The sequence below is a fragment of the Lysinibacillus sp. FJAT-14745 genome (assembly GCF_001275675.1).
Classification (GTDB): domain Bacteria; phylum Bacillota; class Bacilli; order Bacillales_A; family Planococcaceae; genus Lysinibacillus.
Map to the genome: position 1 here is coordinate 45,696 of NZ_LITM01000001.1, position 57,671 is coordinate 103,366.

Consider the following 57,671-nt stretch of genomic DNA (forward strand, 5'->3'; position numbering starts at 1 on the left):
CCTCCTAACGAAGAATGTACTGTGATTATCACATAGTACAGACAGTGTTAGAAGGTGGGTTGTATTTGGCGCTTACGAACAATTTTCTTTTCGACACATATTACAACAGATTTAGATCGGATTGCGGATTATATTACCTTTATTCATAATGGAGAACATATTTTTACGAAAGAATTTTATAAGATTGAAGAAGAATATGCCATTGTCAAAGGGACATTGGATTTACTGGATCGTGAAACGGAACAAGAGTTTATTTCTATTCGAAAAACGAACATTGGCTTTGAAGCATTAACAGCTGATAAAAATCGTGTCGTAAACATATTTGGAGATTCAGTTATTGTGGAAAAGCCAACGCTCGAAGATATTATGTATTATACGAAGAAAGGATGGTAACTGTATGTTTAACCTTATACTTAAGGATGTTTTAATACAAAAGAACGTAATTTTATTTTACATTGCTACCATAATAGTCTACTTATTTGCAGATGTTTCTCCAATCCTTATTGTACCTTTATATAGTCTAGTATTTATTAATATGACTTTTTCTTACGATGAAAAAGATAATGCTAATATTTTGCTCAATTCGCTCCCATATACGAGAAAGGAAATTGTTACTTCAAAATATGTCGGCGCATTAATATTTACAGCACTATTTTTAATGATTACCTATGTAGGTAATTACCTCATAAATGGAACAGAAGCGTCGTTTCCGTGGAAAGCTATATTGCTAATTATCGGTCTTGTCATGGTCGCTATTTCATTCATGCTTCCAGTCTTTTATAAATTTAAAAGACAATATTTAGTGATTGCTTCAGGTGCTTTAGTTGGCATTTATCTAGTAACGGTTAAGTTGTTTGTCCCTAATTTTAATGAAAAACTAAGAGAATTAACACAAAAGTTCCTAACTTTACAAGAAACGCAAATGTATTTCATAGCTATCCTTACAATCGTTATATTATATATTGGGTCGTGGCTACTATCTATTCGTATATATGAGAGAAAAGCTTTTTAAAATCTTCTAAGAAGAAAAACGGCTTGAGTTCAGGCTCAAGCCGTTTTCGTACGCTTAAACGCAAATTTCCATAGAAGGGAATTTATGATGACAAGCACGATTAAGTAAATGATAGCGCCATAAGAAATATGAGCTGACAGGAAGTAATGTAGACCCGCCAGAACACCTAAAGGGATAAGCAATATAAAAGCTTTCCAACTCTGGGCATCGCCAACTTCATTATAGGGCTTTGTGAACGGAATCTTACTTCCCATGCCGATGTAACAAAGGACGGTGTACATGCAGCTTGTTACTAAAACAATCAATAAATCTGGGATAATTCTCGTACCATAAATGAAGCAAAAAATGATGCTTTGAAAAATATACAATGGAATATACAACTTAATCAAAAATGCTTTTAAGGTACCTTTTTTCAAGTTTGTATAATCTTTGATTGGAAAGACTTTATAGATCCAAGCTGCTTTATATTTTCCTGAATGTCCAAGCATAAGTACAGCTGAAGGAATAATTAGCATGCTGAAATAAATATATAAATAGCCCATGCTAATGGCATAGTCAACAGCTTCGTACCTTGAAAAAGTAAACATAAAAATAAATGGAATAACAAAAGAAAATCCTAAAGATGGATATACTTTCAGTTTAAACTCTCGCTCCTGTTTCATCATAAGAGAGGCGAAACGGTAGAAGGCCCTTTCTTCATTAGTTCTACAAATGATTGTTAACAAAAGCGTTTTAAGTCGATTGTTCTTCTCTTTTTTTGATTTGCTTGTGTTTAATAGTTTTTGCAGATTACGTTCAAAGGTTGGAATCAGCTTTAAATATAGCCATATCGAGATGATTGGCATGACGACAGCAAATATACTGAATACCACTGTAAATAAAGAGTTGTTACCGTTTAGCAGTAGCTCATAAGGAGCGGCAAACCACATAGGAATTAGAAAAATACTCCACCAATGAAACACTACCACCATATCAAAATTAACAAATTCAAAGGATCTAATAAGAACTTGATAGCCAATCATCAACATTAATGATAAGCCGATTTGTACGTAATTGATGATGTCTTTCAGCTTTTCTCCATCAAAGAATCTTAAGATAGTAATATATAAAATAGCGGTTAATACAACTATAAAAATATTAATTAAAACTAGTAAGAACACAGTTGAAATAAAGAATACAATCCCTTGATTAAATAGGCCCACCATAAGGGGAATGGCAGTAAATGCAATAGTTAAATACGTCAAGTAGATGAAAATATGCATAAATTTGGCCGCATTGATCGTTTTAGCAGAGATAGGCTTGGTCGATAGGATACTTCTGTCCCGTACATCCAAAAGTACTGAAGAAAAATCAGAAATCAATGTTGTCATGATGATAAAAATAATCATTGCATAAGCAATACTCATCTGGAAAAGATAGTTTTGACCAAATCCCATAAAAGGAACTAACATAAGTCCCATTAAAACATAAATCCATAAAGATTTGATGTAGCCATTTTTTTGCTCTTGTTTGTTTTTATTGGATGCTTGGTTAAAGATTGTCGGTACTTTACGCTCATCCATTGTTAGTTTAATATGGAGGATTTTTCTCATGATCTCGTAATCGATGCCCATTTTCACAAAAACAAATTGAATTTTATCAAGCAGTTGTAGCGTTTTGAAATCTTTCATGACTATACCTCTTGTACAATAGAAACGAATTTCTCACCAATTTCCTGATGATCATGGAAGCCTGTCAATTGGTTGAAAATCTTTTCCAGAGTCCCTTCGGTATTGTCTGCCTGTAGTTGGGCAAATGTCCCATCGGCAGCAATTTTCCCATCATTCAGCAGGATGATGCGACTACTGATTTTTTCGACAACATCCATAATATGAGAGGAATAAAATATTGTTTTTCCTTGGGCAGCCAGTTGAATCAAAATCTCTTTAAAGATCATCACACTATTCGCATCTAATCCATTGATCGGTTCATCTAAAAATAACAAATCGGGATTATGTATAAGGCTAGCGATAATTAATAGCTTTTGCCGCATCCCTTTTGAATAAGAAGATATCCTTGCATGATACGCTTCACCAACACCAAACAATTCCATTAAGGATTTTGATTTATCCGCAGCGACTTCTAATTCAAGGCCATAAAGCTGGCCGATGAAGGTTAAATACTCGTAACCAGTTAAATTATCATAAACATCTGCTATTTCCGGTACATAGCCAATTCGCCGTCTATATTCAATGCTGTCTTTGCCGATATTCTCTCCGAAAAGCTTAATTTCTCCACCGTAATCGCCTTCGATCCCTAAAATGATTTTGACAGTGGTACTTTTACCAGCACCGTTGGGACCGATATAACCAATTATTTCTCCTCTCGACACGTGTAAGTCGATTCCTTTTAATATTTCCTTACTACCATAACTCTTCGTCAAATTCGCAATCGTCAAGATTTCTTCCATGTTGCAGCTCCTTTCTGTTGATCCTATATTAACGGGCAGTAATTCATCTGGTACCGCCTGTAAAAGCCCAATCGCTGAAGACTAATAATCGGTGAATGATGAAGAAAACCCCACCAATTAAAGATTCACTTTATCTTATGTTTAGTGTAATTGATTTAGATAAAATATCCATAAATATAATATAACATTTAAAAATGTTGCAATATCCCTTTTTGAATTGGGATCGGTTTATTTCCAACATTTCCTAACTTTGCTTTATAATTAATGGATAGAATATTTTGTTTTTTGAAAAAATGGGCCAAGCAGGAGGCGTAAAATGCTAATCAAATCAAATGAACAATTGCTAGTTGTATTAGATAATTTATTACGTGAACCGCAAGGATTTTGGGATGGATTTTATGATCAAACATTTAAAAATGTACCTTTTTTTGTTAATAAACCGGATGAAAATCTAGTAAGCTATTTTGAAAAAAAGGTGATTCGGCCAAATAGAGTTTTAGAGTTAGGTTGTGGCGCAGGACGAAATGCTATTTACTTAGCAAAACAAGGCTGTTCAGTTGTTGGTGTTGACTTATCGGATCACGCATTGCAATGGGCGCAAAAAAGGGTTGATGAAGCAGACGTAAATGTAGATTTCATTTGTGCTAATATTTTTGAACTGAATCTACAAGAAGAGAGCTTTGATTTTATTTATGATTCAGGTTGTTTTCATCATATAGCACCTCATCGTCGTATGACGTATATTGAATTGATTCATAAATTATTGAAGCCTAATGGTCACTTCGCTTTATGCTCATTTGAGGAACATGGTGCATATGGTGGTTCAGCCATCTCAGATGAAGAAGTATATATAAAACGTAGCTTAGAAGGCGGATTAGGGTATACCAAAAATCAACTAATAGAAATATTTCAATCATTAGAAGAAATCGAAATACGGAAAATGATAGCCATATCTGATGAAGATCAATATTTCGGTCTAGAAGGATTTTTAGTAGGTTTATTTAAAAAGAATCCATGAGGAGGTAAGAGAGGCTAGGTCCTTTCAATTATTCTCGGGAAATAATTACGATTAATTGCTTAAAGAACGGGCTGATAGAAAGGACTTCAAAATGTATTTTTATCCTCAATTATAATTAGCCTATAATAGGTGCAATTCTTCATTTTGAAGGATTGCATTTTTTGCGAGCTAGAAACCATACCACAACGAAGGGAAAAACCCTTTACTGTGGACCTTTTGAGTTAGATACGGTTATGCAAAAATAAAGCAAGGGGGTCAAGGAAGTGTTTAATGATTTTAAGCTTATCGATAATCGTCCGGTTTATATTCAATTAAAAGATTATTTGAAAGAAAAGATTATGAAGGGACACTTGCTGGAGCATCAGAAGCTTCCATCTACCCGTGAACTTAGTAAATTATTATCGATCAGTAGAAATACGGTACTGAATGCATATGCAGATTTAGAGCAAGAGGGCATTATTTATGCTGTGAAAGGAAAAGGGAATTTTGTAGGGAAAGTCGAAACGTTGAAAGCCTCATCTGTCGAATTTAATTGGAAGGAGAGGCTGAATAACGTTACTTTGTTAGCTGATGAATTAGATTTAATGAAGCAAGATATTCATTGGGAAAAAGGGATGATTTCCTTCAATAGTGTTGCCCCTGAAGAAAAGCTTTTTGATGTTGAAAATTTTAAAAGAGCCTTTCTGACCCGGATGTCACTTGAAGGAGATATCGTTTTGAATTACGGATACGCAAAGGGCTATAAACCTTTAATCGAATACCTTCTTCACTATATGGAAATGAAGGGTGTAGATATTTCTAATAAGGACATTTTGATTACGAATGGCTTTACCGAGGGATTGGATATTTTATTATCTTCTTTAGCGAAAAAATCTGGACGTGTTATTTGCGAAAATCCTACCCATCATGCCGCATTAAAGCTTTTTCGCTTACATGGATTTGATATCCACGGAATCGACATGAAAGATGACGGTATCGATATTGAACAAGTTGAGAAAAGCTTATCGGAAAAGGAATTTGATTTTGCCTACTTCATCCCGTCCTATCATAATCCGACAGGTATTGTGACATCCTCTGAAAAAAGAGCTGAAATTATTAGGCTTTTTTCGCAATATCAAATTCCGATTGTGGAGGATGGCTTCAATGAGGAATTACGTTATTCAGGTTCGCATTTAGCGCCGCTAATGACTTTTATCGGTGAGGGCAACAATGTTATTTATATTAGTAGCTTTTCTAAAATTCTTTTTCCGGGCTTACGTGTTGGATGGATATTAGCGGATAAGGAGCTCATCCACTGTCTGGAAAGTATGAAAAGAGCACGTACTATTCATACATCAACACTAGATCAGGCTGTGCTTTATCAATATTTACAGGATGGTTATTTTGAAAAATATTTAAAAAAGGCTAAGTTCGTATATAAGAAAAAATATGAAATAGCGCGTCAAGCTTGCCATCAATACATTCCATTTAAAAGAATGACAGGAGATGGTGGACTTCATCTCTTTATTGAGCTAGAGGAAGGAATGGATGCTCGTACACTATTGAAGAAGTGCTATCAAAAAGGAGTTGTTTTTTATCCTGGTGACGTTTTTTACAGCAATGGCGAAGGCAGCAACACATTTCGATTAGGATTTTCTCGGCTTAAAGAAGAGGATATTGTGCGTGGTATTAAGATTATTGGTGATACCTTGAAAAATGAACTGGGGAGTTGAACATATGAAAGTTGGCGTTATTATGGGGGGCGTTTCCTCTGAAAAGCAGGTCTCTATTATGACAGGGGAAGAAATGATCGCTCATTTAGATAAAAATAAATACGAAGTGGTAGCTATTGAGCTAAATGAAAATAACACGTCAGAACTCATTGAAAAGGTGAGAGATATCGATATTGCTTTATTAGCACTACATGGCAAATTTGGGGAGGATGGCACGATTCAAGGTGTACTAGAGACTATGGGCGTTCCATATACAGGTAGTGGTATACTTTCTAGCAGTATTTGTATGGATAAAAATATTTCGAAAAAAATTCTACGTTATGAAGGCATTGAAACACCAGACTGGCTCCATCTTTCGAATAGCGAGGAGCTTCAGTTCGATGAATTAGACAAAATGGGCTATCCGCTAGTAGTAAAGCCTAATTCAGGTGGCTCCAGTGTAGGAGTAAAAATAGTTAATGATAAAGATGCCTTACTAACATCGATTGCGGAAGTATTCAAATGGGATGCTGAAATTATTATTGAAAAATATATAAAAGGCGAAGAAATTACCTGTCCTATTTTAGACGGGGAGCTATTACCGATTATTTCGATTCGACATACAGCACAGTTCTTTGACTATAAGGCGAAATATGAGGATGCCGCTACGATAGAGGAGGTTGTAGAACTTCCACCTGCCATACATGAACGTGTAGCTGAAGCCGCAAAAGCCTGCTATAGCGCATTAAAATGTAGTGTTTATGCCAGAATCGATATGATGATCAAGGATGGAATCCCATATGTCATGGAAGTTAACACATTGCCAGGGATGACAAAAAACAGCCTACTCCCAAAAAGTGCATCCTCGGCAGGAATAACTTACACGCAACTTTTAGATAGGATTATTGAAATTTCCTTACAGGTTGAGGAATAAAGGCTTCATAGATGCATTTGTAAAACGTATACTATAAGTTGATTGGAGTGGAGGCTGGGCGACTCCTTGGGGATTAGTATGAATAGTTAAGGATTGTTCAATAGAAAAAACACCTATATGTTGATAAGGGATTAACCCTACTTTCAACAAAAGGTGTTTTCTCAGTTGTCTAATTAAGCTTTAGACAATTCAATAAATCCATGTCCAAAGACATCTCGTACATCATGAATAGCAATAAAGGCATCTGTGTCTATTTCTTTGACGATTTTCTTTAGTTTTACAACTTCCTGTTTACTAATGACAATATACAGAATTTCTTTTTGCTCCTTCGTGTAATAGCCGTGGCCAGATAGAACCGTTACGCCTCGATTCATATAACCATTCACATGACTGGCAATCTCTTCTGGATTTTTCGATATAATCGTAACTGCCTTTTTCGGGTTTACACCTTCAATCACAAACTCCATCACCTTTGTTCCAACATAAAGCATAATAACAGTAAGCATTAATGCTTCTGCCCCGATAATAAAATAAGATGAAAAAGCAACAATTAAATCAAAAAACAATAAACCGTAACTAATACTCCAGCCTAAATATTTGTTCGTCATTTTAGCTAAGATTGTTGAACCTGCTGTTGTTCCACCAACTCTGATAATTAAGCCTATACCAACTCCAGCAAACACCCCGCCAAAAATAGCATTCACAAGAATTTCATTTGAAGAAATCGACCACGATTCTGTTAAATGTAAAAACAGTGAATGGAGGGATACAGCAATAATCGTATAAATAGTCATTTGCCTACTTAAAAATTTATAGCCAACTACTAATAAAGCTGCGTTTAGCGCAAAGCTCACAATACTGGGCGACCATCCAAACAGATAATAGGCGATAATCGTTAAACCTGTTACGCCGCCTTCACCTAAATCATTAGGTATAACAAATAAGTTTACAGCGAGTGCAAAAAGCAGCGCCCCGACCGTAATCATTATAAGATCCATAATGAACTTCTTCATATATACACCACCAAAACAAATTGATTTTTTCCTAAATACATACTATATCAAGTTCTGAACATTTTATATACTTTTTGGAATGTTCGTTTATGATAAATCTATAATTGTTAGTATGTCCTTAATTAGAGCAAAAGTCGAATTGAAAAAAATAGTTCATGAAGCTGCAATTAAATAGATATGTGGAATCATGCTGAAATCGGCTTATAATATATACTATATCCGAACTTAAAGTTTGAAGTTAGAGCAATTTAAAAAGTAATCTTTAAAATAGGGGGTGCAATAAAATAACCTGCAATAATTGGGGAAGGAATATAAATAAAGAATGAATAATAATAAGGGGTGTTAGAAGCAGTTATGGATCAATCGTTAGCAATTCGTAATATTAAAATGAGTTTAAGAATATTAAATGTATTATTAATAGCCACTATAGTAATCATATCATCATGTATCTTATTACTTTTTGGTTTATTAGTTATAGCTTTAACAGTCTCTGGTGAGAAGATCAGTAAACTAGTTTTAGATTCTAACATTGACATTTCTTTTAAATTTAATGGAATAACTGTTTTTTTAAATAAAGATATAATGAGCAATTTTGTTTATGATAAAAGTGAAACGATTGTATTAATTGTATTCTTGACTATCTTTACTGTGGTTATTATGTCAATTCTTGTTTTATTATGGAAGTTTGTTAAATCAGTAATTGATGGGGATGTATTTACTATTAAAAATAGTAAAAGAATTGAGCTAGTGGGATATAGTTTATTAATTTTAAGTTTTTTAAGTAATACGGTTCAAGCATACTTAGTTTCAACGGTATTACATATGTTTTTAAACAATAATGAATTAGAAAATATTGAATGGATTCAATCCGTTTCTTTTAGATTTTTGGATATAAATTGGAGCATACTACTGTGTGGTTTTATAGTTTGGACAATTGGTAGGATATTTAGATATGGCTCTTTTTTACAGGAAGAGTATGATGCAACAGCATAGGAAGTGAAGAAATTGGCGATTATCGTAAGATTGGATCGTGTATTAGCTGATAGAAAAATGCAATTAAGTGAGCTTGCAGAAGCGGTAGATATATCGATTGTCAATTTATCGAATTTAAAAACGGGAAAGGTAAAGGCAATACGTTTTTCCACGCTAAATGCAATTTGTAAAGTATTGCATTGTCAACCGGGGGATATTTTAGAGTATGCTGAGGATGAGGATACCTTTGAGTAAAAAAATATATTGTTTTTTCTAAAATGACTTCAGTATTTTACTGAGGTCATTTTAGATTTTATAGGATGGAAATGCGTATACGTACATTTTTTGAACAAGTTGCATAGGATAACCTTATAATGTGTGAGGGGGATTGAGAAAATGTACTACATTCCTTATTACGGAAACAACATGCCTATGTATAACTATGGAGATCAGCTAGTTTATTGGGCATCTCCTTATCAGACGGGGTACGCGAACAGAGCTGAACCTTCTCGTTTTTCCAATGGTGGAAATATTGTATTAAAAGATTATGGAGCTCAGCCACTTGTCATCAACCTTAAAGATGCGGCTAAGCAAAATGATACGTATCGTACTGCTCTGTGGACGGGAAAGAACTCACAGATTACTTTAATGAGTATTAATGCTGGTGATAATATCGGTTTAGAAGTACACCCAAATGTTGATCAAATTTTATATATTGAACAGGGTGAGGGACTTGCTCAAATGGGCCCGAGTAAAAACAATTTAAACTATGAAAGAAAGGTTTATGAAAATTATGCCGTAGTAGTGCCTGCTGGAACGTGGCATAACGTTACGAATACAGGGAATGTGCCGCTAAAGCTTTATTCGATATACGCTCCTCCAAACCATCCATTTGGTACGGTACATGTTACGAAAGCAGACGCTATTGCCTCGGAAGCAGGCTACGGTCAAGGCAATGAATAATCAATTTTAGATAGGAAGCTTTTTCCTTGATAATCAAAAGACAACTCCTACTTAGAGAAGTTGTCTTTTTTGTCGTCGTTTAAATGAAATATATATAGATAATAAGCCATTCAATGTTAAAAGGGTAACCAGTGCTATGGTCAAAAATGCAATATCAGGAGCAAAATATCTAATAGTGTGCCAAGGTGTTTCTATACTATAGCTTAATAATGGAATGGAGATAATGGCCAAAACTAAAAGTATTAAACCGAATATACCCGACACACCTCTTTTGTTCACATTTTTAGCTTTAACCTTTATTAGAAGATAAATAAACATCACAAAAAGTAAACATAATATAGCGATTGCTATGACTTGAAATGTAGGTTTATATTTAGGTGCATCAACGGGCTCTTTTCCATTTAAAATATCAATAATCCCTTGTTTCAAGTATAGAAGTGACTTTTCCTCTAATATATGACTTTTGTTAGTGAGAATCACACCGCCCCAATCGGTTTCTGGTAGATAAAATACTTCTGAGCGTGCGTCAGGATTTGAACCAGAATGCCATATCATTTCTTCTTTGGATTCTGGATATGAGATTCGTACGCCAAGGCCGTAATATCGATATTTACTAGTTTGAACAAAAGGCGATATATAAAGGTTCAACGCATTTTTACTTAAAAAATTGTTATGATCATGGCGACTAAGAAGTTTAATGTACTGCACCAAATCTGATGCACTTGCAGTAATATATCCATATGGTGTCCCACCGTTATCATATGTGACTGCGCTTTTTACAGGGTGACCAAGCCATGATTGATAGCCAGATAAGTATCCTTTTTCATAGGCCATGCTACTATTAGCGGCTGCATTTTTCATCCCTAATGGAGAAAAAACTTGTTCCTCCATATATTCAGAAAATGGTTGTTTGGTAACCTCTTCGATAAGAGCTCCAAGAATAGAAAAGTTAGCATTACTATATTGATGTTTTTCTCCAGGAGCAGCAGTCAGCTTAATATTCGATAAACTTTCTACATTGTCCTTTATAGCACTCAAATCATTAGATTCCTTGTCCGATATAGCTAAGCCAGAATAAGTGCTGATCCCACTTGTTTGCGTAAGTAACTGTTTAATCGTTATTTGAGAAGCGGCTTCTTTATCTTTCAGGGTAAACCATGGCATGTACTTTTGAACTGGATCATCTAATTGAATAATGCCTGCATCAACAAGTCTCATGATGGCTAAGCCTGTTAGTGATTTACTAATAGAGCCGACTACAAATGGAGTTTCAGCAGTTACCTTTTCTTCGGACTCGCCCGTTACGCCCCACGATTTGGAATAAAAGATAGCATTTTTATGAACAATAGCAATAGATGCCCCAGGAATTCGCTGCTCTTCTAAAAAGTTTTCAACATACTTATCGATAGTACTCTTAATGTCTTGTTCTGCGGCTTTTGTGGAGATTTGTGAGACTGGTTGAAATAGATAAAGCGGAATTAATAATAAACATATTAATATAGTTTTATATAGGGAGATTTTTTTCATTGTTGTTTTCACCTATTTCCTCCGAAAATTTTTCCTTCATAATCATGACCTTTAATCCATGAAGTAAATTTAACAAAAATATACACTTCTTTAAAGTATATGATTTTTGTTGTGAATACTATTCGAAAGAACATAGAATTTCAACTACTTAATCCAAAGCTTTCGGAAGTCTACATAGCCGAACGAATCAAATTGAATATCCTTAATCATAGGATGGAAGATACGGCTTTTAATAGGATGATTTAAATATAAAAATAAATTCTCTTGTCGTATATAACATTCAGCCTCGTCAATCCAAAAGTCTCTTGTCTGCCAGTCTGTTGCCTGCTTTATTTTTTCAAAATAGACATTCAAATTTTCTAAGTGAGCAGTAGATAAAAAACGATTAAAAATAAGTGCTTTATTTAAAAATGCACCTAAAAAAGATAAGTGATGATCCATTGAAGCAACTTCACCCATCATTAATAAATCAGCATCTTCAAGTGAAGGATCGTAGTAATCTGATATTGAGTAGGCTTTAACATTTAAATGAAGACCAAATTTACGAGCTTCTTGTTTGAACCACTCGGCTTCCTCAACACAGTTTTGTGTGTCCAACGTATATACAGTTATTAATTCTCCTTGATATCCGGCATCTTCTAGTAAAGATTGAACGCGCCGAATATCCTTTGTTTGGTGCTTAGATTTCCAAAAGAAATAGCTAGACGCTTCTTGAAGGTTGCTACGACCTAAATCAGTCCACAATTTCTTTACATCCATAAGATGATAAATAGCCTCTCGAAACGCAGCGTTATGAACAATAGTATTACGTTTAAAATTAAATGCCAAAAAGCGAAAGCCCACTTCAATGTCTTGTTTATGTTGGTAAGTTGTAATTGTTTCATGTTGATTTTGCACTTCATACATAGCTGAGTGAGCTGTTTCTATTGGTACACGATAAATTTCAATTTCATCTAATAATGGTCTAGTAAGAAAGTAATTGTCGAACGCTTGGAGAACAAGTAAGTTATCCGTCCGTTTCTTCATTTGAAAAGGACCTGTTCCTATCCACTTATTTTCGTCGAATGGCTCATTGACAGGCAATATAACGAGGTTGTGGAAGCTCAGAAATCTAGGGAAAAGTGCATTTGGTTTAAATAGCTTAAAACGAATCGTAAAAGGGGTAGGACACTCTATTTGCTCTATATCCTCCACAAGCCAAGAATGTGGTGAAGAACTTGTTTTAAAACGATCAAGCGTATAGCGCACATCTTCACTTGTTAATACGTGCTGATTATGAAAGCGGACTCCTTTTCTTAAGTAAAAAGTCCATGTTGTCTCTTCATTGTCACTTTCCCAGTTGTGTGCTATGTGAGGGATTACTGTGTCTTGTTCTTGATTATAGGTTACGAGTGTATCCCCTAGTTGATGAATAATAACGGTCTCAAAGGTAATAGAGGTATGTAATGGATCCATTGTCGTTAATTCTCTAGTTCGAGCAGTCCGTAACACATCCCTTGGTTGTCCGGATGATTGAATACCGAATAAACTTTGAATTTCTTGTGATACATTGGCGATCCATGTTTTCGGAATAGGCAATTGCAATAGTAAAATAACGTCCTCCAATTGATCGCGTTGAACTAGCTGCTTTACGGTATCCTCTATTTCTTGCTGAAAGGGTTTATAAAATACAATTTGTGATGGATTTCCTCTCCCTTTACCCGGAGTATAGATTAACTTGCCTTCCTCTCCGAACTGCTTTAGCCTGCGTTTAACACTTTTTTGTGTACAAAACCATAAGCTCTCCATTTCATAAAGTTTGCAATCAGCAGTCTGTTGCTCTTCTCTAGGATATAAAAAAGCCCTCATCTGGAAATAAGAATAATCCTTCATCATCAATCTCTCCTTATCCACTTAAAAGGGGACATTTATGATTGGATTATACCCTTTTTTTCCACTTTTGAACAAAGCATAATGAGGTGGGGGTGGAAGTAATGTTCAAAAATTTACATCGTAATATTCAAATAAGAATCTACACATCTTTTTTGAGTCGAGTTGTCGGTTCAATGGTTTTTCCTTTCATGGCTATTTATTTTGCAAAAGAGCTGAATGCTGTCTATGCAGGAATTCTTCTTTTCATCCAATTGATTGTTCAATTTATCGCAAGTTTATATGGGGGTTACTTGGCTGACTCAGTAGGCAGGAAAAAAATGATGGTCATTGGGGAATGGATGAAAGTCCTAGCATTTGCAGGGATGATTGTTGCCAATTCACCGGTCTTTACATCTGCTTGGTTAACTTTTTTAATGCTGTTGGTAATGAGTATTTCTACTGGCTTTATTAATCCTGCTGCTGAAGCAATGCTGATTGATGTCAGCACAAAAGAAAACAGGGCTTTAATGTACTCCATCAATTACTGGGCTGTAAATTTATCCATTATGCTCGGATTAATTATTGGCGGTTGGTTTTTCCAAACGCACTTTTTTCAACTGTTAATCTCATTACTGATTATTTCCCTTGTAACGTTGTGGATGACGAAGGTGTTGATTCAAGAAACTTTCAATGTCACAGCAGTTGAGGAAAAAGGAAGTGAAAATTCCTATGGCATAAAATCTATTATACAAAGCTATCGAACTGTTATTACCAATGTGCCTTTTGTGTTATTTACGCTCGGAGGTATTGCTATTCTTTCAATTGAATTTCAACGTAACAATTTTATCGCAATAAGATTGGAAGAGGAATTTCCTAAACGGGCTGTGACATTGTTGGGTAATATAAATATTACACTGGATGGGGTAAAGCTTTTAAGTCTATTAACAGTGGAGAATACGTTGATAATTGTATTTTTTACAGTAGTCTTCACAAAATGGCTTAAAGGAAAATCCGTTCAAAAGGTTATGTATGTTGGATTTTTATTATTCGGATTAGGCTATTCAATTCTTGCCTTCTCAAATAATTTAACGCTTTTGTTTATTGGTGTTGTGGTGCTTTCAATCGGTGAATTAATGTATGTACCTACAAGGCAATCCTTGCTAGCAGAAATTGTAGATGATTCCCGTCGAGGTGCATATATGGCCTTTAATGGATTTGTCTTTCAAATAGGAAAAATAGTTGGTGTTCTCGGAATCATGATAGGACAAGTATTGAACGGAATTGGAATAGGGATTGTCTGTGTACTTTTCGCTTTTCTTGGAATGGTCTTTTCTCGATGGGCACTGATGAAGCGTAATAGAAAGCACAAAGTAATTCTAAAAACTAATATAATTTCGAGGTGAAGAAATATGAAAACATCTGAAAAATGGAATGAAATAGATCATTATTTTAGCACTAAACTTCATACTTCTGATGATATTATGGATTCAGTATTAAAAGCGAATTTAGAAGCGGATTTGCCTGCTATTGATGTTGCGCCAAATCAAGGTAAGCTGCTGTACTTACTTGCAAAGATGAAGGGAGCAAAAAACATTTTAGAAATTGGAACCCTTGGCGGATACAGTAGCATTTGGCTAGGGAGAGCATTACCCGATGATGGACATTTAATAACACTGGAATTTGATATAAAGCATGCAAAAGTAGCTGAAGAAAACATAAAAAGAGCCGGTTTAGAAAAGAAAATTAAAGTAATGGTGGGACCCGCACTGGAAATATTACCGACCCTAAAAGAAAAGGGCTTTGCTTATTTTGATTTTATCTTTATCGATGCAGATAAACAAAACAATCCCCATTATTTGAAATGGGCGATAGAACTTTCTAAAGCAGGGACAGTTATTATTGGGGATAATGTAGTTCGGCAAGGACAAGTCATTGACGACAGTGAGGATTTAAATATTCAAGGGATTCGTCAATTTATAGATTTATTATCTGAGGAATCACGGATAGATGCTACAGCCATTCAAACAGTTGGTAGTAAAGGATATGATGGCTTTGTTTTGGGGGTTGTGAAGTAGAAGCTATAATCATAAATAACTAGGACACCCGCTGAAAGAAGTTAAAGCCAAGCCCGCGGAAAGCGCCAACTCGGAGTGAAAATCAACCCTTTTTTATTGATACGCATTATTTTATATTTTTTCTTTTTCTATAAGCAAAGCAGAGATGTTTTTATGATAACATCTCTGCTTTTTTTAAAACATTAAACAAACATGTTGACGTAAATAAAACCATCGTGTTATTATTATCTCGAATTCAAGATAACCGAATTCTAGATAAATGAATTCGAACCTTTTAATCCGTGTAGAAAGTAAAGTTTTACTTTTCATCATAAGGAGGTAATCATAATGGGTTTTTTAAATAAATTTTTCACTTCAAAAAAAGAGGAGGAAAAAACAATGGCACAATTAAATATCGGAATTATTATCGGATCAACACGTGAAGGTCGTGTAAGTCCACAAGTAGCACAATGGGTAAAAGAAATCGCAGATCAACGAGGAGATGCTAATTATACAATTATTGATATTGCGGATTACAAATTACCTTTATTAGGTGAACCAGGGCAAGATGCTTCAGGTGCTCGAGGTTGGTCAGAGATTATTGCAAAACAAGATGGATTTGTATTTATCGTACAAGAGTACAATCACTCTATTACAGGTGCCCTAAAAAATGCACTAGATTATTTACGTGAAGAATGGAATAACAAAGCTGCAGGTATTGTATCGTATGGTTCTGTAGGTGGTGCACGTGCAGCTGAACATTTACGTGGTATTATGGGTGAGCTTTTAATTGCAGATGTCCGTATACATCCAGCATTGTCACTATTCACAGATTTTGAAAATGGCACTGATTTTAAACCAAAAGCGATGCAAACAGATTCTGTTAATCAAATGTTAGACCAATTAATTCCTTGGTCAAAAGCTTTATATACAATTCGTTAATCATGGTCAAAGATTGAGATAGAACGGTATTGGGTAAAGTACAGGTGAGAAAATACATTTAGTCATGAAGGGGCTTGTTAACATGAAAAAACATACTGCGGGTATTCACCATATCACAGCCATTGTAGGGCATCCACAAGAAAATATTGATTTTTATGCGGGTGTATTAGGTCTTCGTTTAGTTAAACAGACGGTAAATTTTGATGATCCAGGCACATATCATCTTTACTTTGGTAACAAAGGTGGTAAACCAGGCACTATTATTACATTCTTCCCATGGGCAAATGCTTATCAAGGTCGCATCGGTGATGGTCAAGTTGGTGTAACTACTTATGTTGTACCAGAGGGAGCACTATCTTTTTGGATTAATCGCCTTGCGAAATTTGCTATTCCATTTCAAAAAGCTGAACGTTTTGGTGAACAAGTCATACAATTTGATGATCCACACGGACTTCATATCGAATTAGTTGCACGTGCAGAAGGCGAATTGAATGAATGGACATTTGGTGAAGTAACTCCTGAGGTTGCGATTAAAGGGTTTGGTGGTGCAACACTGTTTTCAAGTCATCCAGAAGAAACAGCAAAAGTCTTAACTGAAGTCATGGGACTTGAAAAACTAACAACGGAAGGCGAGTATACTCGTTACAAATCCAGCGCAGATATTGGCAATACAGTGGATCTAAAAGTAGTTCCAGGTATGCATGGTCAAATGGGAGTCGGAACAGTTCATCATATTGCTTGGAGAGCTCAGGATAATGCGGATCACCTAGAATGGCAAGAGTATGTAATGAATCATGGACAACATGTAACCGAAGTGAAAGATCGTAATTATTTTAATGCGATTTATTTCCGTGAACCTGGTGAGATTTTATTTGAAATTGCGACAGATCCACCTGGATTCGCTCATGATGAAACACCTGAGACAATGGGTAGTCAATTAATGTTACCAGCTCAATACGAACAGCAACGTGAACAATTAGAAAGAACATTAATTCCGATTGAAGTGCGTGCACTTGATTAAGGAGGATGAGTCGTTTGATTTCGATTGATCCTACGAAAAATACTGAGCGTGAAAACTATAATGAAGGTCGTATTGACCCAAGGAAATTAAAAGCAATTAGCAGACTAGCTGGCTCAAATTACGCAAAAATTGGAGATATATTTGCGCTAGAACGTCCTCAATAAAAAAATGCGAAAATGTTGATGTAACAACATTTTCGCATTTTTACGTTATGCTAAAATTCTTTCTATATTCATTAATTCTTCTTTTGTTAATAGGATATCGGTTGCTTTCACATTGGTAGCCACTTGATTTTTATGTTTTCCGCCGGGGATAACTGTATCAATGCCATCTTGAGCTAATAACCAAGCAAGCGCTAGATTTGGTAATATCGTTTGCTTTTCCTCTGCAATTCCTTTTAATCCATCTACTTTTATTAATGTTTGTTCAAATAATTCACCTTGGAATAAAGGATCTGAAATTCGCCAGTCTCCAGTGCCTAACTTAAAGTCTTTTGTATACTTTCCACCAAGTAGGCCATATGCAAGTGGACCGTATGGAACAAATGAAATATCATCTTTTACACAGTATGGCAATAATTCTTGTTCTGCTGAACGGTTTAACATATTGTACGGAGATTGTAATACTGAAATATCATTATGCACATTAGCTTCTATAAGTTGATCTAATGTTACGTTTGAAATGCCTATTGCTCGGATTTTTCCTTCTTCTTTTAAGCGTGATAATTCACCAATCGCCTCCGCAAGTGGGGTTTCGTTGTCAGGGAAGTGTAAATAGTAAAGGTCTACATAATCCATCTGTAGTCGATTTAAGCTATTTTCAAGTGCGCTTCGTAAATATTGTGGATGATTATTTGTTTTTACTGACCCATCCTCAAACCAATGTCTACCTCCCTTTGTCGCTAAAGCAAAATCTTCCCTTGGATATTTATTTAATACTTCGCCAACAAGTTCTTCTGAACGCCCTTTACCATAGATATCTGCTGTATCAAAAAGAGTTATCCCTAAGTCAAGTGCAGCGGAGACTAGCTCCTTCCCATCTTGTTCATTTAAGTTTTCATATAAGTTATGGCCACCTACAGCATTTGTTCCAAGACCAATATCGGAAATCGTAATATTTGCTTTTTTTAATGTATGAAATTTCATATTTCTACCTCCTCGTTTTTCTGTAATCAGAATAGAGTAAAAAAAATATTTTACCAACATACATAGATATAGTTTCATATATAGAAATAAAAGCGTATTAATTGCAATTAGAAGACCGATTGAAATTTTTTATTATGCTAACAAGTAATTGATTTCTTCTGTCAATTGCCGACTTGCCTCTTCTAATTTTTTTACAAAGGACCGAATGGCAGTTTTTTTAATTTGATTCGTCGAGCCATGCAAAGCAATTGCACCGATGACTTCTTCATTCACATAAATCGGAACTGCAATGCAAATTTTACCTACATTCGTTTCTTCATTATCAACAGCATATCCTTGTGCTTTAATAACCTGTAAATGAGGGATCAATAGACCATAATCATAGAAGGTCTTTGTTGTAAATGTATTTAGTTCAATACTGTTTAATATTTCACGTTGTTTTTTTGCTGACAGATGAGCTAAAACTACTTTTCCAAGCGCGCTTGAATGCATAGGTGTACGAGTATCGATTGCGTGAAAAGCAGGCTGTTCAAAAGGCTCCCTAATCACATTTTTTATCACTATCTCACAGTCTTCCAAAATAGCAATATAAGTAGTTATTTCTTCTTGGCGGGCTAATAGATATGGCGCTACGAGAGATACCCATTGGATATCTTTGTGCCAATATAAGTGCTCATCTCTAAAAATATGCGGGTTTAATTGATAGTACTTATTATATTTAATTACATAATTCATTTTTTCGAGTGTATGAAGCATGCGAAAAACGGATGTCTTATTCATCGATAATTCTTCCATAATTTCAGTTAATGTAAGAGAATGCTTTTGACGTAATACATCTAAAATCAAAAGGCCCTTTTTTAAAGTTGATACTTCATAGGAATCCATTTTGCCCTCTCCTAACTTCTAGATTTATAGCTTGTACAATAGCATCTTTACTATTGATTGACTAGGTTGGAACGTTATTGGGAGAAAATAAGTCGCCGCATGGGAAGTCAGAATCCCAGAAAAATAGTATTGCCAAAGTTTCATATAAAAGAATGCGTCTATTAACTCTGTTGCTAGTAAAAGATAAATTACTATATTAATCTAATTGTTGACTCGATTCGAAAATATAGCTAATATACTGATTATTGATAAAAATGCATAAAAATGAAAGCTATTACCTTTTGCGTTGGAAATGGAGTGGTTATTATGGCTAATTTTTTACGAAAGAAGTCAATCGAGCAAGCCAATAAAATAACTGAAGTCGAACGTTTTAAACTAAAGCGTGAACTAGGGTCGTTGCAATTATTGCTGTATGTACTAGGGGCTACAATAGGAGCTGGTATTTTTGTACTGCCAGGAACTACAGCTGCTCTACATGCGGGTCCCGGTGTTGTTGTTTCATTCTTAATAGGGGGTCTTGTAACAATTGCAGTTGGATTAGCCTATGTCGAATTCGCAGCGATGGCCCCTGTTGCCGGGAGTGCTTACACCTATTCTTATATTGCGTTAGGTGAAATTATTGCTTGGATAATCGGTTGGGATTTATTATTGGAATTTATCGTTATTTCTAGTACAGTCGCAGTTGGCTGGAGTGGCTACGTTAATTCGTTTTTACAATCTGTAGGAATTCACTTGCCAGAAGTTTTAACAAAGGATATTGCTCATGGTGGGATTGTGAATCTACCTGCTGTGGCTGGTTGGCTTATTGTAGCTTGGATTTCAATGAGTGGAATTAAAAATGTGGGTCGATCAAATATGTTATTTACAGCTGCAAAGGTTGGCGCGATTATCTTATTCCTTGCTATTGGGGCTTTTCACGTTAACCCTATAAACTGGACACCGTTTACACCGTTTGGTTGGTCAGGTGTCATGGCGGGAGCGGCACTAGTGTTCTTTGCCTTTACCGGATTTGATGGTGTAACAACAGTTCTTGAGGAAGTAAAAAATCCACAAAAAACAATACCAAAAGCTTTAATTGGTGGGCTAAGTATACTAACGCTTATTTATGCAATTGTTGCACTAGTATTAACAGGTATTGTACCATCCCCTGAGTTGGATGTTCCAAATCCTACTGTATATGCACTAGAATCTGTTGGGATTCAATGGGGAGGTGCTATCATTGCAGTATCAGTTATTTTTGGATTGCTGGCTACGATGATTGCAAATACAACAAGTGCGACACGCGTGCTGTTTGCAATGAGCCGAGATGGACTTTTACCAGAACGTATTGCACAAACAAATAAAAAAACAGGAGTACCTGTATTATCAACTTTAATTGTTGTTGTAACAGGCATTCTCTTATCAGGATTTTTATCGATCGGAGAATTAGCGGAATTTGCTAACATCGGCGGTTTAACTGCTTTTGCTTTAACAACAGTTAGTGTTGTTGTTCTTCGCTATACACGACCAGATCAACCACGTGTATTCAAAGTACCTGCGCTATGGCTTGTAGCAACTGTAGGTGTTGGAGGATGTATTGTATTAATTTTTAGTCTGCCGTTATTTACTGTAGTGCGCTTTTTGATTTGGTTAGCAATAGGTTTAGTTATTTATATAGGCTATGGATACAAGCATGCTAAAATAAGCTCTAAAAATGAAAATCTATAGTTATGAACACCCCTTCAGATTTAAAGGGGTGTTTTTATATCTAACTTAAATCAGATTTAGAAGCACACCCTTGTTATTTTCAACATATTATAAGTTTACATTTCCTTACATGCCCAGGCATCGATTTCCACTTTTAGAGCAGGAGCAGCAAGCGCAACTACATACATCAATGTCATACACGGAAGGTGATTACCAAGAAAGTCATTTATTATTTGCTTTCTTTGATCTACATTAATTTCCCCAACCAAATAAAGGACTATCTTCGTTAAATCTTGAATTTCCATATTCGCACTTTCAAGATTCTTTCTGATATTTTCTAATGCCAATTTCATTTGAGCTAATGGCTCTTCGGGTACAGCCCCGTCTTTTTCCATTCCTATTTGTCCAGATAGTGTTAACCATCTCTGTGGTCCTGTTACTTCTATTTGATGTACATAAGGAGCAACTGGTTGATGAATGTCCTTCGGGTTTCTTGCAACTTTCACATAATCAATCCTTTCTATAAATCTTAGTTTAAAATATTTCCAATAATACCATACTAAGATTAAAGAAAAAAATCTAATTTTAGTACTATAGTAAAAGAACTTACATTGGCTATGATGGTACTCAAAGGGTTATAATAGATTAATAGAATTAAGGCTTATAACGCTGATACAGCTTTCAAAAATATTGTTATTAATTTGATAAGGCATTCTATTCTTTTCGCTCCTTGGATTCATTAATTTCTTATGAGACTTATAAAGCGCAAGCATTTAAGTCTTATTCTAAGTATTGATGGGAATAATAATCCAATGAAGGGGGTGTTTACATAAGAATGATACGTAATGTTCTACATCAATTTATTAATTGTTTTTGTTCATTTGATAGCGAAACCCAGGCAGTAAAGGCAGGAAAGCCGTTTTGTAGAAGGAGTGAATACATGAGTAATTTCTTTCGAAGCAATGGATTTAAACGTTTTTTAATCCTAGCTGGGATCGCTATTGCACTATACATGATGCGAAGCATGATCAATCTTATTCTTCTCACGTTCATTATTACTTACTTGATGAATCAACTTACCACGAAGACAACAAAAAAGATTAGAAAGTACGTACGGATGGGCGAGAAGGCTGTGACAGTTACCCTCTATCTTTTACTTGTTGGAGGTATTGTTGCAATTATTTACAAGTATTTGCCTATCGTGACCCAACAAATTACGCAGCTCTTTGATCTTATTGCCAGCTTTAGTCTCAATCCAAATGATAACGAGATTGCCAGATATTTAGCGCCAACCTTTGAGAAAATTGAACTGGGTAAATATTTAGAGCAGGGTGTAGACATCACGCTAAAAAACCTTACGAATATTGGTAAAATCATTCTGCATGTATTCATCGCACTAATTTTGAGCTTGTTTATTTTACTTGAGAAGAAGCGTATTATAGAATTTACAGCAAAATTTAAAGATAGTAAAATGAGCCATCTCTACGATGAACTACATTATTTCTCAAAGATATTCATTCGTTCTTTCGGTAAAGTTATTGAGGCGCAGTTCATTATTGCCGCTGTTAACTGTATTTTATCTGTTATTGCATTATACATTATGGGTTTCCCGCATTTAATTGCGCTTGGGATTATGCTCTTTATATTGGGATTGGTGCCAGTTGCAGGGGTCATCATGTCCTTGATTCCTCTAACTATAATCGCATACAGTATCGGTGGTCCTATGTACATTGTCTATATCTTGATGATCGTTATGGTACTACATGCTATTGAGGCATACTTCTTAAATCCAAAGCTGATGTCTGCTAAGACAAATCTTCCAATTTTCTATACATTCATCGTCATTCTCTTCTCAGAGCATTTTCTTGGTGTATGGGGATTAATTATTGGTATTCCGTTATTCATGTTCCTTCTCGATATTCTCGGAGTTACTTCTTCAGAAGATGAACAGCAACAGGCAATGGAAATACAAGAGGACAAAAAAATTGAATAAAGTTTTCGTTCAAAAAGGAATCAAGTGTGTATGATTCCTTTTTTTGTTTATAGAAAATATTTACATATGCTAAGATGAACTATGAATATGCTGACATGTTAGGGGGGAGAGAAATGAGTAATTTTGTTAAGTTGCTAGATACGGAAGCAGCCCATGCAAAGCCTAATTTTGATATGGCAATACTTTGCATGGGGTGAATTTCAAATTATTTCAGCAAAGACATTTGCTGAAATAATTTGAAGCCTCCGGCGGATGTCATGGAATCGGAAAGGAGTTCTTAGGGGATGTTAGCCTAAAACCATCGCATCCATGCGATAACGGCTAACTGACCTGCATCACGCAGGCCTAAGCACAAAGCCGATTCCGGACGCAATTATGCCGAGGCATAATTGATTATTTGCCTCGAAGTATTTCTTATAAAATTAGCTTTGCTACCTTATTTTCAAAATAAAAATGAGGGGTTGGCATAAATGGCTTATAAGAAGGCTTCAGTTATCTTACCAAAAGAGCTTTTATTAGAAATCCAAAAATATGTTCAAGGTGAAACGATTTATATTCCTAAAATAGAAAACACTTATTTAGAGTGGGGTGCTCGTTCAGGCACAAAGAAATATATTGAGGACAGGAATAATTCTATAAAAGAAGCGTTTACGAATGGAGTTTCCATTGAACAATTATCTATGGAGTATCATTTAGCGGTAGAAACGATTAAAAAAATTGTATATACGAAGTAATTTTTAAAGCACTAGCAGTGGATATGTTAGTGCTTTTCTTATGTCTAGAACGTTTCTTAATTGAGCTAGGCATATTCTTTATATTTGAAATCGTGTTCAATATAGTTAAAGGGAGGGGTTATTTTATGATTACAGGGCAAGGTGTATTTTTAAGACCAATAAATGAAAAAGATGTAGATAGTATCTACAAGTGTTTTCAAAATGAAGAAATTATGTATATGACGGGTACACGTAACATTTTAACAAAGGATCAGATTAGAGAGGCTTTGATTCGATTTAGCGAAGATTCCACACGCCATGATTTTGCTATTTGTTTAGTAGAAAATAGTCAAGTTATCGGTGATTTAGCCATTATGGAAATAGACTCAGACAATAAAAAGGCAATATTTCGCATAGCTTTACATAGTATAGAAGATTGTGGCAAGGGATATGGGGCAGAGGCAGTTCAGCTTGTTCAAAAATTTACGTTTGAGGAGCTTCAGCTTAATCGCTTAGAGTTACAAGTTTACTCTCATAATATTCGAGGAATCAAATCGTACGAAAAGGTTGGCTTCAAAAAAGAAGGAACTTTAAGGCAATCCTTTTATATGAATGGTAAGTATTCTGATGAAATAATTATGAGTATTTTACGTGATGAATATATGGAATTAAAAAAGAGCCATTAGTATATAGGTCCATGATTTGGCGGTATCTTGCTGTCGGTGAATGGGAATTTAAAAATAATTTTAAATAAATGGAAAAGTGTGATATATTTAATCTTTGTTAAAGGAGGCGGTCATTATGACAAACAATACTTTTTTTATCTTTAAATACTGGGGGATAACGCCGAATTAACAAAAGATAAAGCGTTTCCCTGAATTCGGAAGGGGAAAAAACGATATGGGTAAAGATTCTGTGAAGGTTGTAGAAGTCAATGCAGAGAATTGGTATGAGTGTTGTCTATTAGAAATTTCAAGAGAACAAAGAAGTTATATTGAACCAAACGCTATTTCCATAGTACAATCAAAGTTTGAGCAAACATTAAGACCATATGCTATTTATTTTGAAGAGAAAATAGTAGGTTTTTTAATGTTTAATTCTATAAAAGAAGAGCTTGATGGCTATTGGATTTATCGAATTATGATAGATAAGCATTTTCAAGGTAAGGGGATAGGAAAAGCTGCTACTAAGCTAATGATTTCAGAAATAGCTAAATTGCCAAATGCGCAAAAAATTATAGTAGGCTACCATCCAGAAAATAAAGGTGCACATAATTTATATAGAAGTATGGGATTTGAAGATCATGGTAATCGCTTCGGTAAAGAGATGGCTGTCATTAAATATTTAAATGAATAACATTCAAAAGGGTTCAATTCAAGGTACCTTTTGGTTATCGTATGAAATATAGAAATTAAAGAGCTAATCCCCTTTCAAATATTTATTGAAAGGGGGTTAGCTTTATTTATAGCGCCTTTAAGGAACTTGCCTCTGAGAAAATTGCATGTGGCTTTTTCTTCATAAATATAAAAATTAACAATGCGGTAATGCCTTCTGCGACAGGGAATGTCCACCAAATAGCTTGTGGGCCAAGGAATTTAGGCAATAGTACGAGAGCAGGGATAAATAATATAATACTACGCAATAACATAATAGTTGTTGCAAGACGTATTTTTTCAATGGATTGGAAGAATTCCGCAAATACCATGTTCACGCCAAGGAATACATACCCAATTGCAAAGTATACAAAGCCTTGTGATGCCATATTTTTAATTTCAAACGTACTATCACCGAACAATGCTATTAGCTGAGAAGGGAATAACGTAGCAATTATGACAGTAGTTAAACCCAGAATAAATGCAGTGGCTATACCGATTTTCAATAACGCTGTTAATCGCTCTATTAATCTCGCGCCGTGGTGATAACTAACGAGGGGCTGTAGTGCCATACCGATCCCAAGGAACACTGTTAATAGTACGGTATGAATATAGTTAACCATCGCGTAGGCGGTCACTCCATCTGAGCCCAAATAGTGTAAGAATGTCACATTATATAAAATAACTATCACAGCAACGGAGGCTTCAACGATAAAGCTTGGTAGCCCAATAGCAAATATCTTCTTTAAATCAGATAGGCTGAAAAATTTACGCACAAATTTTAATTCGGATTGCTTTCGGAAGAAGTGTAGGCAAAGCACCGACATACCGATTATTGTGGAGATTGCTGTAGCTAGGGCACAGCCAGTTACGCCGTAATGGAGCACGAAAATAAAGATGTAGTTTAAAATAATGTTTAACACAGATGTAGTGATTAAACCCAGCATCGCAAGCTTTGGATTGCCATCATTTCGAATAAAAATACTTAGTAAGTTTTCGATTGTATAGAACACACCGAAAATCAAAATAACATGTAGGTACTCTTGAACATAAGGAAAGGTAGCATCACTTGCCCCAAATATATAGGAGATATCCTTTAGATTTACTAGAAGTATTAGAATCAATGCCATAACGACAACGATCATTGTTGTAAATGCTAATGTAAAGAGCTGATGTGCTCGTGTTTTATTGCCCTCACCGAGGGAAATTGAAAATAATGTTGCCCCACCCATACCAATCCAAAGGGAAATAGATAGTAAAATCGAGAAAATCGGTACGGCGATATTTACTCCTGCTAAAGCAGTTGGTCCAACTCCGTGACTAACGAAAATACCATCCACTAAAATATTGACGGACATCAGCAACATCCCAATCATAGCTGGAAATAAGTATGATAAAAACAAGGGCTTTAGTGGTTTTGTTTCAATTGGATTAATGGTAGTCATGAGTATGTACCTCCTTTACCATCACCTTTTCGCCATTTTCATCTAGCTCACCGTTAAAGACGAATCCAAATTTCTTATATAGCTCAATAGCTACTATATTGTTGTCATAAACGCTTAAATATATATTTTGACAGCTGTATTTAGCTACTAAATAAATAATAAGCTGCTGTAAAAAGTATTTTCCTAATCCTTTGTGCTGATAACGCTCATCAATGAAATAGCGATCTAACCAAACACGTTGTGCAGTGTCCTTATGCGGGAACAAACCATACATAGCGAAGCCGACTGCAATATCTGTCCTATACAATCCAACGGGAATAAAGCGTTGATCTGTTGCTGCCTCCGCTAAGCATTGCTTTGTACTTTCAATAAAATTCTGCTGATTATCTGCAATACGTAATGCCAATATTTCTTCTTTGTTTAAAGCTGTAATGTCACGAATTTCCGTGAACATAATGTCAAAACCTTTCTATTTTTAATTTCTTTCAGCGGATGAAGTATGTCGAGGTATACTTGCTTGTGAATAGCTACAATTTAATGTATATAGTAACTATATAGTCAAGAAGGGAAACTTAAAAATGTTTAATAAAAATGTAAAATATTTTACAACTGGTGAGTTTGCTAAAATTTGTAAGGTTAATAAACAAACGCTCATTTACTACGATCAAATCGGTTTATTATCCCCGATTATGAAGGATAGTAAAGACTACCGTTATTATTCCATTGCACAATATGAATTTTTTAGCGTGATAGAGCTATTAAAGGCGGTTGGTATGTCTTTAAAGGATATTCAAAAATATATGGCAGAAAAATCACCTGAAAATTTCTTAGACTTAATGTATCAGCAAAAGGAAATTGTAGCGAAAAAACGTCTAGAGCTAGAGATGATTGAAAGCATTATTGATGTAAAGATCGATTTAACAAAAGAAGCCTTACATCTTGATTTTGATAGCATTACGATAGAGCATCTGCCAGAGGCAACATTGTATTTAAGTAAAAATATCGAGAATTCGACGGAAGAACAGTTTACGAAGGCTGTTTCAGATTTTATAGATGAATTAGATCGCTCTCAATTAGACACAGGTTATCCTATTGGAGGAATTACAAGAAGAGAGCAAGTATTAGCCGGAAACTATGATAATTATAGTTATTTGTATATAGAGCAGCCACACCCACGAGAAGGTCACCCTTATTTCGAGGCGATTGAAGGAGATTTTATTGTTGGATACCATGTAGGAGATGCTACTACACTTGGTGAAACTTACGAGCGATTATTTAAGGTTATGCAGGAAAAAGGTTTTGAACTAGGGCAGTACGTATATGAAGAATATATTTATGACGCTGTTATTAAAAATCGTGAAGAGGATTATGTAACGAAAATTATGATAGAAATTGAAAAGGGTTGTTGATAAGTAAAATATCACCTTATAGTTACATTCAGATGTTCTATAAGGAGATATCTTTAAATAATGATACTGAAAAAGATCTAGGAAATAAAAATAGTAAGGTAATTTATCATATATTTTGAGCCTTGAAGGAAGTAAAATCTTAGCATTTTAACATAAATTAAGCCTTGTTCTAATAAGTAAATGATTTCATGACGATACAAAAGAAAGATGAGCTTTCATGAATTTAAAGTAGAACGTAACACATGACTAAATATGATGAGAGCATATTTCATGAAACATATCGACTATCGTTGATGGAACAGTATTTGTACTACTGAAGCCCAATTATTCGACTATTTTTCTTAAAACGGAGGGATCGTAATGCAAAAATGGGTTGAGCGATGGACGCAATTAATAAAACAGTTTGAACAGCAAGGAGCTTGGGTGCATCCGCTTGAGATAGCGCCTGTAGCTACAGAACAAGAGCTATCAATAGTAGAGGAGCGACTTGGCGTTCGTATTCCTTCTGAGTTCCGTAATTTATTACTACATTGTTCGCGACAAGTGGGGATGTATTGGTCTTTGCCAGACGAGGCCCTACTTCCTATTGAACTAGAGTATACGCCATCCGGTGATTTTGGTTGGAGCTTGGAAGAGCTTGAATTCCCTGACTTCGGGGGCGACGGTGAAAAACTAGATGAACAATTGTACTTACAGTTTCATACGGCTGGCAACGGTGATGCACTTCTTATTAGGTTTGAGGATGGTTCCGTTTGGTATTGGAGTCACGAGGAAGATGAGTTTGACTTACTTGCTGGGAGTTTTAATACCTATGCTGAACGAGCTACAGCTTTAGGTTGTATAGGTGCAGATTGTGGCCAGCATCGACAGTTTTGTAGTGAGGATGGACTGGATTTAAGCCTAACAAGCTCTCAAATATGGCTTAAGTGGCTTGAACAATATTTCACGCTAACTCTAAACCAGGCAATGTCTAACTTGGAATCCTTATTAATATATGTATCGATGCATGGAGTGACAAATACTAAAGTTCAGAAAGCATTTGCAGAGTTTGATTCTAGCAAGGTATATTATGCACTCCGCAATAAAATTGAACAATCATTGCCACTAGCAGATAAAGAAGCATGGAGTGAAGTGCTAGTAAAGGTTTGTGCGGTAGAGGCAAGGGATTGGGGAAGGACGCTCTGGAGTGACAAAAATACTATTCCTAGTCGGATTCGAGACTATTTAACAGCAAATTATCTACCAGCAGAAGAAGGTTTATCTCTTGTTCTTCAAGATATCGAGAAAAAGACGGTTAATTCCTATGAAGCTTTACACCGACTACGTCATTTTCATCATCCAAAAACGATAGCTTGGATGAAGCCGTATATTTCATTTCCAATAGCTGGTTGGGCCACGCTGTTAGCAGAATCACAGCCAAGTGCAGAGACGTTATTTGAATGGTTGAACGGCAGTGAAGCAGAAAGGCTTACAGCGATACGGGCGGTATGGCAAATGATGCAGCAAGATATGACGCCAACAACAGGTGTAGATAAAGACAATTGGAGACCATTGCTTGCTTATTGGAAGGAACACGAAATACTACGAAAAAATAAACAGCTATTTAGCCAAGCGCTTGCAGGCCTAGATAGTTGGTGAATAAAAGGGGAGAGAAGATTGAACTATTTCACTATATTTGCATCTAAGAACAACATTGATGATATTGAAGTTAAAATTTTAGATGTTTTTGCAAAAGGCTTTGCGATCGATAAAAATGACAATGAGTATGTAATAAAGGCCAAAGCCCTGTTTAAAAAACATAAATTAATAATTAGAGTCATGTCTGAAGATACGAACCCAGATTACTTCGCTAATAATATTCCTGGGATGATGGGGTATTACGACAATATTCCTTTTGAAGATGACAATTTAAAAGAATTAGTGTTGACTCAAATATCTGTTTTAAATGCAGTGATTGCAATCGAATCGGAAAAAGAGATAAATGAAGAACAGATGCAATTATTTACGAACCTGCTATCAAGTATAGGGGGGATTGGCTTTTTACCGAATGGCACTTTACTAGACGATGAAGGGATCGTTATTGTTTATCCTGACGGGCAATCAGGACCATCCAATTTCAGACCTCATGCGTGTACACGTAAGGTAATGGGACAAGAGGTGACATCAGAAGAAGGCGAGCACAGAAAAAATAACACGCTAGCCTATTTAAAGGAAAGAGCTATTCCATTTACAGCTTCACTCCCCCAGCTCCCACCAATTGGGGCTTGTCAGTTTAAAACCCAAGAGGACATCGCTAGAAGAGCTGTAGCCTTGTTAATAGTTATTCAATTTGCCTGTGATGTGGCTCAAGGTGGAAATGTAGAAGAATCGCGAGACTTTTTCATCAATATGTTACGCACATATAAAGTGGAAGACTATCTAACTGGCAATGAAAGAGACTTTTTACAAGCTTCTGAACCAGATGTACAAGAAGCCATTAATATTTCATGGCAATACGAGGCATATTGGACACTTATTTGGGCACTTGGATTTGTTGAGAAGCTCGATTTTCCTGATGAAGTATGTGATTGTGAGTATGCCATTCAAGTTGTTTCTAACTGTGAAACGTTTGAACAATTTTTTCTTCAAACTGTCATGCGTAGTCAGGAAGAGCTATTGGATGAAGCCGACAAGATTTACAGATACCATTGGGCTTGTGTAGATAGTCGGATAAAAGACCAAGCGGCTCCTTCCGGGATGAATGAGAGCATCGTCATGGAAAGGCGAAGAGGCTTGTTCTGGATGATAGGGCATCGAAGTGAAGAATGGGATAACATGTCGATGGATACTTAAATATAAAAGAAAAATAGCAAACTAGAAGTAGAAACTAGTTTGCTATTTTAACAATATTATTTTATCCCGCATTAACGGGCAGTAATTTATCTGTACCGAAAGTGAAGCATCAGGTACAAGACTCCATCTCAAAATTCAATGAAAGCAAAGAAGGACTGCCCGTAAAAGCCCGATTGGTAAAGACTAATAGGGATGAAGAGAGAACCCCACTGATTAAAGTTTTACTTTATATAATTTGGCTTACTTACCTTATCAATCAGCAGAAGGCCATCATATTGATCTCGTGGAACAAGACTTTCCTGAATCATTCCCCAGCTATACGATAAACGTGGCTCAAACATCCATGAGTTTCCTCGCTCATTTTGACGGTTTCGCATGTCGATAAATGTGTATGGTTTATTTGATGATGAAAGAATATCCTCGATTGATCCTTTTACTGATGGTAAAACGGCCATAGGTTCTCCTATATTGTTTGCAGTTTCACCACCAGTCATATAAAGACCAAGCACATAACTATATTTCTTGTAGATATCTGGTAGACGTTCACCCATCAATTTTACCGGAAAAGGAGAACCCATTACTTCGGATTGTGCTTTACGAATATGGTCGTTATGCGCCCAGACGATGAATTTTTCAGTTGGATAAATCTCCTCTGCTAACCAAAGTAAGTTTTCCATCATCGATTGGTCACGCCATTCCATTGTCTTAAAATAAGAATCGTATTTATTTTGTTCAACTTCAATGTTGGATTGAATTGATAGTTCTACATATTCGTCTGCAAAACGGATACGGTCAGCTAAAGTACGTTCCATAAGCTTTACAATATGTGGTTCGCTCGGATAAGCTGCTTTTAACTCTTTTTCTTTAAGCTGTACTTGTGCTTTTACTTGCTTATATACATTAATAATGCTTGGTTTTACCTTTTGATAGCCCTTTAAATCCTTACCGTAGGTCCATTCTGCAAGTTGCTCCTCTACTTCACTGAACTGTTTTACCAGTTGACTATTTTGTAGCCAATCACCGTTCGTAAATGCATTTTGCTGTTGAATATCAAAGCCTGCCAATTTTAATGGTTTATCTGTTTTCTGTGTTTTTTTAGCATATTCAAATAACGGCAGTGTTTCTTTTGACCACCATACAGGATAAATAGCATTCTTCATCGTTTGTTCCGCTGTTTGTTTATCAATTTGTCCTTGAGCATTCATGGCATTTCCCATACCGCTTTCGAAAGCTAGGACATTGTAGCCCATTTCTTGGTGTAAAAATTGAATTAAACGTGTTTTCGCTAGGCTAAATTCTGCCGTGCCATGTGAACTTTCCCCTAAAAAAACGATGCGCTTATCATGCAATAAAGGCTTTAGCATCTCTAAATCTTCAAATTTAGTAGATGGAATGTTTTGTTGACCAATTGCTTCAGGTTGAATAGATGTTAAGCTGTAAGCATGATCGTTTGTCCACTTTTTCCACTCTTGAAGTGTTTCATTGGATGTGCGAGCTTGCTTACCTTCAAAATTGTTCTCCAAAGCTACGCGTTCTTCTATCGCTGGAACCGCTGCCGATGCATTTGATACTCCGCTGAACGCTGCAAAGCTTGTCAACGCAATACTTAATGATAATAAAACCTTACGTTTCTTACCTTTTGTCACTTTCTATCAGTCCTTCGCTATATGTTAAGACTAATTATAGGTGATGAAGTTTAAAGTAAAAGGGGCCTTTGTTTAAATTTTGTTTAAATTTGGTCAAATGTCATTATTTTGGATTATTTGAGCGGAGTCAGGTGAAAAAACATCTCCAAAGCGTGAGTACACTGTAGAGATGTTAGTTATTTTATTTGTAGTGATACGTGCTAGCTCTTTGATTATTCCGTTGTATTTGATTGAACCATGCACGATCCTTTTCCTCTTGTTTTAATGTACTAACGATGATGGATGAGCAGCTAACACAGATTTTTGTCTGAGTAATTTGTCCACAGCGCTCACAAGGTACGCCTAAATTAGGGAAAATCGATTTTTTCAATTTTCCTGCTTTTACCCATTTATAGAGTAGTTCAGATGAAACCCCAGTTAATGCAACTACTTCATCATTCGTTAAATAGCGATTATTTTTTCTCAGTAAAAAATGATGTAGGTCTGAAAAAATATCTTCTTCTCTCACATCAATCCTTTTAGTAAATAGCTGCATGTTGATAACTCTCCTCGTTTACTTCAATTGATGACTTCTTCTTTTATTTTCATTTGCGTTGTTAGGTTGCTCGTCATATTTATAGTTTTCCCAGCGATTTCGTGCTAGTTTTCGATATTTATTGGAAACATTTCGATCTGCTATTAGTCGAGAGAATCCTTTTTTCGCCTCAGTAATATCTCCGAGTCGAAGGCTTAATTCTGCATGTAAAAATTGAATTCTCTCGCCGCCCTCTTGATTGGATGCAAAAGATTTACTGTAAAAATCTCTAGCAGCAAAAAGGTAGCGCATTTCCGATTCATGATCATTTTTTAAGCGATATAGCCAGGCTATTTTTAATGCGAAATTGGCCATAAGAAGTGACTCTTCCATTGCTGCTCTTGATACAAGATAAGCTAATTTAAAGCTTACAATGGCATCATCGATTGTACGTTCCTTGCACATATCCATTGGTTTTTGAAGCTCTTTTATGTACAGCTCATCAATAAGAAGCATGAAAGGTCCATATGTTCTTGTCATAGATTTGTGGTAAGCATAGCCACAATGTGGACAAACAGCAATTTCATACAATAACGGGTTTAAACCCTCGTAAACAGGCATGAAATCTGTTTGTTCTTCGATAACTTTATATCGATTAGGGCGCACTTTATATGTGGTAAAATGCTTTTTGCAAAACTTGCAATCCACACTACTTTCATAGTAGTAAATATTAAATGCCATAAGAATCAACTCCTTTACATCTCAATTTTTGCATTTCTTTTGTTCTATTTATACGGTGGATAGTATCGTTCAATATATTTATTTGAGTTACCTTTTATTTTAACAATTCTATGTTCTTTGGTATACTCCTTTAGAATTATTGAAATAAAAATGTTCATTACTTTCTTAGTTATTTGAAATTTTGATATGTACCCGTACTAGTGTTTATCGGTGTAGTTAAAGCAATTTATACATTCGTTTTAGTTTGTCAAAATACGTACAAAAGTTTAATTAAAAAGCTACTAATTTTTATATGATAAAGTTGTTTGTATAGGTGATAATACCTATAGTTAATTTTGATATAAAGATGTTTCTTAATGTAAAATTAAAAGTGTGTTGGTGATGATTAATGGGAATGATAAAAAATGGTTAATCAATATACTTGGTGAAAATATACAAAATGATAAGGAGCGAACGATGAATTATAAAATTGTATTTTTTGACGTAGATGGAACGCTTGTTAATTATGAAGATGGTCGTATTGAAGAAAGTACAAGGAACGCTATTGAGCGATTAAAAAATAAAGGAATTCATATTGTTGCTGCTACAGGAAGACCTTTATCAATGTGCCAGGAGTTAAGAAATATAGGAATAGAGACGTTTATTACAGCTAATGGAGCATATGTTAAGCATCAAGATCAAGTAATACATAAAATACCTGTTGCAAAAGAAATTGTCCAGGCAGTTAAAGCTTTTGCAGATGAAAATAAACAAAGTCTATCTTTTTTTACAGAACAATTGTCAATGAATAACGTCCAAGAAGAAAAGACATTAAATGCCATGCAAGAAACATTATCATTGCTAGAGTTTCCGGATATTAATGAGGATATTTTAGCGCAAGAGGTTTATTTAATGTGTTTATATGGTGATGAGGATATAGAGAAAAAGTATACTTTAAAATTTCCTCATTTATTATTTAAAAGATGGCATCCGTACATTACAAATGTTTTGCAACATGATGTTTCTAAATCTATTGCTGTCCAAGCTGTACTAGATTATTTCGACGTGAGTCCTAAGGAAGCACTTGCTTTTGGTGATGGAGATAATGATATTGACATGTTGGAGCAGGTTGGCTTTGGTATTGCGATGGGCAATGGTAGCGAAGCATTAAAAAAAGGTGCTGACTATGTAACGAAGAAATCAGCTGAGGGTGGAATTGATTTTGCTCTACGTATGCTACAAATAATTTAATGGAGAAAACTGTATTAAATCCATAATACTCATAATGTTGTCTCCTTTGAGTTATGATAAAGCTAACTATAAAAATTATTACACTTTAGGTGGGATGGATTTATGGCGCATCACGTGCAATCTCTTATTGAACATTATGGATATTTTGGCATCATTCTTATCCTAGTAGGAGGAATTGTCGGGCTGCCACTTCCTGATGAAATATTTTTGACATATGTAGGGTATAGCGTATATCGTGAAACTCTTGCACATATTCCGGCTTTAATTAGCGCAATGATAGGTGCAGCCGGGGGAATTACCTTGAGCTACTATATAGGCTATAAATTCGGGTTACCTCTATTGCAAAAATACGGTTCGAAAATCCATATTACTGAACAGAAAATTGATTTTACTAAAAAATTATTTGATAAAATTGGACCAATATTATTATTAATAGGTTTTTTTATTCCTGGTGTACGTCATCTTACTGCATATATTGCAGCTATTAATAATTATCCTTATAAAAAATTTGCTTTCTTTGCTTATACGGGAGCAACTATATGGACATTTACTTTTATTACTTTAGGGAAGGTACTTGGAGAGAAATGGCATTATGTTGGGTTATATTTTTCCCGCTACAGTATGTATCTTATAGTATTGTTCATCATCATTATGTTGGTCGTTTATTTTGTTTTTAAAAGAAAGAATTCACCAAATAATTTATAAGGAAAGGTCTGATTCAACATTTATTGAGTCAGACCTTTTGTTATATTAAGGTAATATTGCGAATGAACGGACAGGGAATCCAGATGCTTTTTCAGGCTTTGGCACTATATTGAATATAGCAGCGCCTTTTGGAGGTAGCTTATCTAAATTTGTCATGAGCTCAATTTGGTATGTATCTTGCTCAAGCACAAAGTATTCGCCGTCTAACTTACCATTTTTACGAAAATCTGCTGCTGAATCCGTATCAAAAGTTTCGTGGCCGATAGCTCTTACTTTTCGTTCGTTGAATAAAAATTGTAACGCTTCTAATCCCCAACCTGGAATATGATTATTGCCATCAGCGTCTTTGTTGCTAAAAGACTCTTTATCTGGCCAACGTTTACTCCAATCTGTACGCAGCGCAACAAAGGTACCTGCTTCAATTTCCCCATATTGAGCTTCAAAGTTAAGAATATCTTGAACACTTAACGTGTAGTCGTTATTCATTTCGGATTCCTTAGATTTATCAATAACGATTAGCGGTAGCACTAGTTCTTTTAGCTCCAATTCCTCTAAATAGCGTGTATCTCGCACAAAATGGATAGGTGGGTCGATATGTGTTCCGTATTGCCCAGGGAAAGTGAATTGCTGTGCAAAGAAGCCATCATCATGCGAAAATAATGTTTCAAATTTTGCATCATCAAACATAAAGAAATGAGGAGAATTCGGACCAAATGTATGTGTTAAATCTACCCACTCTTTCGATTTCAATAGTTGAATAGCTTGTAAAAGTTCGTTTGTCATAATAGTTCCCTGCTTTCTTTTAATTAGAATGTAAAAATAAAAAGAGTCCTCCTTGAAGAAGAGGACTCTTGTGCAAAGCAACTAAGTAAGTCTTCTCATCTCTTAAGGCTGAATTTTGCCAATGGGAATTAGCACCATACCTATAGGCTGGTTGCTGAGACTTCATAGGGCCAATCCCTCCGTCTCTCTTGATAAGAAAATGCGATATAAGAATTTTCAGAAATAACGTTTACGAACACTTTAGCATATTAATTTATAGTTTACAAGTTCAATAGGGATACAAGGTTAAAAATTTATAACATTTCAAAGTCTTCATAAAAATGCTAAAAGAAAAAAGAGTGCCCTCCTCAAAGGGCCAACTCTTTACCAATTCAAATTTAATGTTAGCTTACAACAGCTCTTTTCAGTAAATATTATACGAATTCCATCTGGTGTATAGTTCGTTTCGAATTTTATAGTAATGCCTGTTGACGTAATTAATTTTTCAACTTCTGTTTTATTTGATTGTTGTGCGGCGTTCATAAGATCATGTGCGAATTGCTCTGATTCATCAATTTTATCCGTAAGTAATCGTGCTTGCTGCATAATAACCTTGATCTGTTTCGCAGAAGTCTTCAACCTATTTGTATTGACAAGTGGAAATGGACTTCTATTCGTTGGATTTGTTGGCATAGCTAGATGTCTAGATGGTTGTTGAGTAGTTGGTTGATTTGCCATTGCCCATGCCCATGTTGGATAATAATTAGGATAGACAAAATACGGATAAGGATTGTAATACAACTAAATTCCTCCTATCCTATGCTGATACCTTATATTATGTACAACAAAGACTTTCGGTGTTAATGGTTGATGCTTTGAAAAGCCTGAGTAAAAGGGGGCTCAGCTCAAAGGCTTAAATCTCGACCAATTTATTCTTCTTCAAAAGGAGTTATTAAGATGGATATTCGTGCATACATAAAAAATGGTTTTGAAGTTTACTATGAACGTTATAATCAGGTGTCTGAAGAAGGATTTTGTAGGTGGATGCGCCCAGATGTACCTGAAGAAATGAAAGTAGTTGATATCGATGCAGAGTGGTCTGTGTGGAGAATGATTCCTTCCGCCGTAACGGAAGAAGATATTCAAACTTTAGAAAAAGAGTTTGGCCTTAATTTTCCTGAATGGTATAAAGCGTTTATTTCTACGTATCATCATTATTTTGATGTAATACCTGAACAAAGTGTTAAGGAACCTTTAAATAACGTTAGGGATATGTATAATCCATCGTTATGTAGTTTAGGATATCTCCCATTTTCATGGGATGAAGAGTATGGAAAAATTTTTTGTATTGATTTAAAAAATGATAATGAAGAAAATTGTGCAATTTATGAAATTGAACACGAGATTTTATTTGATGACGAGGCCGATATTCAAGCATCATTAGACTATCTGTATCCAAATTTCAAGGCATATTTTGACGATACTTTCCTTCAAATATGATAAATACAAAAAGGAAGCTTTTATGTTTAAGGCTTCCTTTCATTATTTTTATCCAATAAGCAAGGGACCTATAGTTTTCTATCAAAAATTAACCACAGGAACGTAGTAGCTGCAGCAAGCATCACCAAGCCAAATCCGTATATAGGAGCATGAGCTAATGATTGTTGGTGAATATATCGCGATGATGCATAAATCTTGAATAGAATGGAAAGAGACTGTCTAAGAGAAGAAAATTAGACAGTCTCTTTCAAGTTTAGTGGCTACTTATCATTTATAGGACAAAGTCAAATTTATCAGGGTTTGGCCCCACACGTTGTTCTAGATTCATAGCGTTAATGAGCGTCATCTCTTCATCAGTTAGAAGGAAATCAAAAATATCAGCATTTTGAATCATACGCTCTTTTCGTACTGACTTTGGAATTGTGACGATTCCATTTTGGACATCCCAGCGTAATATAACCTGAGCATTTGTTTTCCCGTATTTTTCAGCTATTTTTGAAATAGTTTCATCTTCAAGAAGTCCACCTTGCATTAATGGTGCCCAAGCTTCCAGTTGTATATTGTGCTCTTCGCAGAATGAACGTAGCTCAGCTTGTTGTAATCGTGGATGGAATTCCACTTGGTTAATAACGGGTGTAATACGAGCTGTTTTAAGAAGATCCTGCAAGTGTGTCATATGGAAATTACATACCCCAATAGCTTTAATCTTTCCTTGCTCGTATAAATCTTCGAGTGCCTTCCAAGCTTCTTCATATTTATGTTTACCTGGCCAATGAATGAGATAGAGGTCTAAATAATCTAGCCCTAATTTTTCTAAGCTTTCCTCGTATGCTGCGATTGTCTCTTCATAGCTCAAGCCATCGTTCCATACTTTTGATGTAATAAATAAATCCTCACGTTTTAAATCTGTAGATGTTAGAGCTTGTCTAATGCCTTCCCCGACGCCGGCTTCATTGCCATAAATAGCGGCAGTATCGATACTACGGTAACCAACCTCAATCGCATTTTTGACGATTTCTGCAGTAGTATCGCTTTCGATTTGGAACACGCCTAAACCCATTCCTGGCATTTGTAAGCCATTATTTAATGTGATTGTATCTTGTAAATGATTGATCATTTTTCTGTCCTCCGATTTTTGTTAGGGCTTTATTGCCTTCTTATTATGCTTTCATGCCATTGCAAAAAAAAGTACGCACTTTTTGGTTACATAGAAACGTGGAGGTAACTTTTGTGGAATATCAATGGTTCGCTGTATGAAATTTTTATTAGTTCACGTGGGCGACCTTCTGTGTTCGTTACAATTAATTTGCATCCATTAGCCAAAATAATATGGAGCGCTGTGGTTTGAAAATGGCTTATACAAAGAGTATATGGACAGAGACAAAATGAGTGGATTGCGGAAGATAAAAGGACATTCAATGTTTATTATAGAATAAATAATTGGAACTTTTAAAAAGGAGATGGACAGATGAATCGTTTAAATTTAATTACATTGGGTGTAAAAGATATGGTTGAGTCTCTTAGGTTTTATCGAGAGGGTCTGGGGTTTGAAGTGATTGTTTATGGCGAGGAAACAAATCCGGATGTTATTTTCTTTAATAATGGAGGGACAAAAATCTCACTGTTTCCGCTTGATCGTTTAGTAAAAGATATTAACGAAGCAAATCCACCTGCGATAGGAGATGGCTTTAACGGGATTACACTCGCTTATAATGGAAAATCTAAAGAAGAGGTAGATCAAGTATTTGATTTAGCTAAAAAGGCAGGAGCAAAAATCGTCAAGGAGCCAGAAACTGTATTCTGGGGTGGCTATAGTGGCTATTTCCAAGATCCAAACGGCTACTATTGGGAAGTTGCTTATGGAGACATGTGGCAGTTCGATGATAAGGATATGTTGATTATTAAATAGATAAAATTTAAGGGAAATTGTCTTATCTAAATAATCAGATGAAATTTTATATTCAGAGCGTGACTTCATCCATGTTAATGGCACGCTCTGCTTTTAAAGTTGTTAATAATTAGGCTGAATATAGCCTAATTTTATTCCTTTCGTTACAGCTTCTAGCGAGGAGGATACATCTAACTTATTAAATATATGCTGAATATGATTTGAAATCGTACGTTCACTTGCATATAACATAGTTGCAATCTCTTTACGTTTATATCCATCACATAGCAATTGTAATATTTGCTTTTCACTGTCAGTCAATTCCTCGATATAGTCCGTTGATAACGGATAATAGTAAGTACCCTCGTTAATTTCCACTAAAGTTTGCAATAATTTATCAGGCATAATATTTTTATTAATAAACCCGCTGACGCCGATTTTTTGAGCTTCATACCGATAAACAGGTAAATCATGACCTGTTAAAATGACTATTTTTGTATAACATTCACTATTTACAATGCTCTTGGCTAATCCTAGACCATCCTCACTACTGATGTTACTTAAATTTATATCTATTAACGTAATATTCGGCTTAAACTCATTAATAATAGAAATAACATTTTCAACATTTTGTAATGAATAAAATTGTTCTATTTCAGGGGAATCTGCTAAGACTATCTCAAGGCTTTTTGCAAACAGAGCATGGTCATCTATTAATAAAATATTGATAGGATTCATCCCCTTTCATAGGAATAAGAATTGTAATACATAAGCCAGAAGGAGTGCATTTTGAAATTGACATGCTTCCATTTAATAAAAATAACTGCTCTTTTATTGAAGCCCAACCGCTATGATTATTAGCATCAGTATTTTCCTTTAGTAAACCGACCCCATTATCCTTTACTATAAGCTTTATTTCGTCATTTTCTAGTGCCAGTTTTACAAATAGATTAGTACATTTAGAATGTTTGAATGCATTGGTTACTAGCTCTTTTAAAATTCGATAGATAATTAAATGATAAGGTTCAACTAAAAAGAAATGATCATTGCAGCAAAATTTCATTTTTATATGTTTGTTTCCATATTTCTGTTGAATCATAGCAATCAAATGACTATAGTTTTCTTTTAATGTAAGTGTTTTTAATATAGTCGGGTGGTATTCTTGCATCTGTTCGCGTATAGACAAGTTTAGGTTATCTAATGTATTTACGATTATTTCGCGAACCTCTTGTTTAGTAGATTTATTCATCATATTTTTAACGGCTAATATATCCTGTAATATTTCATCATGTAAATAATTTGAAAAAGAATTTTTCAATTTTTCTTCTTTCGCTATCTGTACAAGATGCTGTACGTAAGAACCTTCAGGCAACGTTGTAGGTTGTACTGAACCAAAATGTAGCATTGTAGTTTTGGTGTCATGAAATAACAAGATAAAATAAAGCAACACAAACCAAAAAATCGTATGCAAAATAATAAAATATGTAATCATATTGAAATTAAACAATACGCCAAGTAAACTCATAAAAACAAGACAACATAACAACAATAGTCCCATTTTATATTCTTTTAAAAGAAAATATTTTCTCAAAAATTTATAGTTTTTAAAAGCAATTGCGTGAATACTAAATAAAGGTAAAAAAATCACTGTATACCATCCTAGATTACTTAAATGTTCAGGACTTTTTGCAAACAACACAGCGTATCCAATAAAGGGAACAATAAGGATAGTAGCAGATTGAAGTAGATGCTTTTTTTCATTTTTTAAAACAAATGAAATTCGTTTTCGATTCTTCAAAAATATAAAGATAACGCAACTAAAACTTACAATTAATTGAAATGAAAATAGAAAGGCAAAAAGTGTATCATTTATCAATTTCGAAACGAGTGTGGATAGACATATAATTTTTAAAATGGAATCCGTTTCTTTTTTATAAATATAGATGGAATCTTGGAAAAAGAACAAGAGCAAAAATTGTACGGTCAAATATAGTATTACTATACCAAGCACTATGCTTAATGTATAAAACAATGGGTTTCCATTAAGCGTAAGCAAAAATTGCCAAGCTGTAAGGAATAGCAAATTAGAAAACTGTGATAGCGTTTTATTGTCTTTAAAATTGATGAAACTGATATATGCCCCGTAGATAACCATAATCGTTATAAGTACTAATGGTAGAAACTTTGTAGTTCCTACAATATTTTTCTGCAAAAACTCATTACATAAAAAAGTAATGATAAAAAGTTGATGTATTAAAATAAAAAGTTGTTTATATTCATAGTACTTTTTCATCCGTTCACATACCTTTACTAGATTACATACAGATAAGCTGATGCATACATTTATACACCAGCTATACTTGTCATTTTTTACTACTTATTATTGAAAATAATTTTATTACATGCTCGTTTCGTTAACAAATAATAAATGATATATACTAGAGTGAAAACTATGACCGCGAATAAAATAGGTAATAAAAAGGCGCTGCTTTTTCCTAATAAGTCATCCATTAAAGCGGTTTTGTATGTGATCATTGCGAAAATACTGTGTGTTAACCCTAATACATAGGGAATGCTGAATAGCGCAAAAACTTCTTTACTAATTATTTTTTTTACTTTTTTCTTGTTATAGCCCATTCTTTGTAGAATAGCAAACTCATCTTTTTTTGATATAGCATTTGAAAGATTTTGGAAGTATAAAATGCTGCCTGTTGCAATAAAAAAGATAATCGTAACGAAGCTAATGAGTAAGAAGGTTGAACTATTTTGTTGGATTAGGAAGTCTACTTTTTGGTAGCTACTTGAAAAATAATTGTTATTTTTAAATAGGGGAGCTAAGTTTTCGTAAACTTCTTTATTTTTCCTCATATTCGTCCCATTAATGCTCATTATCGTCTTTTCTGGTAGCCCGAAGGATTTTACTTCTTTGTAAAGTTTGTCTGAGATAATAAGCGTTCCTACACTATTGGCGAATCCTATTGGGTTAAGTAATGTCGTATCTTTGACTTTAATATCTACACTATTTGTTGGTGTTATGTTTAATGTATAAATATTTCCTTTATCTAGCTTCTTTTTGTCAGGTCGATATTTTACTAAAATACTTTCATTGTCATTTATATTTTCGAATTCTACCTTTTTTCCCTGATTACGTATTAGTTCCTTATAATCTGATTCGGAGATAAGATCAAATCCTGGATATTCCTTAATACTATATTCTTGCGGTAAATTAGTAGAAGACGATGTTATTTGGATAATAGTTGTTTCTTTGTGTTTCACACTTTCTTTACCAGCAGTATCCTCTGCAATTTGGATGGCCTCAGTAGCCAATTGTTTGTTTTCCACTGGGAATTCTATAGCTGACGGAATAATTCGTTCTGTGGCAGCAACTGGATGGTAAAGAGTCAGGACGGTAGAGCCGAATAAAGCCAAAGTTCCTGAAACTAATAAAGTTAACAAAATTAAAGTCTTTGCCATCGAACGGATTTTAAAAATGTAGTTTGGAATGATGATAATATTTGATTCGTTATAAAACCAACTTTTCCTCTTCTTTAATTTTTGAATAATGAATGGTAAAAAAGAATGAATAAAAAAAATAGTACCTAGTATCACACATACTAAAGTTACAAGTGCAATAGGTGAAAAACCTATCGTTTTCCACAACGATTGAATTCCTCTTGTAATATCAAGAGCTAAGAAATAACCGAACAATATAAGAAGTAGCCCAATGAATGAGAAGGCTGTATTAATTTTTACTTGTTTTTCTTCCTTTTTATCCATTCGTACTAACATTAGTAATGTACTTTTTCGAAGGATTATCCAGTTTGATAATAATAAGACGATTAAAATAGCGAATATGAAAATAAATGTAAATATAACAGCTTTTATATTAATAAATGGTATTTCGGAAGTTTCGATTTGTAATTTTAATAATTTGACAATCGCTCCGACAATACCTTTATGTGCAACGGCACCGAGAAGGATCCCAACAATTAATGCAGAGAAACAAATTAAAATATTTTCGAGCGTTAAAAGTTTTACCATTGTTGATTTCCGATACCCTAAGAGCGAATAGATCCCAAGCTCTTTTGTTCTTTTTTTCATAAAGAAGGTATTTGAATATGACATATAGAATAATACAAATGCCATCACCAGCATCGCTACTACTCTTGACATTGTTTCTACTCTTCCATCTGACGAAATTTTCTCCAATACAATACTATTCATAGAAAATGAAATAAAAGAGAAGAACACCGTCAGCACAAAGGCTACAGAAACGAAATAGAACGAGTAGAAGGAAAAATTATTCTTCAAATTCTTTTTTGCAATTGTTAATAATCCCACCATAATGCCTTCCTTTCACCCTATTGGTCTTTATTTAGAGATTTCCCTTAATATTTCTTCGAAGAATTGTTTTCTAGTTTGATTGTTTCTTTTTAATTCCTTTATTATATTTCCATCTTTAAATAGCAGGATTCTACTTGAAAAGCTTGCTGCATAAGCATCGTGGGTTACCATTAAAATAGTTGTATGAAGTTCCTCATTCACTTCTCTTAACTTTTGAAGTAACTCGGTTGCTGAGTGTGAATCTAATGCACCTGTTGGTTCATCAGCAAATAAAATACTTGGCTGTTTCGCAATCGCTCTAGCCGCGGCAACTCTTTGTTTTTGCCCGCCAGAAAGTTGACTAGGGTACTTTGATAATTGTTCGTATATACCAAAACGCTTTGCTAGATTATCGATCGTTGTATCTATTTCTTTTGGAGATTTGTGCAGTAAAGTAAGAGGGACTGCAATATTTTCCTTAACTGATAAACTATCTAGCAAAAAATACTCTTGAAATATAAAGCCTAAATGATTCTTTCTAAAATCAGCAGATTTGTTATCATTAAGTGTTTTTAGATCAACGCCATCAATTAAAATTTCACCCTTTGTTGGTGTATCAATTGTTGATAGAATATTTAATAAAGTTGTTTTTCCTGAGCCTGATGCCCCCATAATCCCAACAAATTCACCTGATTGAATGTCAAAAGATACTTTATTGAGTCCAGGTAATTGGTTTTTGTTGTAAATTTTAGTCACGTTTTTTGCGGATACTAATGTTTTCATCTTATTGCTCCTTTCATTCCAGCAGTACGTAAAGTTTATTATTCAATCCGAAAGGACGCATGAGTAAAACACGCAACTTTGTTTAGCGTTAATGAATGCTGAATTCAATTAAGTAGGCTTACCAACAAAACGTGGGGTTCATCTCAGTTCCGATTAGGCGCTGTCATGGGGGCGTTCGATAAGTTGTTATATAAGTTTAAAATTGAATAAATATTTGAAATTATATAATGCGAAATATGGTTTTTTAGTATAACGTTATTTTTAAGGCTTTATGAAATCATAGATTAGGAGGATTGACATTGTATCGCATATTGTACATAGAAGACGAAAAAGAGATTGGTCAATGGGTGACAAAGGATTTAACAGAAAGAGGATATAAGGTTACATGGCTTGAATCTGGAGAAGAGGTCGATCAGCACATAGCCTCTAAGGATATTGCTATATTGGATGTGATGCTACCAGGATTAGATGGCTTTTCGATTGGCAAAAGAATTAAGCGGGAAAATAAAGAAATCCCGATTTTAATGCTGTCAGCACGAACAGCTGTAGAGGATAAAATAGAGGGCCTTAACTTTGCAGATGATTATTTGACAAAGCCATTCCACCCAGATGAACTTATAGCTCGTGTTGAGGTTTTACTAAGAAGATATCAGAAGAATGATGATGTACTAGATCTTCAACATTTAAAAATTTATACGAAAGAAATGCGGATTATCAATAAGCAGACGGATGAAGAAATTCAATTAACTGGTAAGCAGTTCTATCTGTTACAGTATTTTATTCGCCACTTAAATCAAATTTTAACGAAGGAACAGCTTTATGAAGGTGTCTGGGGTGAAAGCTACATAGAAGGCGATAAAACATTAATGGTACATATTCGATACTTAAGAGAAAAAATAGAAATTAATCCAGCGAAACCGACGATTATCGAAACCATTCGTGGCATTGGATATCGGGTGAAACTATGAAATTTTTCCGATCATTATTAGCAAAGTATATGTTGATTATTTTTTTAGCCATCTCTATTGTTCAATTATCATACTTTGCTAGTGCCGCTTTTATTTTTGGAATAGGAAAAACTGATTTTTCAAGTGAAGTTCTCAGAGAAAACGAAGTAGAGAAAAAATGGCATACGGAAGCTAAAAGTATAAAAAGTTTTACCGATGTAGCAGTTTCTCAACATTTTAAGGATTGGCAAAAGCTATATCCAAAATCTTCTATGTTTTGGGTAGCCGAGGATGGAACTTTACTAACAAAAGTGAATGTGAAGGAACAGCTTCCATCGAAATGGACTCCTGCGTATACTACAAAATTTATTAAAGAGCGTTATGGGGAAGATCCGTTTACAGTTATAGCTTTTTTAGGACAGGACGAATCAAATGGGTTTATCGTTTTTGAGATTCCAAGAGAAGTGTTTAATCCACCTCTTAAAAATGTTTATGAACAATATGGAGCATTCGTATTTTTCGGTGTTATTGCGATTATATTATTTTTCATTATAGTCTCCTTTTTATTTTTCAGAGGGATTCGGAAGCGACTATTGCACCTTCAGGAAGCGATGGAAATTCGTGATGTAGACGGCTTACCTATTGCAACAAAGGTCAAGAAGAAGGACGAAATTGGTCAGCTTGAACAAAGTTTTAATCGCATGGTATGTGAGCTTAGGGAAAGTAAAAATCGTGAGCAAAAGGAAGAACAGCTAAGACGTGAATTGATTGCTAATTTATCACATGATTTACGAACACCATTAACGAAAATACGGGCACAATCATATTCAGTTAGTAAAGAGGTATTATCAGAGGATGGAAAACTAGCGATTAAGGCAATGGAAACATCGATTGTTAATATTGACGCTTTAATAGAAAATTTAATGTCTTATACATTACTGACGGCTAGTAAATATAAATTTGAGGCGAAAGAAATCAACGTTATACGTTTTGCGCGTGAGCAAATGACTACATGGTATCCAGTGTTTGAAAAGGAAGGCTTTGAAATCGATATTGAGCTACATCCATTTGAGAAAAATGAATGGCAAATTGATCCGATTTGGCTTGGACGTATATTCGATAATTTATTTCAAAATATATTACGTCATGCGAGCAGCGGGAAATATATTGGCGTGGAAACCGAATCGACGGAGCACTATGATGCATTTATCATAAAGGATCACGGAAAAGGAATGAAAAATGAATCCAATGCGAAAGGTGCCGGTATCGGCTTATCGATTGTTGATATTATGGTGAAGGGCATGAACTTAGACTGGGATATTGAGTCCAGCGAATCCGGCACAAAGATTAAAATTAAACATTATAAATAGAATAATTCGTGAAGCATGTTAAGGCATGCTTCATTTCTGTAATTGTCCAAACAGTATGCCAGCAAAGCTTATGGCATGCTGTTTTTTTGATTCCTAAGCCATGCATACTCCTTGGGGATTAGAGGCTCATCGGACGCCCTCTGCCAAACGGAAATCAACATACGTTATGATAAAGTGTCTTTTTTAAACAAAATTTAAACTTGAACCTTACCTGTTTTTAACCTTCATTTCTTATGATAATTACAGAGGTGAGGACAATGGAATATATCGTACAAACAGAAAATTTATCAAAGAGTTTTGGTAAAGAGCAAGCTGTATCAAATATAAATTTAAAAATACGTAAAGGTGAAATATATGGATTTTTAGGACCTAATGGAGCGGGAAAAACTACGACGATTCGTATGCTTCTTGGATTAATGAAGCCATCTTCTGGGACAATTAAAATCTTCCAAAAAGATTTAACGAAAGAACGAATTAATATTTTAGCAAAGGTGGGTTCATTAGTGGAGAACCCTTCCTATTATCCACATTTAACGGCCTATGAAAATTTAGAAGCGTTACGAAAAATTTTAGGTGTACCGAAGTCACGCATCGATGAAGTATTAGAAATTGTTCGTTTGAAGGATGCTGCAGATAAAAAAGTAAAAGGCTTTTCTCTTGGGATGAAGCAACGTTTAGGTATTGCTGCGTCCCTGTTACATAATCCTGAATTACTTATTTTAGATGAACCAACGAATGGTCTTGATCCATCTGGTATTATCGAAATTCGTAATTTGATTAAACGACTTCCTGAAGAATATGGAATGACGATTATTATTTCAAGCCATCTATTATCTGAAATAGATCAAATGGCTACGCAAGTGGGCATTGTGACAAAGGGGAAAATGATTTTCCAAGATTCAATTGAAGCCATGCGTAGATTTGCTCAGCCAAAGGTAGTCATTAAAGTGAGCGATAGTGAAAAGGGCTGGCGTTCACTAGTTGCAAATGGCATTAAGGCAGAACATAAGGATGACCTTATTTTATTTGATGAATGCTCAGATGAAAAAGTAGCACATATTGTACAAATCCTTGTACGAGAAGGTATTTCGGTTTACCGAGTAGAGGAAGAGAAACGATCTTTAGAGGAGATCTTCCTTCAAATGACAACAGGAGAGCAAGCGCTATGATAGGAAAACTGTTAACTTCTGACTTTTTGAAAATTAAACGCAAAGGATTCTGGTTTTTAACAGCATTAGGACCAATAGGTGTTGTTGCCATGCAAATGGTGAATTACGGCGTAAGGAAGGACTATTTGTTAGAGCAAAGCGAGGACGATTGGGGTTTCTATTTATTAAACGTTCATTCATTTACACCACTTGCTATAGTTTTAGGGATTGCTATTTTAACTTCATTTATGGCGAGCATTGAAAATGAAACGAACGCTTGGAAGCAATTAATTGCACTACCTGTATCTAAATTAACAGTGTATTTATCAAAATTCACTGTTCTAGCAATATTATTGTTTATGTCTTCCACGATTTTAATGTTATTGTCAATGGCTTATGGTGTGTTTTTAGATTTAGGTGATAGCATACCATATGCGGAAATTGCTAAACTTGCTTATTATCCATTTTTTGCTTCGTTGCCAATATTGGCACTTCAGCTTTGGATTGCAAGCGTTTGTCATAATCAGGGGATACCCATTACAGTAGGTATTTTCGGCGTGATTTTTGCTTATTCATCATTTGTATTGCCTGACTGGATGATTTGGAAATGGCCATCTTTAATGAATCAATGGGATGAGCCCGTTATTAATGTCATGCTTGGAGTAAGTGTCGGTATTTTACTGTATATTATCGGAATGATAGATTTTGCTAGAAGGGATGTAAAGTAAATGTGGTCTATACTGAGCGCTGAATGGTTTAAACTGCGAAAATCTAAAATGGTGCCCATAATTTTAGCAGGGCCAATAATCGGACTTTTTATCGGGTTAACATCGAATTTTAGTGACATGTCAGATTCTGGAGTCAATGAATGGTATAGCTCATTAATTTCTATGAATTTATTGTATGCATTATTATTCCTACCTTTAATTTCAGGAGTATTTGCGAGTCTTATTTGTAGATATGAACATCAATCTGGTGGCTGGAAACAACTTTTAGCACTACCTGTGACAAGAGGGAAAGTGTTTGTTGCAAAGTATGTATTAATTATGCTTCTTGTGCTGGCGATGCAGATACTATATTTATGTTCTATATATGCAGTAGGTATTATGAAAGGCTACTCAGATCCTTTCCCAATGGAAATTGTGTGGAAAAGTATTCTTGGCGGATGGTTAGCGACAATGCCATTAGTAGCGTTACAGCTATGGACGTCCATCATGTTTAAAAGTTTTGCTGCTCCATTTGCAGTAAACGTCACTTTTACTTTACCGTCTATATTAGCAGTCAATTCTGCACGTTTTGGACCTTACTATCCATGGGGACAGCCCTTCTTGATGATGAATGTAGGTGGCAATACAGGTGATGTATTCTTCGTGCCTTGGGATCAATTGTTAACAGTTGTAGGAGGAGGATTCGTACTGTTTTTCCTTGGAGGGTATTTATATTTCCAACGAAAAGCTGTATAAAGTAAACGGGGATTTCCTTCATCCTCACCAGTCGGGCGACTACGGGCAATTAATAGATTAAGGGAGATTTTTAAAATGGTATTTGTTAAAAGGAGCTTTTTACTAATTTCATCATTATTTCTTTTGTTAGCTCTAGCGGGCTGCGGAAAGGGTGAAGCCGTTAAAGATGCTTTAAAATATACATCTGCGGTTGAAGATATCGATATTCCAGATGATGTGAAAGTAATAGGTTTTGGAGAAGCAACACATGGGAACGTTGAATTTCAAACGTTAAAGAAGGATGTATTTCAGGCTCTCATTAAAAATGAAAATGTTCGTGTTTTTGTATTAGAAGGGGATTTTGGTGGCGCTCAGCAAATTAATCAGTTTATTTTAAATGGTACTGGCACAGCTGAGGAAGCGGTAAAAGCTTTGGATTATGGTATCTATAAAACGGAGCAAATGATTGAGTTTGTACAATGGATGCATGATTATAATATGACTGCCGATGAGAAAGATAAAATTTATTTTTACGGTAACGATATGCAACGCTATGATTATAGTAAAAAAGGGTTACTAGATTATTACGAAGTGGTTAATAATGAAGGCGCTAAGAAATATAAGGCACAGCTAAAAGATGTAACGAATAACACAATGAGAGATTTATCAACTAGTCAGCTAGAGGAGCTTGATAAAAATGTTGATGCCATCTTAAAAGATTTGCAAACAAATAAAGATTCTTATGAAAAGCAATCCTCGAAAGAAGCTTATTTATTTGCTGCTCAATATGCACAAATCATGAAGCAACGAACGCAATTATTTTTAAATGACAGTAATTATATGAGTCTTCGTGATGAATATTTAGCGAACAACTTACAATGGATCGTTGATTTTGAAGCGTCTCAAGGTCATGATAAAGTACTAATGTCTGCTCATAATGGACATATAGAGAAAACTTCTGCAAATGTGGCAGGATACAAATCAATGGGCCAATACTTAGACGAAGTGTATAAAGATGCGTACTTTGCTATTGGGACAGACTTTGTTAACAATACGTTCCAGGCACAAAATGGATCTGGCGAAAGAAAAGAATATACGATTGAACATCATAATGCTTTAGTAGACGCCTTTGGTGAGCTCAAGGACAATATTTTCTATGTTGACTTTAAAAAGGCTAATGAATCTCAGGAGTTAGCTGACATCATAGCAAAAAAACAAAGAATGGGTAATATCGGCGATGATTTTAGCTTTTGGTACAAGTTTACTCAGATGCTTTATACGATTAAAATGACACCTGCTGAGGCATATGATGGCATGATAATTGTACAAGAGGCAACACCGACAAAAGTTATTGAATAACATGCGGAAAAAAATGCTATTACCTATCTGAAGGCAATAGCATTTTTTATAATCATGGAACTTAAATTTCTTTACCGGAAACCAATAAACATCCATATAATATGTATACTTCTGTTTCATTACACCATCTAAATAAGTATTGAATACCTCGATTTTGTTAATGATAAAAAAGAGGAGGTGTGGAAACAATGGCACAAGAAATTCTTTGTGAAGTGAATAACTGTACATTTTGGAACGCTGGAAACAGATGTGGGGCAGAAAAAATCTATGTTGTAAGTCAAAAGGGACAACAGGCATCTAATAGTGAAGAAACAGATTGTAAGACATTTAATCCTGAAACGCATTAAGTATGAAGAGGCTGGGACAAAAAGAAAAAATGTTAGACCGATTGTATTTCGGTCTAACATTTTTTGATTTAGGAAGGAACACACAACTCATCGAAGCGAAAAGTTATTATCTATTTTCGCTATTTTTCAAAATAATCGAGTTTTGTCCCAGCCTCTTTTCCTATACCTTTATAAATAGACATCGACTTTTACCTTGTTAAATAAAAGCGAATGAGCATTTTTCACTTTTTCCTCTACATAATCTAATGAATACTGTCCATAGGAATCTGTTAAATCTCCAATTGCACGAGATAAATTATCAATAACGGGAATCAATGTTTCTAAGTGAGTAAGTTCTTCACCTTTATTCATTTCATCAGTAATTTCATGAGCTAGATGTTGAATTTTTCTTAGCCTCATTTTTTCCGAATGCATATAATCCTCCTTATTGAACCAAATGATGATGTCTAACTATATGTCTAGATACAAATTTTCATGAATGAATCCATTCCCACCTAAAAGTAGTTATTAGGATTGCTAAGGGCATGAGCAATTCCCTTTATACCGACTTCAATTTTTTGGTCTGCAACATTCGAAACATTTAGTTTTAAAATGCGTTCTCGGTAAAACCCATTTAAATAATTACGATCAATTGTATCTAAATAAATGTCCTGTTGTGCTAAATGCTGTATTAGCATATTTGTATTGACTTCCCTTGGTAATACGATATGACTATGCATGCAAATTTCTGTAGATGCTTGATATTTTGGTAAATAAGTTTTTATGGATTGTTGAAGTATATTGGCACGTATTGTATAGGATTCGCTCACTTTCTTTTGGTACCGTTCAAACATACCACTTTTTAAATATAGCTCTAGCGCAGCTTGTGAAATCATGGAACTATCAATATCCGTGGTGTTTTTATGTTTTTGAAAACTATCAATGAATACATCTGGTAATATAGCAAGTCCAATACGTAAGCCTGGAAACATAATTTTGGAGAAGCTTTTTAAATATATAACATGCCCCTCCGTATCATCTGTAAATATTGGATCATTTTTTGTATTTTGATCGAAATCCGCTAAATAATCATCTTCAACGATATAAACATTATATTTATAGGCAAGCTTTCGAATATCATCCTTCTCTTTTTTACTAAAGGAAGTACCTAGAGGATTGTGCAGGCGTGGCATTGTATAAAAAAACTTAATGTCATACTTCTTAAAAAGAGTTTCTAACTCCTCTAAATCTATGCCTTTTAATGTTCTTTTAATGCCCATTACTGGTATTTGATATGTTTTTAAATAATCCATGTATAGGTGGTAGCTAGGCTGCTCTACTAGAATTGTTGTCCGATTATTAGGAAATGGCATAACACTTAACAAGCAGAGAGACTGCTGTACACCAGAAGTGATAAAGATATTCTCTTTCTTTGTGAATATTTGATACGATTCTAACAATTTTTTTGCTTCTATAATTAGCGAAGGCAATCCCTTTGCTGTTCCGTATCGAAATAAGTCTGCTTGATATGTCTCAATAGCTTTATTAATACAATGCTGAAAATCCTTGTAGGGGAATGCATGCCAACTAGGTGATGATGTCGCAAAGTCTATACAATTGTACTCTTGTGGCTTATCTGGGAGTTGATTGTCAACAACATAGTAACCACTTTTGGATAGAGCATATATAAGATGCTGATCTTCCAGTTTCCTTAAGGCGGTCAAAATGGTGCTTTTACTACAAGAAAATTCTTGTGATAAATGACGAATAGAGGGAAGCTTTGCACCAGACTGTAGGGCACCTGTTTGTATTTGGTTCAATAGATTGGAATAGATTAATTCATATTTAAGCATATACAGCCTCCTACGCATCTGTATCGGTACAGATGTGTATTTTTTATATCGTGCGAGTCTTTACTTTTTATTACTATAGCTTTACCGGCCGGAATGAAGAGAAGGAGTACATTATATGACAATGAAAAGAAAGGCGTATTTGGCAGCAATTATTTATGCTTTTGTCATTGGGCTATCATTTATGTTTGTTAAAGTTACATTGACAGTGGCAAGCCCTATTGATACGCTTGCACACCGATTTACTATAGCACTTATTGGTATAGTCTTTTGTATAGTCATTACACAGAATAAGTTAAAAATTAATAAACAAGATATAGCTAAAATTCTACCTTTGGCACTATTATATCCGATAGCATTTTTTACTTTTCAGGTGCTTGGACTCGCAAGAATTTCCTCCACAGAGGCAGGAATTATTCAAGCGACCATTCCTATTTTTACATTATTGCTTGCAAGTGTACTTTTAAAGGAAAAAGCTACACGTGAACAACTTATTTTCATTAGTTTATCAGTATTTGGTGTTATCTATATGCTTTTTATGAACAATGGAAGTGCTAGCTCAGGGAATTTAATCGGTAGCGGATTTATATTAATGTCAGCTTGTGCGGCTTCGTTATATAACGTTTTAGCAAGAAAGCTTACAAAACAATATTCATTATTGACATTAACATATGTGATGACATTATGTGGGTTTGTTATTTTTAATGGAGTAGCAATTGGAAATCACTTAATAAATGGTACGCTTCTTCAATTTTTCAAACCATTTGTTCATGTAGATTTTGTTATAGCTATTTTATATTTAGGTATTCTATCTTCCCTCGTTACTTCCTACTTATCAAATTATACTTTATCGATATTGGAAGCTTCCAAAATGAGTGTTTTTAGTAATTTTGCTACGCTTATTACAATACTTTCGGGTGTGATCTTTTTACAGGAAACATTTCATTTCTATCATTTGATTGGTGGGCTAGTCATTATTATTGGCGTAATAGGAACCAATTACTTTGGGCACAGGAGGGGAGCACAATGAGTAAATATATTCTTTTACTTTTAATAAGCTGTATTTGGGGTTCTCAATTTTTTTTCGTAGCGTTAGTAACGAATGATGTTGGAGCAGTTACCCTATCTTTGCTAAAAGCGATTATTGGTGCTCTATGCTTATCCTTCATTAGCTTAGTTTTTAAAAGAGAAAAAAGCTCGACCGATTTCAAATTGTATGTTGGAATTGCTTTTTTTGAAGTAGTGTTACCCTTTATCCTTATTGCCCAAGGTCAAAAGTATGTATCGAGCAGTATTGCATCTATGCTTATAGCGACAGTACCAATCATCACTTTAATTCTTTTCGTCCTTTTCTTTAAAATGAAAGTAAGTCAGTTTCAATTTTTCAGTATTTTTTTAGGCTTTTTAGGAATAGTTATTCTATCATGGCCGACACAAGTAATGGATGGCTCAGGAACGGTATTTGGAAATGTGCTTCTCTTATTGGCGGCAATTAGTTTTGCACTGTCATTGATTTTAATGGAAAAATTAGATAATCGTTCGCCGGTTATTCATATGCGAAATGTATTATGGATTTCTACAATCATATTATTACCATTAGCCTTTATCTTTGAACGACCATTACATTTGGATATAGACGGGCTACAAATGGCCACGATTGTTATTTTAGGTATTTTCCACGCGGGGATTGTTTACATGCTTTATAACCTATTAATAAAAAAAGAGGGAGCATTATTTGCTTCCTTTAGTAATTACATTGTTCCCGTAGTTGGTGTACTGATGGGGTATTTTATTTTAAACGAATCATTAGCATTGCAGCATATAGTAGGGATATTTATTATTCTTTGTGCACTTTTGTTATCAAATAAAAAGGCATTCAAAAGTAACTAGGCGAGGGGTAAGAAAAGTTGGATCGTTTGAATTTTTAGTAAAATACACAAAAATCTCACCTCTTAGATGTTAGCTTCTAAGAGGTGGGGTTTCTATTTTTTAGGTAATGTAATAATAAACGTAGTCCCATCAGAGGGTTCGCTCTGTACTGAGATAGTGCCGTTATGAGCTTGAACGAGCTTATAAACGATCGCCATGCCCAGTCCAGTACCTTCTGAGGAGGCATCAGTTGTTGTTCCGCGATAATATTGCTGAAAAATATTTTCTTGCATGTGTGTGGACATACCTATGCCATTATCCACAATGTGGATTTCTACATGATCTGCCCTATCAAAAATCTGTGTATAAATATTTGTGTTAGGTGGATTGTGGATAATGGAATTCATAAGTATGTTTTGTAATATGCGTTGCATGAATTTCGTATCAAAGTCAATGTTTATAACAGTTGTATCAGTTTGAAAATGCAATATATAGTCATTGGCCTGTGGATTGTTGCTTATATTAGCAACAATTCTTTTTGTGAAATCCACAATATCCTGATTGGTTTTATGTAAGGGTAACTGACCGTCTGTATTATTAAACTGAATGACGAGGCTTAAATCTTGAATAAGTTCCTCCATATGCTGGCCTTTATCTGCAATTTCTTGAATGAAGGAACGAGCTTCCTCTTTGGACCAATCGTATTGATCGTTTAATAGTAGGGTAGAGTAGCCTGTAATATACGTTAAGGGTGTTTTTAAATCATGGGATATACCGGCAATCCATTCTTGTTTTGCTTGTTCAACTTTTTCACGTTCTGTTTCAGCAGCTTTTAATTTTCCTGATAAGGATTGTAGGTGTTGAAGTACCTCTTGATATAGCATATAACGCATGCGGAGCTTTCCTTTGCGTGTATAGATTTTAGATAATCCAACAGGCTGTTTGTAGTTTTCCTGTGATAGCTGATAAATCCAAGACATTATAAAACCAAGAGGACCCCCGAAATACCAACCAAATACAGCGATACAAACAATTGTGCTGAATCCGAAAATCCATGCGACTAGTAGACTCTGATAAGCTTCACTAACAGATTTTTTAAAGAGTGGAAGAATACCTTCGAGTCCGATAACAATACACATTCCGCTCAAAAGTATCCACAGAATAATCCCCAGTGCAAGATGCAACGTAAATCGAGTGTTTATTCGCATAGTGAATCCTCTTTCGGTGGAATGAATTTATACCCAATGCCCCTTAAATTCACAATTATTTTAGGTTTACGCGTATCATCCCCAAGTTTTTTTCTTAGCTTTGAAATATGAATCGTGACGGTTTTCTCCTCGCCATATACATCATTTCCCCATACGAATTCATAGAGCTGTGAAGTTGTAAAAATACGATTTGGATTTTTACAAAAGAAGTGCAGTAGCTCTAGCTCTTTAGCTGTACATTCGACGAGCTGATTGTGAACGGTTAATGTAGCAGATTCAGGATTAAGAGCAAAATAACCGAAATCAAATTTTGTACTCTGCTGTTGCTGAGAACTCTCATACATTTTTTGACGTCGAAGGATGACCTTTATGCGAGCAACGACCTCTAAAGGATTAAAAGGCTTGGTTATATAATCATCTCCGCCAATACCCAATCCCGTTAATTTATCAAAATCAGTAGAGCGAGCACTGACAAAAATAATGGGTGTATTTGTATGCTTGCGTATTTCTGTGCAAAGTTCAAAGCCACTTATATCTGGTAGCATTATATCGAGCAAAATAATATCGTAATGATTGTCTTTTACAAGCTGTAGTGTCCCTTTGCCCGTAGAAGCAGTATCAATATGTATAAAGTTTTCTTTCCGTAACGTAATTTCTAATAATTTTAAGATGCCAATTTCATCATCTACGATTAGGATTTTTTCTGCAGTTTCCATTTTTATCCCTCATTTCAATTTCATCATAACAGCTTCTGACCTTTATATCCTTACTCTCTTGAAAAAATTACTGTCATTTTCCATAGAGTTTACTTTGATTTTACTTTCGTTTATTAAGCTTAATGTAACGAATTCAAAACGATAAGGAGTACATAACATGGAAACTGTTATTCAACTACATCAATTAAGTAAGAGCTTTAAAGGTGTCGAAACCGTCTCGAATGTCAATATGAACGTTAAGAAGGGGGAGATTTATGGATTTCTAGGTCCGAATGGCGCTGGAAAGACAACGATTATGAAGATGATTTTAAACTTAGTAAAACCAACTTCAGGTGATATTAAAATATTTAATCAATCCATTTCTACTACTTCCTATCAATACTTGAGCAAAATAGGCAGCATTATCGAGTACCCTG

General features: G+C 34.9%; 58 protein-coding genes, 1 pseudogene and 1 riboswitch (1 of these 60 only partly in view). Of the genes and pseudogenes, 35 read left to right on the plus strand and 24 right to left on the minus strand.

The features are described 5' to 3' along the window. Window positions 1–75 precede the first annotated feature (75 nt). Together AMS59_RS00235 and AMS59_RS00240 are read left to right on the plus strand one after the other, a co-directional pair. Window positions 76–393 (plus strand): annotated as a pseudogene (locus tag AMS59_RS00235) (sodium ABC transporter ATP-binding protein); the annotation flags it as partial. 4 nt (window positions 394–397) lie between these two features. Beyond that, window positions 398–1,012: an ABC-2 transporter permease gene (locus AMS59_RS00240; RefSeq protein WP_053481768.1), complete on the plus strand. Its 615-nt coding sequence runs from the start codon at window positions 398–400 to the stop codon at window positions 1,010–1,012. A gap of 35 nt (window positions 1,013–1,047) precedes the next feature. Here the strand turns inward: AMS59_RS00240 and AMS59_RS00245 are convergent, their stop codons facing one another. Continuing rightward, window positions 1,048–2,682: a hypothetical protein gene (locus AMS59_RS00245; RefSeq protein WP_053481769.1), complete on the minus strand. Its 1,635-nt coding sequence runs from the start codon at window positions 2,680–2,682 to the stop codon at window positions 1,048–1,050. A 2-nt stretch (window positions 2,683–2,684) separates the two neighbouring features. After that, complete coding sequence (locus tag AMS59_RS00250) at window positions 2,685–3,461, minus strand: ABC transporter ATP-binding protein (protein WP_053481770.1); 777 nt, start codon at window positions 3,459–3,461, stop codon at window positions 2,685–2,687. 316 nt (window positions 3,462–3,777) lie between these two features. Here AMS59_RS00250 and AMS59_RS00255 point away from each other — a divergent pair, with 316 nt between their 5' ends. The 3 genes from AMS59_RS00255 to AMS59_RS00265 all read left to right on the plus strand — a co-directional run bounded on the left by AMS59_RS00255 (window position 3,778) and on the right by AMS59_RS00265 (window position 7,104). Then, window positions 3,778–4,479 carry a bifunctional 2-polyprenyl-6-hydroxyphenol methylase/3-demethylubiquinol 3-O-methyltransferase UbiG gene (locus tag AMS59_RS00255; protein WP_053481771.1) on the plus strand — a complete coding sequence of 234 codons (702 nt, stop codon included), beginning with the start codon at window positions 3,778–3,780 and terminating at the stop codon, window positions 4,477–4,479. Window positions 4,480–4,742: 263 nt separating this feature from the next. After that, on the plus strand, window positions 4,743–6,191 hold the full coding sequence (locus tag AMS59_RS00260) for a PLP-dependent aminotransferase family protein (RefSeq protein ID WP_053481772.1): 1,449 nt from the start codon (window positions 4,743–4,745) through the stop codon (window positions 6,189–6,191). A gap of 4 nt (window positions 6,192–6,195) precedes the next feature. Continuing rightward, a complete protein-coding gene (locus AMS59_RS00265; RefSeq protein ID WP_053481773.1) occupies window positions 6,196–7,104 on the plus strand; it encodes a D-alanine--D-alanine ligase in 909 nt (302 codons plus the stop codon). A 173-nt stretch (window positions 7,105–7,277) separates the two neighbouring features. Here AMS59_RS00265 and AMS59_RS00270 read toward each other — a convergent pair whose 3' ends face one another. Beyond that, window positions 7,278–8,117: a YitT family protein gene (locus AMS59_RS00270; protein ID WP_053481774.1), complete on the minus strand. Its 840-nt coding sequence runs from the start codon at window positions 8,115–8,117 to the stop codon at window positions 7,278–7,280. 354 nt (window positions 8,118–8,471) lie between these two features. Here AMS59_RS00270 and AMS59_RS00275 point away from each other — a divergent pair, with 354 nt between their 5' ends. The 3 genes from AMS59_RS00275 (at window position 8,472) to AMS59_RS00285 (ending at window position 10,052) form a co-directional block, all read left to right on the plus strand. Then, window positions 8,472–9,110 (plus strand): DUF2975 domain-containing protein, encoded by a 639-nt coding sequence (locus tag AMS59_RS00275; RefSeq protein ID WP_053481775.1) that lies wholly within the window; start codon window positions 8,472–8,474, stop codon window positions 9,108–9,110. 12 nt (window positions 9,111–9,122) lie between these two features. After that, complete coding sequence (locus AMS59_RS00280; RefSeq protein WP_082337327.1) at window positions 9,123–9,344, plus strand: helix-turn-helix transcriptional regulator; 222 nt, start codon at window positions 9,123–9,125, stop codon at window positions 9,342–9,344. 141 nt (window positions 9,345–9,485) lie between these two features. Next, window positions 9,486–10,052 carry a cupin domain-containing protein gene (locus AMS59_RS00285; protein ID WP_053481776.1) on the plus strand — a complete coding sequence of 189 codons (567 nt, stop codon included), beginning with the start codon at window positions 9,486–9,488 and terminating at the stop codon, window positions 10,050–10,052. Window positions 10,053–10,103: 51 nt separating this feature from the next. Here AMS59_RS00285 and AMS59_RS00290 read toward each other — a convergent pair whose 3' ends face one another. Both AMS59_RS00290 and AMS59_RS00295 read right to left on the minus strand, forming a co-directional pair. Next, window positions 10,104–11,579: a serine hydrolase gene (locus tag AMS59_RS00290; protein WP_053481978.1), complete on the minus strand. Its 1,476-nt coding sequence runs from the start codon at window positions 11,577–11,579 to the stop codon at window positions 10,104–10,106. A gap of 144 nt (window positions 11,580–11,723) precedes the next feature. After that, window positions 11,724–13,451 carry an ABC transporter substrate-binding protein gene (locus AMS59_RS00295; RefSeq protein WP_053481777.1) on the minus strand — a complete coding sequence of 576 codons (1,728 nt, stop codon included), beginning with the start codon at window positions 13,449–13,451 and terminating at the stop codon, window positions 11,724–11,726. A 101-nt stretch (window positions 13,452–13,552) separates the two neighbouring features. Between AMS59_RS00295 and AMS59_RS00300 the strand changes: the two genes are divergently transcribed. The 5 genes from AMS59_RS00300 to AMS59_RS24695 all read left to right on the plus strand — a co-directional run bounded on the left by AMS59_RS00300 (window position 13,553) and on the right by AMS59_RS24695 (window position 17,611). Then, window positions 13,553–14,833: an MFS transporter gene (locus AMS59_RS00300; RefSeq protein ID WP_053481778.1), complete on the plus strand. Its 1,281-nt coding sequence runs from the start codon at window positions 13,553–13,555 to the stop codon at window positions 14,831–14,833. Window positions 14,834–14,839: 6 nt separating this feature from the next. Beyond that, the gene (locus tag AMS59_RS00305) at window positions 14,840–15,505 is read left to right on the plus strand and encodes an O-methyltransferase (RefSeq protein WP_053481779.1); all 666 of its coding nucleotides are present in this window, start codon (window positions 14,840–14,842) and stop codon (window positions 15,503–15,505) included. A gap of 327 nt (window positions 15,506–15,832) precedes the next feature. Further along, window positions 15,833–16,426 (plus strand): NADPH-dependent FMN reductase, encoded by a 594-nt coding sequence (locus AMS59_RS00310; RefSeq protein WP_053481780.1) that lies wholly within the window; start codon window positions 15,833–15,835, stop codon window positions 16,424–16,426. Between the two features lie 82 nt (window positions 16,427–16,508). Next, window positions 16,509–17,447, plus strand: a complete 939-nt coding sequence (locus AMS59_RS00315) for a ring-cleaving dioxygenase (RefSeq protein ID WP_053481781.1) — start codon at window positions 16,509–16,511, stop codon at window positions 17,445–17,447. A gap of 14 nt (window positions 17,448–17,461) precedes the next feature. Further along, on the plus strand, window positions 17,462–17,611 hold the full coding sequence (locus AMS59_RS24695; RefSeq protein WP_369814288.1) for a hypothetical protein: 150 nt from the start codon (window positions 17,462–17,464) through the stop codon (window positions 17,609–17,611). A gap of 45 nt (window positions 17,612–17,656) precedes the next feature. Here AMS59_RS24695 and AMS59_RS00320 read toward each other — a convergent pair whose 3' ends face one another. Together AMS59_RS00320 and AMS59_RS00325 are read right to left on the minus strand one after the other, a co-directional pair. Continuing rightward, a complete protein-coding gene (locus AMS59_RS00320; protein WP_053481782.1) occupies window positions 17,657–18,592 on the minus strand; it encodes an aldo/keto reductase in 936 nt (311 codons plus the stop codon). A 132-nt stretch (window positions 18,593–18,724) separates the two neighbouring features. After that, window positions 18,725–19,477, minus strand: a complete 753-nt coding sequence (locus AMS59_RS00325) for an IclR family transcriptional regulator (protein WP_053481783.1) — start codon at window positions 19,475–19,477, stop codon at window positions 18,725–18,727. A gap of 306 nt (window positions 19,478–19,783) precedes the next feature. On the opposite strand from AMS59_RS00325, the gene AMS59_RS00330 reads away from it, so the two are divergent. Further along, window positions 19,784–21,184, plus strand: coding sequence for an amino acid permease (locus AMS59_RS00330; RefSeq protein ID WP_053481784.1), 1,401 nt, complete (start codon window positions 19,784–19,786; stop codon window positions 21,182–21,184). 95 nt (window positions 21,185–21,279) lie between these two features. On the opposite strand, the gene AMS59_RS00335 is transcribed toward AMS59_RS00330, so the two are convergent. Next, the gene (locus AMS59_RS00335; RefSeq protein ID WP_053481785.1) at window positions 21,280–21,669 is read right to left on the minus strand and encodes a RidA family protein; all 390 of its coding nucleotides are present in this window, start codon (window positions 21,667–21,669) and stop codon (window positions 21,280–21,282) included. A gap of 434 nt (window positions 21,670–22,103) precedes the next feature. Between AMS59_RS00335 and AMS59_RS00340 the strand changes: the two genes are divergently transcribed. The 4 genes from AMS59_RS00340 to AMS59_RS00355 all read left to right on the plus strand — a co-directional run bounded on the left by AMS59_RS00340 (window position 22,104) and on the right by AMS59_RS00355 (window position 25,225). Further along, window positions 22,104–23,156 carry an AI-2E family transporter gene (locus AMS59_RS00340; protein ID WP_053481979.1) on the plus strand — a complete coding sequence of 351 codons (1,053 nt, stop codon included), beginning with the start codon at window positions 22,104–22,106 and terminating at the stop codon, window positions 23,154–23,156. A 470-nt stretch (window positions 23,157–23,626) separates the two neighbouring features. Beyond that, the gene (locus AMS59_RS00345) at window positions 23,627–23,890 is read left to right on the plus strand and encodes a CD3324 family protein (protein WP_053481786.1); all 264 of its coding nucleotides are present in this window, start codon (window positions 23,627–23,629) and stop codon (window positions 23,888–23,890) included. A gap of 125 nt (window positions 23,891–24,015) precedes the next feature. After that, window positions 24,016–24,555, plus strand: coding sequence for a GNAT family N-acetyltransferase (locus AMS59_RS00350; RefSeq protein WP_053481787.1), 540 nt, complete (start codon window positions 24,016–24,018; stop codon window positions 24,553–24,555). A gap of 214 nt (window positions 24,556–24,769) precedes the next feature. Continuing rightward, a complete protein-coding gene (locus tag AMS59_RS00355; RefSeq protein ID WP_053481788.1) occupies window positions 24,770–25,225 on the plus strand; it encodes a GNAT family N-acetyltransferase in 456 nt (151 codons plus the stop codon). A 106-nt stretch (window positions 25,226–25,331) separates the two neighbouring features. On the opposite strand, the gene AMS59_RS00360 is transcribed toward AMS59_RS00355, so the two are convergent. Together AMS59_RS00360 and AMS59_RS00365 are read right to left on the minus strand one after the other, a co-directional pair. Further along, window positions 25,332–26,687, minus strand: a complete 1,356-nt coding sequence (locus AMS59_RS00360) for an MATE family efflux transporter (protein WP_053481789.1) — start codon at window positions 26,685–26,687, stop codon at window positions 25,332–25,334. Next, a complete protein-coding gene (locus tag AMS59_RS00365; RefSeq protein WP_053481790.1) occupies window positions 26,674–27,141 on the minus strand; it encodes a GNAT family N-acetyltransferase in 468 nt (155 codons plus the stop codon). The genes AMS59_RS00360 and AMS59_RS00365 overlap by 14 nt, the downstream gene beginning before the upstream one ends. Window positions 27,142–27,265: 124 nt before the next feature. On the opposite strand from AMS59_RS00365, the gene AMS59_RS00370 reads away from it, so the two are divergent. The 3 genes from AMS59_RS00370 to AMS59_RS00380 all read left to right on the plus strand — a co-directional run bounded on the left by AMS59_RS00370 (window position 27,266) and on the right by AMS59_RS00380 (window position 30,928). Next, window positions 27,266–28,096: a MerR family transcriptional regulator gene (locus AMS59_RS00370; RefSeq protein ID WP_053481791.1), complete on the plus strand. Its 831-nt coding sequence runs from the start codon at window positions 27,266–27,268 to the stop codon at window positions 28,094–28,096. 360 nt (window positions 28,097–28,456) lie between these two features. Next, window positions 28,457–29,734: an SMI1/KNR4 family protein gene (locus AMS59_RS00375; protein ID WP_053481792.1), complete on the plus strand. Its 1,278-nt coding sequence runs from the start codon at window positions 28,457–28,459 to the stop codon at window positions 29,732–29,734. Window positions 29,735–29,752: 18 nt separating this feature from the next. Beyond that, complete coding sequence (locus AMS59_RS00380; protein WP_053481793.1) at window positions 29,753–30,928, plus strand: DUF4272 domain-containing protein; 1,176 nt, start codon at window positions 29,753–29,755, stop codon at window positions 30,926–30,928. 221 nt (window positions 30,929–31,149) lie between these two features. Here the strand turns inward: AMS59_RS00380 and AMS59_RS00385 are convergent, their stop codons facing one another. The 3 genes from AMS59_RS00385 to AMS59_RS00395 form a co-directional block, all read right to left on the minus strand. Continuing rightward, on the minus strand, window positions 31,150–32,574 hold the full coding sequence (locus AMS59_RS00385) for an erythromycin esterase family protein (RefSeq protein WP_053481794.1): 1,425 nt from the start codon (window positions 32,572–32,574) through the stop codon (window positions 31,150–31,152). Between the two features lie 181 nt (window positions 32,575–32,755). Continuing rightward, entirely contained in the window at window positions 32,756–33,109 is a 354-nt protein-coding gene (locus AMS59_RS00390; protein WP_053481795.1) for a hypothetical protein, read from the minus strand. Between the two features lie 18 nt (window positions 33,110–33,127). Beyond that, window positions 33,128–33,829, minus strand: a complete 702-nt coding sequence (locus AMS59_RS00395) for a DUF2225 domain-containing protein (protein ID WP_053481796.1) — start codon at window positions 33,827–33,829, stop codon at window positions 33,128–33,130. A 456-nt stretch (window positions 33,830–34,285) separates the two neighbouring features. On the opposite strand from AMS59_RS00395, the gene AMS59_RS00400 reads away from it, so the two are divergent. Then, on the plus strand, window positions 34,286–35,059 hold the full coding sequence (locus AMS59_RS00400; protein ID WP_053481980.1) for a Cof-type HAD-IIB family hydrolase: 774 nt from the start codon (window positions 34,286–34,288) through the stop codon (window positions 35,057–35,059). A 102-nt stretch (window positions 35,060–35,161) separates the two neighbouring features. After that, window positions 35,162–35,764, plus strand: coding sequence for a DedA family protein (locus AMS59_RS00405; protein ID WP_053481797.1), 603 nt, complete (start codon window positions 35,162–35,164; stop codon window positions 35,762–35,764). Window positions 35,765–35,809: 45 nt separating this feature from the next. Here AMS59_RS00405 and AMS59_RS00410 read toward each other — a convergent pair whose 3' ends face one another. Next, the gene (locus AMS59_RS00410) at window positions 35,810–36,547 is read right to left on the minus strand and encodes a cyclase family protein (protein ID WP_053481798.1); all 738 of its coding nucleotides are present in this window, start codon (window positions 36,545–36,547) and stop codon (window positions 35,810–35,812) included. 92 nt (window positions 36,548–36,639) lie between these two features. Next, window positions 36,640–36,745: riboswitch (SAM riboswitch) on the minus strand. Between the two features lie 165 nt (window positions 36,746–36,910). Continuing rightward, the gene (locus tag AMS59_RS00415) at window positions 36,911–37,327 is read right to left on the minus strand and encodes a hypothetical protein (protein WP_053481799.1); all 417 of its coding nucleotides are present in this window, start codon (window positions 37,325–37,327) and stop codon (window positions 36,911–36,913) included. Between the two features lie 156 nt (window positions 37,328–37,483). Between AMS59_RS00415 and AMS59_RS00420 the strand changes: the two genes are divergently transcribed. Further along, a complete protein-coding gene (locus tag AMS59_RS00420) occupies window positions 37,484–38,026 on the plus strand; it encodes an SMI1/KNR4 family protein (RefSeq protein ID WP_053481800.1) in 543 nt (180 codons plus the stop codon). Window positions 38,027–38,297: 271 nt separating this feature from the next. Here the strand turns inward: AMS59_RS00420 and AMS59_RS00425 are convergent, their stop codons facing one another. Further along, entirely contained in the window at window positions 38,298–39,143 is an 846-nt protein-coding gene (locus tag AMS59_RS00425; RefSeq protein ID WP_053481801.1) for an aldo/keto reductase, read from the minus strand. A 351-nt stretch (window positions 39,144–39,494) separates the two neighbouring features. Here AMS59_RS00425 and AMS59_RS00430 point away from each other — a divergent pair, with 351 nt between their 5' ends. Then, complete coding sequence (locus tag AMS59_RS00430; RefSeq protein ID WP_053481802.1) at window positions 39,495–39,935, plus strand: VOC family protein; 441 nt, start codon at window positions 39,495–39,497, stop codon at window positions 39,933–39,935. 102 nt (window positions 39,936–40,037) lie between these two features. Here the strand turns inward: AMS59_RS00430 and AMS59_RS00435 are convergent, their stop codons facing one another. The 4 genes from AMS59_RS00435 to AMS59_RS00450 form a co-directional block, all read right to left on the minus strand. Next, a complete protein-coding gene (locus AMS59_RS00435) occupies window positions 40,038–40,652 on the minus strand; it encodes a response regulator transcription factor (protein WP_053481803.1) in 615 nt (204 codons plus the stop codon). Then, window positions 40,621–42,207 (minus strand): ATP-binding protein, encoded by a 1,587-nt coding sequence (locus tag AMS59_RS00440; RefSeq protein ID WP_053481804.1) that lies wholly within the window; start codon window positions 42,205–42,207, stop codon window positions 40,621–40,623. Before AMS59_RS00440 ends, AMS59_RS00435 begins: the two co-directional genes overlap by 32 nt. 80 nt (window positions 42,208–42,287) lie before the next feature. Continuing rightward, window positions 42,288–44,255: an FtsX-like permease family protein gene (locus AMS59_RS00445; protein WP_053481981.1), complete on the minus strand. Its 1,968-nt coding sequence runs from the start codon at window positions 44,253–44,255 to the stop codon at window positions 42,288–42,290. Window positions 44,256–44,285: 30 nt separating this feature from the next. Continuing rightward, a complete protein-coding gene (locus AMS59_RS00450) occupies window positions 44,286–45,020 on the minus strand; it encodes an ABC transporter ATP-binding protein (protein WP_053481805.1) in 735 nt (244 codons plus the stop codon). Between the two features lie 299 nt (window positions 45,021–45,319). On the opposite strand from AMS59_RS00450, the gene AMS59_RS00455 reads away from it, so the two are divergent. From AMS59_RS00455 to AMS59_RS23970, 7 genes are all read left to right on the plus strand, one after another. After that, window positions 45,320–45,988: a response regulator transcription factor gene (locus tag AMS59_RS00455; protein WP_053481806.1), complete on the plus strand. Its 669-nt coding sequence runs from the start codon at window positions 45,320–45,322 to the stop codon at window positions 45,986–45,988. Continuing rightward, window positions 45,985–47,337: a HAMP domain-containing sensor histidine kinase gene (locus AMS59_RS00460; protein ID WP_053481807.1), complete on the plus strand. Its 1,353-nt coding sequence runs from the start codon at window positions 45,985–45,987 to the stop codon at window positions 47,335–47,337. The genes AMS59_RS00455 and AMS59_RS00460 overlap by 4 nt, the downstream gene beginning before the upstream one ends. A 257-nt stretch (window positions 47,338–47,594) precedes the next feature. Beyond that, the gene (locus tag AMS59_RS00465; RefSeq protein ID WP_053481808.1) at window positions 47,595–48,506 is read left to right on the plus strand and encodes an ABC transporter ATP-binding protein; all 912 of its coding nucleotides are present in this window, start codon (window positions 47,595–47,597) and stop codon (window positions 48,504–48,506) included. Beyond that, window positions 48,503–49,213: an ABC transporter permease gene (locus AMS59_RS00470; protein ID WP_053481809.1), complete on the plus strand. Its 711-nt coding sequence runs from the start codon at window positions 48,503–48,505 to the stop codon at window positions 49,211–49,213. The genes AMS59_RS00465 and AMS59_RS00470 overlap by 4 nt, the downstream gene beginning before the upstream one ends. Then, the gene (locus AMS59_RS00475) at window positions 49,214–49,948 is read left to right on the plus strand and encodes an ABC transporter permease (RefSeq protein WP_053481810.1); all 735 of its coding nucleotides are present in this window, start codon (window positions 49,214–49,216) and stop codon (window positions 49,946–49,948) included. 75 nt (window positions 49,949–50,023) lie between these two features. Beyond that, window positions 50,024–51,286, plus strand: a complete 1,263-nt coding sequence (locus AMS59_RS00480; protein WP_053481811.1) for an erythromycin esterase family protein — start codon at window positions 50,024–50,026, stop codon at window positions 51,284–51,286. 188 nt (window positions 51,287–51,474) lie between these two features. Next, the gene (locus tag AMS59_RS23970) at window positions 51,475–51,633 is read left to right on the plus strand and encodes a DUF1540 domain-containing protein (RefSeq protein WP_082337330.1); all 159 of its coding nucleotides are present in this window, start codon (window positions 51,475–51,477) and stop codon (window positions 51,631–51,633) included. Window positions 51,634–51,801: 168 nt separating this feature from the next. On the opposite strand, the gene AMS59_RS00485 is transcribed toward AMS59_RS23970, so the two are convergent. Continuing rightward, window positions 51,802–52,047 (minus strand): hypothetical protein, encoded by a 246-nt coding sequence (locus tag AMS59_RS00485; protein ID WP_053481812.1) that lies wholly within the window; start codon window positions 52,045–52,047, stop codon window positions 51,802–51,804. An 80-nt stretch (window positions 52,048–52,127) separates the two neighbouring features. Next, entirely contained in the window at window positions 52,128–53,465 is a 1,338-nt protein-coding gene (locus AMS59_RS00490; protein WP_053481813.1) for a PLP-dependent aminotransferase family protein, read from the minus strand. A 115-nt stretch (window positions 53,466–53,580) separates the two neighbouring features. Here AMS59_RS00490 and AMS59_RS00495 point away from each other — a divergent pair, with 115 nt between their 5' ends. Then, window positions 53,581–54,492: a DMT family transporter gene (locus tag AMS59_RS00495; protein ID WP_053481814.1), complete on the plus strand. Its 912-nt coding sequence runs from the start codon at window positions 53,581–53,583 to the stop codon at window positions 54,490–54,492. After that, entirely contained in the window at window positions 54,489–55,352 is an 864-nt protein-coding gene (locus tag AMS59_RS00500) for a DMT family transporter (RefSeq protein WP_053481815.1), read from the plus strand. Before AMS59_RS00495 ends, AMS59_RS00500 begins: the two co-directional genes overlap by 4 nt. A gap of 92 nt (window positions 55,353–55,444) precedes the next feature. On the opposite strand, the gene AMS59_RS00505 is transcribed toward AMS59_RS00500, so the two are convergent. Further along, the gene (locus tag AMS59_RS00505; protein WP_053481816.1) at window positions 55,445–56,539 is read right to left on the minus strand and encodes a sensor histidine kinase KdpD; all 1,095 of its coding nucleotides are present in this window, start codon (window positions 56,537–56,539) and stop codon (window positions 55,445–55,447) included. Next, window positions 56,530–57,255 (minus strand): response regulator transcription factor, encoded by a 726-nt coding sequence (locus AMS59_RS00510; RefSeq protein ID WP_053481817.1) that lies wholly within the window; start codon window positions 57,253–57,255, stop codon window positions 56,530–56,532. Before AMS59_RS00510 ends, AMS59_RS00505 begins: the two co-directional genes overlap by 10 nt. 157 nt (window positions 57,256–57,412) lie before the next feature. On the opposite strand from AMS59_RS00510, the gene AMS59_RS00515 reads away from it, so the two are divergent. Next, on the plus strand, window positions 57,413–57,671 hold the 5' end (the start) of the coding sequence (locus AMS59_RS00515) for an ABC transporter ATP-binding protein (RefSeq protein ID WP_053481818.1). 665 nt of this gene lie beyond the right edge of the window; the window shows 259 of its 924 coding nt (coding positions 1–259); it begins with the start codon at window positions 57,413–57,415; its stop codon lies off the right edge, out of view.

Coding starts and splice junctions, on each gene's coding strand:
- AMS59_RS00240 (WP_053481768.1), top strand. CDS start 398: ATGTTTAACCTTATACTTAAGGATGTTTTAATACAAAAGAACGTAATT.
- AMS59_RS00245 (WP_053481769.1), bottom strand. CDS start 2,682: ATGAAAGATTTCAAAACGCTACAACTGCTTGATAAAATTCAATTTGTT.
- AMS59_RS00250 (WP_053481770.1), bottom strand. CDS start 3,461: ATGGAAGAAATCTTGACGATTGCGAATTTGACGAAGAGTTATGGTAGT.
- AMS59_RS00255 (WP_053481771.1), top strand. CDS start 3,778: ATGCTAATCAAATCAAATGAACAATTGCTAGTTGTATTAGATAATTTA.
- AMS59_RS00265 (WP_053481773.1), top strand. CDS start 6,196: ATGAAAGTTGGCGTTATTATGGGGGGCGTTTCCTCTGAAAAGCAGGTC.
- AMS59_RS00270 (WP_053481774.1), bottom strand. CDS start 8,117: ATGAAGAAGTTCATTATGGATCTTATAATGATTACGGTCGGGGCGCTG.
- AMS59_RS00275 (WP_053481775.1), top strand. CDS start 8,472: ATGGATCAATCGTTAGCAATTCGTAATATTAAAATGAGTTTAAGAATA.
- AMS59_RS00285 (WP_053481776.1), top strand. CDS start 9,486: ATGTACTACATTCCTTATTACGGAAACAACATGCCTATGTATAACTAT.
- AMS59_RS00290 (WP_053481978.1), bottom strand. CDS start 11,579: ATGAAAAAAATCTCCCTATATAAAACTATATTAATATGTTTATTATTA.
- AMS59_RS00295 (WP_053481777.1), bottom strand. CDS start 13,451: ATGAAGGATTATTCTTATTTCCAGATGAGGGCTTTTTTATATCCTAGA.
- AMS59_RS00300 (WP_053481778.1), top strand. CDS start 13,553: ATGTTCAAAAATTTACATCGTAATATTCAAATAAGAATCTACACATCT.
- AMS59_RS00305 (WP_053481779.1), top strand. CDS start 14,840: ATGAAAACATCTGAAAAATGGAATGAAATAGATCATTATTTTAGCACT.
- AMS59_RS00310 (WP_053481780.1), top strand. CDS start 15,833: ATGGGTTTTTTAAATAAATTTTTCACTTCAAAAAAAGAGGAGGAAAAA.
- AMS59_RS00315 (WP_053481781.1), top strand. CDS start 16,509: ATGAAAAAACATACTGCGGGTATTCACCATATCACAGCCATTGTAGGG.
- AMS59_RS00320 (WP_053481782.1), bottom strand. CDS start 18,592: ATGAAATTTCATACATTAAAAAAAGCAAATATTACGATTTCCGATATT.
- AMS59_RS00325 (WP_053481783.1), bottom strand. CDS start 19,477: ATGGATTCCTATGAAGTATCAACTTTAAAAAAGGGCCTTTTGATTTTA.
- AMS59_RS00330 (WP_053481784.1), top strand. CDS start 19,784: ATGGCTAATTTTTTACGAAAGAAGTCAATCGAGCAAGCCAATAAAATA.
- AMS59_RS00340 (WP_053481979.1), top strand. CDS start 22,104: ATGAGTAATTTCTTTCGAAGCAATGGATTTAAACGTTTTTTAATCCTA.
- AMS59_RS00345 (WP_053481786.1), top strand. CDS start 23,627: ATGGCTTATAAGAAGGCTTCAGTTATCTTACCAAAAGAGCTTTTATTA.
- AMS59_RS00350 (WP_053481787.1), top strand. CDS start 24,016: ATGATTACAGGGCAAGGTGTATTTTTAAGACCAATAAATGAAAAAGAT.
- AMS59_RS00355 (WP_053481788.1), top strand. CDS start 24,770: ATGGGTAAAGATTCTGTGAAGGTTGTAGAAGTCAATGCAGAGAATTGG.
- AMS59_RS00360 (WP_053481789.1), bottom strand. CDS start 26,687: ATGACTACCATTAATCCAATTGAAACAAAACCACTAAAGCCCTTGTTT.
- AMS59_RS00365 (WP_053481790.1), bottom strand. CDS start 27,141: ATGTTCACGGAAATTCGTGACATTACAGCTTTAAACAAAGAAGAAATA.
- AMS59_RS00370 (WP_053481791.1), top strand. CDS start 27,266: ATGTTTAATAAAAATGTAAAATATTTTACAACTGGTGAGTTTGCTAAA.
- AMS59_RS00375 (WP_053481792.1), top strand. CDS start 28,457: ATGCAAAAATGGGTTGAGCGATGGACGCAATTAATAAAACAGTTTGAA.
- AMS59_RS00390 (WP_053481795.1), bottom strand. CDS start 33,109: ATGCAGCTATTTACTAAAAGGATTGATGTGAGAGAAGAAGATATTTTT.
- AMS59_RS00395 (WP_053481796.1), bottom strand. CDS start 33,829: ATGGCATTTAATATTTACTACTATGAAAGTAGTGTGGATTGCAAGTTT.
- AMS59_RS00400 (WP_053481980.1), top strand. CDS start 34,286: ATGAATTATAAAATTGTATTTTTTGACGTAGATGGAACGCTTGTTAAT.
- AMS59_RS00405 (WP_053481797.1), top strand. CDS start 35,162: ATGGCGCATCACGTGCAATCTCTTATTGAACATTATGGATATTTTGGC.
- AMS59_RS00410 (WP_053481798.1), bottom strand. CDS start 36,547: ATGACAAACGAACTTTTACAAGCTATTCAACTATTGAAATCGAAAGAG.
- AMS59_RS00420 (WP_053481800.1), top strand. CDS start 37,484: ATGGATATTCGTGCATACATAAAAAATGGTTTTGAAGTTTACTATGAA.
- AMS59_RS00425 (WP_053481801.1), bottom strand. CDS start 39,143: ATGATCAATCATTTACAAGATACAATCACATTAAATAATGGCTTACAA.
- AMS59_RS00430 (WP_053481802.1), top strand. CDS start 39,495: ATGAATCGTTTAAATTTAATTACATTGGGTGTAAAAGATATGGTTGAG.
- AMS59_RS00435 (WP_053481803.1), bottom strand. CDS start 40,652: ATGAATCCTATCAATATTTTATTAATAGATGACCATGCTCTGTTTGCA.
- AMS59_RS00440 (WP_053481804.1), bottom strand. CDS start 42,207: ATGAAAAAGTACTATGAATATAAACAACTTTTTATTTTAATACATCAA.
- AMS59_RS00450 (WP_053481805.1), bottom strand. CDS start 45,020: ATGAAAACATTAGTATCCGCAAAAAACGTGACTAAAATTTACAACAAA.
- AMS59_RS00460 (WP_053481807.1), top strand. CDS start 45,985: ATGAAATTTTTCCGATCATTATTAGCAAAGTATATGTTGATTATTTTT.
- AMS59_RS00465 (WP_053481808.1), top strand. CDS start 47,595: ATGGAATATATCGTACAAACAGAAAATTTATCAAAGAGTTTTGGTAAA.
- AMS59_RS00470 (WP_053481809.1), top strand. CDS start 48,503: ATGATAGGAAAACTGTTAACTTCTGACTTTTTGAAAATTAAACGCAAA.
- AMS59_RS00475 (WP_053481810.1), top strand. CDS start 49,214: ATGTGGTCTATACTGAGCGCTGAATGGTTTAAACTGCGAAAATCTAAA.
- AMS59_RS00480 (WP_053481811.1), top strand. CDS start 50,024: ATGGTATTTGTTAAAAGGAGCTTTTTACTAATTTCATCATTATTTCTT.
- AMS59_RS23970 (WP_082337330.1), top strand. CDS start 51,475: ATGGCACAAGAAATTCTTTGTGAAGTGAATAACTGTACATTTTGGAAC.
- AMS59_RS00485 (WP_053481812.1), bottom strand. CDS start 52,047: ATGCATTCGGAAAAAATGAGGCTAAGAAAAATTCAACATCTAGCTCAT.
- AMS59_RS00490 (WP_053481813.1), bottom strand. CDS start 53,465: ATGCTTAAATATGAATTAATCTATTCCAATCTATTGAACCAAATACAA.
- AMS59_RS00495 (WP_053481814.1), top strand. CDS start 53,581: ATGACAATGAAAAGAAAGGCGTATTTGGCAGCAATTATTTATGCTTTT.
- AMS59_RS00500 (WP_053481815.1), top strand. CDS start 54,489: ATGAGTAAATATATTCTTTTACTTTTAATAAGCTGTATTTGGGGTTCT.
- AMS59_RS00505 (WP_053481816.1), bottom strand. CDS start 56,539: ATGCGAATAAACACTCGATTTACGTTGCATCTTGCACTGGGGATTATT.
- AMS59_RS00510 (WP_053481817.1), bottom strand. CDS start 57,255: ATGGAAACTGCAGAAAAAATCCTAATCGTAGATGATGAAATTGGCATC.